The organism is Bradyrhizobium ontarionense, from assembly GCF_021088345.1.
GTDB classification, from domain to species: domain Bacteria; phylum Pseudomonadota; class Alphaproteobacteria; order Rhizobiales; family Xanthobacteraceae; genus Bradyrhizobium; species Bradyrhizobium ontarionense.
The window spans coordinates 8,278,012-8,332,307 of sequence record NZ_CP088156.1 but is presented as its reverse complement, the minus strand read 5'-3'; the positions used below and the strand labels follow the sequence as shown (position 1 = coordinate 8,332,307).

At 65.1% G+C, this 54,296-nt stretch carries 59 protein-coding genes and 1 pseudogene (1 of these 60 running past the window's edge); 21 read left to right on the top strand and 39 right to left on the bottom strand.

Annotated elements, in window-relative coordinates:
* Positions 1–12: 12 nt before the first annotated feature.
* Complete coding sequence (locus tag LQG66_RS36710; protein ID WP_231321643.1) at positions 13–492, bottom strand: SRPBCC family protein; 480 nt, start codon at positions 490–492, stop codon at positions 13–15.
* Positions 489–818: an ArsR/SmtB family transcription factor gene (locus LQG66_RS36705; protein WP_231321641.1), complete on the bottom strand. Its 330-nt coding sequence runs from the start codon at positions 816–818 to the stop codon at positions 489–491. Before LQG66_RS36705 ends, LQG66_RS36710 begins: the two co-directional genes overlap by 4 nt.
* A 230-nt stretch (positions 819–1,048) precedes the next feature.
* On the opposite strand from LQG66_RS36705, the gene LQG66_RS36700 reads away from it, so the two are divergent.
* Positions 1,049–3,277, top strand: a complete 2,229-nt coding sequence (locus LQG66_RS36700; protein ID WP_231321639.1) for an O-linked N-acetylglucosamine transferase, SPINDLY family protein — start codon at positions 1,049–1,051, stop codon at positions 3,275–3,277.
* A 53-nt stretch (positions 3,278–3,330) separates the two neighbouring features.
* Here the strand turns inward: LQG66_RS36700 and LQG66_RS36695 are convergent, their stop codons facing one another.
* The 3 genes from LQG66_RS36695 to LQG66_RS36685 all read right to left on the bottom strand — a co-directional run bounded on the left by LQG66_RS36695 (position 3,331) and on the right by LQG66_RS36685 (position 5,082).
* Entirely contained in the window at positions 3,331–3,945 is a 615-nt protein-coding gene (locus tag LQG66_RS36695; RefSeq protein WP_231321636.1) for a hypothetical protein, read from the bottom strand.
* A gap of 256 nt (positions 3,946–4,201) precedes the next feature.
* The gene (locus LQG66_RS36690) at positions 4,202–4,474 is read right to left on the bottom strand and encodes a hypothetical protein (RefSeq protein ID WP_231321633.1); all 273 of its coding nucleotides are present in this window, start codon (positions 4,472–4,474) and stop codon (positions 4,202–4,204) included.
* Positions 4,475–4,665: 191 nt separating this feature from the next.
* The gene (locus LQG66_RS36685; protein WP_231321623.1) at positions 4,666–5,082 is read right to left on the bottom strand and encodes a thiol-disulfide oxidoreductase DCC family protein; all 417 of its coding nucleotides are present in this window, start codon (positions 5,080–5,082) and stop codon (positions 4,666–4,668) included.
* A 1,219-nt stretch (positions 5,083–6,301) separates the two neighbouring features.
* Here LQG66_RS36685 and murI point away from each other — a divergent pair.
* The 7 genes from murI to LQG66_RS36650 all read left to right on the top strand — a co-directional run bounded on the left by murI (position 6,302) and on the right by LQG66_RS36650 (position 11,998).
* Entirely contained in the window at positions 6,302–7,099 is a 798-nt protein-coding gene (murI, locus tag LQG66_RS36680; RefSeq protein WP_231321621.1) for a glutamate racemase, read from the top strand.
* Positions 7,100–7,110: 11 nt separating this feature from the next.
* Positions 7,111–7,884, top strand: coding sequence for an HpcH/HpaI aldolase family protein (locus tag LQG66_RS36675; RefSeq protein ID WP_231321617.1), 774 nt, complete (start codon positions 7,111–7,113; stop codon positions 7,882–7,884).
* A 63-nt stretch (positions 7,885–7,947) separates the two neighbouring features.
* A complete protein-coding gene (locus tag LQG66_RS36670; protein ID WP_231321603.1) occupies positions 7,948–8,334 on the top strand; it encodes a cupin domain-containing protein in 387 nt (128 codons plus the stop codon).
* A 95-nt stretch (positions 8,335–8,429) separates the two neighbouring features.
* The gene (locus LQG66_RS36665; RefSeq protein WP_231321600.1) at positions 8,430–9,206 is read left to right on the top strand and encodes an acyltransferase; all 777 of its coding nucleotides are present in this window, start codon (positions 8,430–8,432) and stop codon (positions 9,204–9,206) included.
* Positions 9,207–9,490: 284 nt separating this feature from the next.
* The gene (gene rpsD / locus LQG66_RS36660) at positions 9,491–10,108 is read left to right on the top strand and encodes a 30S ribosomal protein S4 (protein WP_231321597.1); all 618 of its coding nucleotides are present in this window, start codon (positions 9,491–9,493) and stop codon (positions 10,106–10,108) included.
* 198 nt (positions 10,109–10,306) lie between these two features.
* Positions 10,307–10,855 (top strand): hypothetical protein, encoded by a 549-nt coding sequence (locus LQG66_RS36655; protein WP_231321588.1) that lies wholly within the window; start codon positions 10,307–10,309, stop codon positions 10,853–10,855.
* A gap of 75 nt (positions 10,856–10,930) precedes the next feature.
* Positions 10,931–11,998 (top strand): threonine aldolase family protein, encoded by a 1,068-nt coding sequence (locus tag LQG66_RS36650; RefSeq protein WP_231321585.1) that lies wholly within the window; start codon positions 10,931–10,933, stop codon positions 11,996–11,998.
* A gap of 3 nt (positions 11,999–12,001) precedes the next feature.
* Here the strand turns inward: LQG66_RS36650 and LQG66_RS36645 are convergent, their stop codons facing one another.
* The 3 genes from LQG66_RS36645 to grxD are packed head-to-tail and all read right to left on the bottom strand — an operon-like array spanning position 12,002 to position 14,157.
* On the bottom strand, positions 12,002–13,222 hold the full coding sequence (locus tag LQG66_RS36645) for a serine hydrolase domain-containing protein (RefSeq protein ID WP_231321583.1): 1,221 nt from the start codon (positions 13,220–13,222) through the stop codon (positions 12,002–12,004).
* A gap of 30 nt (positions 13,223–13,252) precedes the next feature.
* Positions 13,253–13,822: an O-acetyl-ADP-ribose deacetylase gene (locus tag LQG66_RS36640; RefSeq protein ID WP_231328078.1), complete on the bottom strand. Its 570-nt coding sequence runs from the start codon at positions 13,820–13,822 to the stop codon at positions 13,253–13,255.
* Complete coding sequence (gene grxD / locus LQG66_RS36635; RefSeq protein ID WP_231321581.1) at positions 13,819–14,157, bottom strand: Grx4 family monothiol glutaredoxin; 339 nt, start codon at positions 14,155–14,157, stop codon at positions 13,819–13,821. The genes LQG66_RS36640 and grxD overlap by 4 nt, the downstream gene beginning before the upstream one ends.
* Positions 14,158–14,460: 303 nt before the next feature.
* On the opposite strand from grxD, the gene egtB reads away from it, so the two are divergent.
* Complete coding sequence (egtB, locus tag LQG66_RS36630) at positions 14,461–15,711, top strand: ergothioneine biosynthesis protein EgtB (protein ID WP_231321579.1); 1,251 nt, start codon at positions 14,461–14,463, stop codon at positions 15,709–15,711.
* A 59-nt stretch (positions 15,712–15,770) separates the two neighbouring features.
* Entirely contained in the window at positions 15,771–16,742 is a 972-nt protein-coding gene (egtD, locus tag LQG66_RS36625; protein WP_231321577.1) for an L-histidine N(alpha)-methyltransferase, read from the top strand.
* On the opposite strand, the gene LQG66_RS36620 is transcribed toward egtD, so the two are convergent.
* Together LQG66_RS36620 and LQG66_RS36615 are read right to left on the bottom strand one after the other, a co-directional pair.
* Positions 16,718–17,920 carry a low temperature requirement protein A gene (locus LQG66_RS36620; RefSeq protein ID WP_231321575.1) on the bottom strand — a complete coding sequence of 401 codons (1,203 nt, stop codon included), beginning with the start codon at positions 17,918–17,920 and terminating at the stop codon, positions 16,718–16,720. The two genes, egtD and LQG66_RS36620, sit on opposite strands and share 25 nt — an antisense overlap.
* A gap of 43 nt (positions 17,921–17,963) precedes the next feature.
* Entirely contained in the window at positions 17,964–18,203 is a 240-nt protein-coding gene (locus LQG66_RS36615; protein ID WP_231321573.1) for a BolA family protein, read from the bottom strand.
* Positions 18,204–18,437: 234 nt separating this feature from the next.
* On the opposite strand from LQG66_RS36615, the gene LQG66_RS36610 reads away from it, so the two are divergent.
* Complete coding sequence (locus tag LQG66_RS36610; protein ID WP_231321571.1) at positions 18,438–18,803, top strand: DUF427 domain-containing protein; 366 nt, start codon at positions 18,438–18,440, stop codon at positions 18,801–18,803.
* Positions 18,804–18,885: 82 nt separating this feature from the next.
* On the opposite strand, the gene LQG66_RS36605 is transcribed toward LQG66_RS36610, so the two are convergent.
* The gene (locus LQG66_RS36605) at positions 18,886–19,059 is read right to left on the bottom strand and encodes a DUF1328 domain-containing protein (RefSeq protein ID WP_231321569.1); all 174 of its coding nucleotides are present in this window, start codon (positions 19,057–19,059) and stop codon (positions 18,886–18,888) included.
* 263 nt (positions 19,060–19,322) lie between these two features.
* Between LQG66_RS36605 and LQG66_RS36600 the strand changes: the two genes are divergently transcribed.
* Entirely contained in the window at positions 19,323–20,519 is a 1,197-nt protein-coding gene (locus LQG66_RS36600; protein WP_231321547.1) for an acyltransferase family protein, read from the top strand.
* A 123-nt stretch (positions 20,520–20,642) separates the two neighbouring features.
* Here the strand turns inward: LQG66_RS36600 and purL are convergent, their stop codons facing one another.
* The gene (gene purL, locus LQG66_RS36595) at positions 20,643–22,853 is read right to left on the bottom strand and encodes a phosphoribosylformylglycinamidine synthase subunit PurL (RefSeq protein WP_231321545.1); all 2,211 of its coding nucleotides are present in this window, start codon (positions 22,851–22,853) and stop codon (positions 20,643–20,645) included.
* Positions 22,854–23,051: 198 nt separating this feature from the next.
* Here purL and LQG66_RS36590 point away from each other — a divergent pair, with 198 nt between their 5' ends.
* Positions 23,052–23,534, top strand: a complete 483-nt coding sequence (locus LQG66_RS36590; protein ID WP_231321535.1) for a PaaI family thioesterase — start codon at positions 23,052–23,054, stop codon at positions 23,532–23,534.
* 167 nt (positions 23,535–23,701) lie between these two features.
* Here LQG66_RS36590 and LQG66_RS36585 read toward each other — a convergent pair whose 3' ends face one another.
* The 5 genes from LQG66_RS36585 to LQG66_RS36565 all read right to left on the bottom strand — a co-directional run bounded on the left by LQG66_RS36585 (position 23,702) and on the right by LQG66_RS36565 (position 27,739).
* Positions 23,702–24,439 (bottom strand): tetratricopeptide repeat protein, encoded by a 738-nt coding sequence (locus LQG66_RS36585; protein ID WP_231321533.1) that lies wholly within the window; start codon positions 24,437–24,439, stop codon positions 23,702–23,704.
* 230 nt (positions 24,440–24,669) lie between these two features.
* Positions 24,670–25,542, bottom strand: coding sequence for an amidohydrolase family protein (locus tag LQG66_RS36580; protein WP_231321531.1), 873 nt, complete (start codon positions 25,540–25,542; stop codon positions 24,670–24,672).
* A 4-nt stretch (positions 25,543–25,546) separates the two neighbouring features.
* On the bottom strand, positions 25,547–26,347 hold the full coding sequence (locus tag LQG66_RS36575; RefSeq protein ID WP_231321529.1) for an SDR family NAD(P)-dependent oxidoreductase: 801 nt from the start codon (positions 26,345–26,347) through the stop codon (positions 25,547–25,549).
* Between the two features lie 10 nt (positions 26,348–26,357).
* Complete coding sequence (locus LQG66_RS36570; RefSeq protein WP_231321526.1) at positions 26,358–26,906, bottom strand: carboxymuconolactone decarboxylase family protein; 549 nt, start codon at positions 26,904–26,906, stop codon at positions 26,358–26,360.
* 14 nt (positions 26,907–26,920) lie between these two features.
* A complete protein-coding gene (locus LQG66_RS36565) occupies positions 26,921–27,739 on the bottom strand; it encodes an alpha/beta fold hydrolase (protein WP_231321524.1) in 819 nt (272 codons plus the stop codon).
* A gap of 77 nt (positions 27,740–27,816) precedes the next feature.
* Here LQG66_RS36565 and LQG66_RS36560 point away from each other — a divergent pair, with 77 nt between their 5' ends.
* Positions 27,817–28,794: a LysR family transcriptional regulator gene (locus LQG66_RS36560; protein WP_345778970.1), complete on the top strand. Its 978-nt coding sequence runs from the start codon at positions 27,817–27,819 to the stop codon at positions 28,792–28,794.
* A 2-nt stretch (positions 28,795–28,796) separates the two neighbouring features.
* On the opposite strand, the gene LQG66_RS36555 is transcribed toward LQG66_RS36560, so the two are convergent.
* The 6 genes from LQG66_RS36555 to purC all read right to left on the bottom strand — a co-directional run bounded on the left by LQG66_RS36555 (position 28,797) and on the right by purC (position 33,763).
* Positions 28,797–30,104, bottom strand: a complete 1,308-nt coding sequence (locus tag LQG66_RS36555; protein WP_231321520.1) for a cation:dicarboxylate symporter family transporter — start codon at positions 30,102–30,104, stop codon at positions 28,797–28,799.
* Between the two features lie 239 nt (positions 30,105–30,343).
* Positions 30,344–31,669: a DUF1236 domain-containing protein gene (locus tag LQG66_RS36550; RefSeq protein WP_231321518.1), complete on the bottom strand. Its 1,326-nt coding sequence runs from the start codon at positions 31,667–31,669 to the stop codon at positions 30,344–30,346.
* A 115-nt stretch (positions 31,670–31,784) separates the two neighbouring features.
* Entirely contained in the window at positions 31,785–32,486 is a 702-nt protein-coding gene (gene purQ / locus LQG66_RS36545) for a phosphoribosylformylglycinamidine synthase subunit PurQ (protein WP_231321516.1), read from the bottom strand.
* Positions 32,483–32,737 (bottom strand): hypothetical protein, encoded by a 255-nt coding sequence (locus LQG66_RS36540; protein WP_231321514.1) that lies wholly within the window; start codon positions 32,735–32,737, stop codon positions 32,483–32,485. The genes purQ and LQG66_RS36540 overlap by 4 nt, the downstream gene beginning before the upstream one ends.
* Positions 32,738–32,740: 3 nt before the next feature.
* Positions 32,741–32,983, bottom strand: coding sequence for a phosphoribosylformylglycinamidine synthase subunit PurS (gene purS, locus LQG66_RS36535; RefSeq protein WP_231321512.1), 243 nt, complete (start codon positions 32,981–32,983; stop codon positions 32,741–32,743).
* A 12-nt stretch (positions 32,984–32,995) separates the two neighbouring features.
* Positions 32,996–33,763 carry a phosphoribosylaminoimidazolesuccinocarboxamide synthase gene (purC, locus tag LQG66_RS36530; protein ID WP_016843454.1) on the bottom strand — a complete coding sequence of 256 codons (768 nt, stop codon included), beginning with the start codon at positions 33,761–33,763 and terminating at the stop codon, positions 32,996–32,998.
* Between the two features lie 312 nt (positions 33,764–34,075).
* Between purC and LQG66_RS36525 the strand changes: the two genes are divergently transcribed.
* On the top strand, positions 34,076–34,396 hold the full coding sequence (locus tag LQG66_RS36525) for a DUF1476 domain-containing protein (protein ID WP_231321510.1): 321 nt from the start codon (positions 34,076–34,078) through the stop codon (positions 34,394–34,396).
* A gap of 79 nt (positions 34,397–34,475) precedes the next feature.
* Here the strand turns inward: LQG66_RS36525 and cynS are convergent, their stop codons facing one another.
* From cynS to LQG66_RS36490, 7 genes are all read right to left on the bottom strand, one after another.
* A complete protein-coding gene (cynS, locus tag LQG66_RS36520; protein ID WP_231321508.1) occupies positions 34,476–34,964 on the bottom strand; it encodes a cyanase in 489 nt (162 codons plus the stop codon).
* A 72-nt stretch (positions 34,965–35,036) separates the two neighbouring features.
* Entirely contained in the window at positions 35,037–35,972 is a 936-nt protein-coding gene (locus LQG66_RS36515; protein ID WP_231321506.1) for an ABC transporter ATP-binding protein, read from the bottom strand.
* A 453-nt stretch (positions 35,973–36,425) separates the two neighbouring features.
* The gene (ntrB, locus tag LQG66_RS36510) at positions 36,426–37,265 is read right to left on the bottom strand and encodes a nitrate ABC transporter permease (protein WP_231321504.1); all 840 of its coding nucleotides are present in this window, start codon (positions 37,263–37,265) and stop codon (positions 36,426–36,428) included.
* Positions 37,266–37,446: 181 nt separating this feature from the next.
* Positions 37,447–38,832 carry a CmpA/NrtA family ABC transporter substrate-binding protein gene (locus tag LQG66_RS36505; protein ID WP_231321493.1) on the bottom strand — a complete coding sequence of 462 codons (1,386 nt, stop codon included), beginning with the start codon at positions 38,830–38,832 and terminating at the stop codon, positions 37,447–37,449.
* Between the two features lie 96 nt (positions 38,833–38,928).
* Positions 38,929–39,804, bottom strand: a complete 876-nt coding sequence (locus LQG66_RS36500) for a sulfurtransferase (RefSeq protein WP_231321491.1) — start codon at positions 39,802–39,804, stop codon at positions 38,929–38,931.
* A 48-nt stretch (positions 39,805–39,852) separates the two neighbouring features.
* Positions 39,853–40,974 (bottom strand): acyl-CoA dehydrogenase family protein, encoded by a 1,122-nt coding sequence (locus LQG66_RS36495; protein WP_231321489.1) that lies wholly within the window; start codon positions 40,972–40,974, stop codon positions 39,853–39,855.
* A 34-nt stretch (positions 40,975–41,008) separates the two neighbouring features.
* Positions 41,009–41,551 (bottom strand): OsmC family protein, encoded by a 543-nt coding sequence (locus LQG66_RS36490; RefSeq protein WP_231321487.1) that lies wholly within the window; start codon positions 41,549–41,551, stop codon positions 41,009–41,011.
* 248 nt (positions 41,552–41,799) lie between these two features.
* Between LQG66_RS36490 and LQG66_RS36485 the strand changes: the two genes are divergently transcribed.
* Positions 41,800–42,480, top strand: coding sequence for a TetR/AcrR family transcriptional regulator (locus tag LQG66_RS36485; protein WP_231321485.1), 681 nt, complete (start codon positions 41,800–41,802; stop codon positions 42,478–42,480).
* 34 nt (positions 42,481–42,514) lie between these two features.
* On the opposite strand, the gene LQG66_RS36480 is transcribed toward LQG66_RS36485, so the two are convergent.
* The 4 genes and pseudogenes from LQG66_RS36480 to LQG66_RS36465 form a co-directional block, all read right to left on the bottom strand.
* Complete coding sequence (locus LQG66_RS36480) at positions 42,515–42,739, bottom strand: hypothetical protein (RefSeq protein ID WP_231328091.1); 225 nt, start codon at positions 42,737–42,739, stop codon at positions 42,515–42,517.
* 33 nt (positions 42,740–42,772) lie between these two features.
* Positions 42,773–43,882: a DUF2336 domain-containing protein gene (locus LQG66_RS36475; RefSeq protein ID WP_231321483.1), complete on the bottom strand. Its 1,110-nt coding sequence runs from the start codon at positions 43,880–43,882 to the stop codon at positions 42,773–42,775.
* Positions 43,883–44,060: 178 nt separating this feature from the next.
* Positions 44,061–44,906 (bottom strand): hypothetical protein, encoded by an 846-nt coding sequence (locus tag LQG66_RS36470; protein WP_231321481.1) that lies wholly within the window; start codon positions 44,904–44,906, stop codon positions 44,061–44,063.
* Positions 44,907–45,274: 368 nt separating this feature from the next.
* Positions 45,275–45,610, bottom strand: a pseudogene (locus tag LQG66_RS36465) (endonuclease domain-containing protein); the annotation flags it as partial.
* Between the two features lie 51 nt (positions 45,611–45,661).
* Here LQG66_RS36465 and LQG66_RS36460 point away from each other — a divergent pair.
* Both LQG66_RS36460 and LQG66_RS36455 read left to right on the top strand, forming a co-directional pair.
* Positions 45,662–45,934: a DUF4160 domain-containing protein gene (locus LQG66_RS36460; protein ID WP_231321479.1), complete on the top strand. Its 273-nt coding sequence runs from the start codon at positions 45,662–45,664 to the stop codon at positions 45,932–45,934.
* Between the two features lie 20 nt (positions 45,935–45,954).
* Positions 45,955–46,479 (top strand): hypothetical protein, encoded by a 525-nt coding sequence (locus tag LQG66_RS36455; protein WP_231321477.1) that lies wholly within the window; start codon positions 45,955–45,957, stop codon positions 46,477–46,479.
* 178 nt (positions 46,480–46,657) lie between these two features.
* On the opposite strand, the gene LQG66_RS36450 is transcribed toward LQG66_RS36455, so the two are convergent.
* Positions 46,658–47,857: a TrmJ/YjtD family RNA methyltransferase gene (locus LQG66_RS36450; protein WP_231321475.1), complete on the bottom strand. Its 1,200-nt coding sequence runs from the start codon at positions 47,855–47,857 to the stop codon at positions 46,658–46,660.
* 310 nt (positions 47,858–48,167) lie between these two features.
* On the opposite strand from LQG66_RS36450, the gene LQG66_RS36445 reads away from it, so the two are divergent.
* The 3 genes from LQG66_RS36445 (at position 48,168) to LQG66_RS36435 (ending at position 51,088) form a co-directional block, all read left to right on the top strand.
* Complete coding sequence (locus tag LQG66_RS36445; protein ID WP_231321473.1) at positions 48,168–49,382, top strand: NADP-dependent isocitrate dehydrogenase; 1,215 nt, start codon at positions 48,168–48,170, stop codon at positions 49,380–49,382.
* Between the two features lie 347 nt (positions 49,383–49,729).
* Positions 49,730–50,233, top strand: coding sequence for a DUF3455 domain-containing protein (locus tag LQG66_RS36440; RefSeq protein WP_231321471.1), 504 nt, complete (start codon positions 49,730–49,732; stop codon positions 50,231–50,233).
* Between the two features lie 75 nt (positions 50,234–50,308).
* Positions 50,309–51,088, top strand: a complete 780-nt coding sequence (locus tag LQG66_RS36435; protein ID WP_231321468.1) for a hypothetical protein — start codon at positions 50,309–50,311, stop codon at positions 51,086–51,088.
* Between the two features lie 72 nt (positions 51,089–51,160).
* On the opposite strand, the gene LQG66_RS36430 is transcribed toward LQG66_RS36435, so the two are convergent.
* The 4 genes in view from LQG66_RS36430 to LQG66_RS36415 are tightly spaced (at most 16 nt apart) and all read right to left on the bottom strand, a layout consistent with a single transcriptional unit that may run on beyond the window.
* The gene (locus tag LQG66_RS36430) at positions 51,161–52,453 is read right to left on the bottom strand and encodes an NAD(P)/FAD-dependent oxidoreductase (RefSeq protein WP_231321466.1); all 1,293 of its coding nucleotides are present in this window, start codon (positions 52,451–52,453) and stop codon (positions 51,161–51,163) included.
* Between the two features lie 16 nt (positions 52,454–52,469).
* Positions 52,470–53,201 (bottom strand): amino acid ABC transporter ATP-binding protein, encoded by a 732-nt coding sequence (locus LQG66_RS36425; RefSeq protein WP_231321464.1) that lies wholly within the window; start codon positions 53,199–53,201, stop codon positions 52,470–52,472.
* Positions 53,198–53,851 carry an amino acid ABC transporter permease gene (locus tag LQG66_RS36420; protein ID WP_231321462.1) on the bottom strand — a complete coding sequence of 218 codons (654 nt, stop codon included), beginning with the start codon at positions 53,849–53,851 and terminating at the stop codon, positions 53,198–53,200. The genes LQG66_RS36425 and LQG66_RS36420 overlap by 4 nt, the downstream gene beginning before the upstream one ends.
* A gap of 7 nt (positions 53,852–53,858) precedes the next feature.
* Positions 53,859–54,296: the 3' portion of an ABC transporter substrate-binding protein gene (locus LQG66_RS36415; protein WP_231321459.1), read on the bottom strand. Its footprint extends 321 nt past the window's final position; 438 of the gene's 759 nt are visible here — the last part of the coding sequence; its start codon lies beyond the right edge, outside the window; it ends in the stop codon at positions 53,859–53,861.

Sequence of the window (54,296 nt, the reverse complement as noted above, 5' to 3'; positions counted from 1 at the left end):
TCTCCATTTGCTTCAATGCAGCTTTTGCGGCGACGCCTGCTCGGCAGCGACCCGATCGAGATTCGCGACCACCTTCTTCCAGCCTTCGCTCATCTTGCGGTAGGCGGTGTCGTTGTTCGGCAGCACGAAGCCGGAATGGACCAGGCGCAGGCGCGTGCCGGTGTCGGTCCTGGAGAGACTGAAGGTGACCACCGTCTCCAGTGGCGCGCCGTAGCCGACATTGCCCTCGTGACCGCCCCGCCACGCATAGGACAGCCGCTCGTTCGACACGACCTCCAGCACCTCGCAATGAATGGTGCCGTCCCATGCGCCGGCCGGCGTCGTCTGAAAGGTGAAATGAGTGCCGACGACGGGCGCGAAGCCGGTGGGCGCCATCAACCAGCGGCCGATCAGTTCGCCGCTGGTCAGGGCCTTCCAGATCACCTCCGGCGCATGCGGGAAGATGTCGTCGACCACGATGGCCTGCGTGTCCGGCTTGACGGCTTGGTTCATGGATCGATCTCCTTCAGCAGGTGTCTCAGATCGGCAAAGCGGTCGCGCCAGAACACACCGTAGTGGCTCATCCAGTCGGCCAGCGGCGCCAGGCCGCGAGGCTCGGCGCGGTAATAGACATTGCGCCCCTCGGGGCGCTCGCAGACGAGGCCGGCCTGTTTCAGGGACTTGAGATGCTGCGAGATGGCGCCCTGCGTGACACCGCTGCCGCGGGTCAGCTCGACGACGGTGATCTCGTCGGAATCGACGATCCGCTCGAACACCGCCCGCCGGGTGGGGTCGGCCAAAGCGCGCATGACGGCAGTGACGGTCTCGGCTTCGATCATGGGAAATTGAATAGCGAGCGCTAATTGATTAGTCAAGACTAATTTATTAAAGCGCCTCCCTCCCCCGGCCATTCAGGCCGCGGTGCATGGCCGCGCGAATAATTTAGTGCACTGTCACCGTAATAGGCCTTGCGGCGCCGAATCGCCGAGAACGCCCCCCAGCTGATTGCGAATCGACGAGAATAGGACAACCATCGCGAGCAGTGGAGCGCTTCTGTGGAGGATTGCACTTGCAAAGCAGCGTCGGCTCGCGTGCCTTTCAGAATGCCAGGCTGCAAAAGCAGGCCAGGAAGCGGGCGGACGCGCTGTTGCCGGCTGCGGTCAAGGCCTACCGCGAGGGCCGGCATCCGGAGGCTCAGGCGCTGTGCCAGCAGATCCTGCAGGACCTGCCGCATCATTTCGGCGCCCTGCATCTGCTCGGCGTCTCCGAAAGGGACTGCGGCCGTTTCGACCAGGCGGCGCTCCTCTTGACGCGTGCGGTCGAGATCGATCCGCGCTTGGCCGAAGCCCAGTCCGATCTGGGCTTGGCGTTGTTCCGGCTCGGCCGCTATGAGGAGGCCCGCGCCCGTTACGAACGCGCCATCGCCCTGCGGCCGAACTTCCCGACCGCGCATACCCATCTTGGCAATACACTGACGAGCCTCTTCCGGTTCGAGGAGGCGATATCCGCGCATGACCGCGCCATCGCGCTGAAGCCCGACTATGGCGACGCCTATGCCAATCGCGGCATGGCGCTGCTGCTCTCGAGCCGGCACGAAGAGGCCGGCTCGAGCTTCGATCGCGCGCTCTCGCTGCAGCCGCGGTTGCTGACGGCCCTGTTCGGCAAGGGCCTGGTCAGCATGAACTTAAGGAATTTCGATGCTGCACTGGCAGCGCTGAATGCGGCGCTGGCCATCAATCCGCATGCAGCCGCCGTCATCGCCCAGCGCGGGCGGGTCTATCAGGAGCAGGGCAAGTTCGAGGAGGCGGAAGCCGAGTTCGACGCGGCGCTCGCCCTCGAACCGCTGCTGGAAGACGCACTGCGCGGCAAGGCCACGGTGACTCTGGTGCGCGGCAATATCGCGCTGGCGATCTCGTTCATCAACAAGATGCTGGCGCAGAACCCGAATTCGGAGAGCGCCTGGACCCTGCTCGGCGTCTGCTCTGCGATGCAAGGCGACATCGCCACGGCGATCGCGCACTACGACCGCGCGCTTGCGATCAACCCGAGCCATGAGGACGCGATCACCAAGAAGATCTTTGCGCTGGATTTCCTGCCCGACGTCAAGGTGAAACGTCTCCAGGCCGAACGGAAATACTGGTGGCACGCGATCGGCTCGCGATTGCCACGTCTTCCGCTCGGCGAGCGGGATCTCGACCCCGACCGGCGACTTGTCGTGGGCTACGTCTCGTCCGATTTCCGCGACCATTCGGCGGCTCTCGGCTTCCTGCCGATCCTGCGCCATCACGATCACCAGGCATTCGACATCGTCGCATATTCCTGTTCGCCGGTCAGGGACGCCAAGACAGAGCTGTGCCGTTCGCTGGTCGATCGCTGGGTCGACGCCTGGCTCTTGACCGACGACAAGCTGGCCGACCAGATCCGCGCCGACAAGGTCGACATCCTCGTCGACCTCTCAGGACATTCCGCCGGCCACCGGCTCACTTTGTTTGCGCGCAAGCCCGCGCCGATCCAGGTCTCCGCCATCGGCAGCGTCACCGGAACGGGGCTGCCCGTCATGGACTATCTGCTGGCCGATCCGGTGGTGATTCCGGCCGAAGTCCGGCCTCTGTTTGCCGAAAAGATCTACGACCTGCCGTCGCTCATCACGATCGAACCGCCGCCCACACTGCCGCCGTCGCCGCTGCCCATGCTTCGCAACGGCCACGTCACCTTCGGCGCGTTCAACCGCATCGACAAGATGTCCGAGCCCGCTCTGACGCTATGGGCGAAGCTGATGGCTGCAACGCCGGGCTCGATCATCGTCGTCAAGAACCATTCGATGAGCGATCCCCTGCTGCGCGACGGATTGATCGCGCGCTTCGTCGCCCACGGCATTGCCACGGACCGCGTCCGTTGTGCCGGAAAGACAACGCGCGAAGAGCATCTTGCGATGTTCGCCGAGATCGACATCGCGCTCGATCCGTTCCCGCAAAACGGCGGCATCTCGACCTGGGAGTCGCTGCAGATGGGCGTGCCTGTCGTCACCAAGCTCGGCGGCAGCCCCTCCGCACGCGCAGGCGGAGCGATCGTCAAGGCGGTCGGCCTCGACGGCTGGGTCGCCGACGACGATGAAGGCTATCTCGCCATCGCGCTGAAATTCTGTTCCCGGCCAGCGGAGCTTGCCGCGCTCCGCGCCCAGCTGCCGGCCATGGTGGCGAATTCAGCCGCGGGGAACAGCGCGGTCTATACGCAGCATGTGGAACAGGGATACCGGACGTTCTGGCGCGACTATTGTGCGCGAGCGACGACGAGCTGAGTTACGGCACTATCGCCGTAATTCCAATTGACCGAATCTGGGTGAAGATGCGCTCAGCGCAACCTGGAAACGTATTCGCATTCAGCAATTGCGCCAGTTGCAAGAACTCTATAGCAAAAGTCTGATGAATAGCGGTTTCTAAGAACGTCGAGATAGTAGGCCCGCCCTGCCATTACGACTTGATTGTCCTGTTCACGCATAGAACCTAGCAGGTCTTTCGAGGCAACTTCATCGGTGACCAGAGTAGTAAAACCGGTGGCATCAGATTTATTGGTAGGCGGCACGGTTGCCCCTCTCCACTGAGGATCATGGATATCCGGTAGTGACGAGATATACTTCGCCGCGTCCTCCAAAGCGGTTCTTCCGGTCCAAATCTTTCCCAGCGTATAGGCGCGCAGAGCGGGAGTCTTGCCGTAATTTACGTATCTGATGTTCCAAAGCCCCTTCTTGTTTACCGCAAGCGACGGCACGTTGTCGTTCTCTACCATCAAATAAGGACGGACTTCGGCGGCTGAGCGCTCGCTTGCTATTTTCACCTGCCAACCGCTGAAAGCCATGGAGCCAGAGGCGATCAAGACAGCAAGAAAATCAAGCCAGTGCTTGCTAGTTGACGTGGATCGCGTCGAAGTTGACGCCGATGCGTCTTGTCCGGTGCCTTCTCTGGCCATAATCGTCGCAGCGTCCTGGTTCTTTGTAAAAGAGCATCACAACGCCATGGCGCGTCAATTGAAACGCACTATTTTACGTCGATAAACTCCGTGGGCCATCATCATGCAAAAATATGTCGACCAGCTTGACACTCTAGTAGGCTCGCGCATTGCAGATTCATCAGCAGTTTAAAATCAAGTTGGCTCCACTCGCCGGCAAGCGACAAAAAAACTAAACGCATCGCCCGGCCACGCTCGCTCTTCCTACCCATATCCATCACACCACCGTCGCGACCACATAGATCAGCACGGCTGCGCCGAGGCAGCGCCGCCAGGGGTTGACGCCGCGCAGGACTTCGTCGAACGCCCAGACGAACAGGCTGGCTTTGACCAGACAATCCAGACTGGCGCCTGTCTGCCCCGGCGGATGCCAAACCCATCCCAAGAGGCTGCCCACCAGCACGATCCACAGCGCCGGGTTCGGCATCTGCGCGATCGTGATCTCGCCCGTCGCGCGATTTCGGAAGAACCAGTTCAGAAACCGCGACATCGCACCACCAGCGTTCGTTGTGGAATAGGTCACTTCCCCAGAGGATCTGGACGACCAGGATATTCGCGGCACGACCAGGGAGACGGGTCGTGGAGCGCCCGATCGCCGCGACGTGCGCGGGCCATCGGCTCGCGCCGCCGCCACGTCGTGCACCTTCGCTCCTTCTCAGCAAGGCCCAGCACGACGCCTCGTCACGCTCCGCCACTCTCCTGCCCCACAGCGGCGGCCTTGCGCTGCAGGATGCGTCCCAAGCCGCGGGAGATGAAGGGCCGGACCGGGAGAAACATCCGGTAGCCCAGCTCCAGGACCGCCAGCGCGCCCGGCAGCGATGCCACGCGCGCCGCCCAGCGCCACCTAGGCAACCGCCTCCAGACCTCGACGAAGGCCGCCGCGCCCGAGAGCACGCGTCCGTCACCGGCGCACACATGGAACCGCTCCAGGGCCTGCCGCTGGGTCAGTCCCGCCGGAGGTTCGGCACCTGTTTGGGAGACGTCGACGAAACACAGTGCGCCGGCCTGATCCGTGCGGCTGTAGTAACCGATCTCCGCCCGGCACAGCGGGCAGGATCCGTCGAAGTACACGGTCGATCTTGCAGGCTCTGGCTCCACGCGGACCTCCTCGAAAGCCGATCTTAGTCCCCGGTCATAAACGTCTCGGCAAGCGCTTTGGGTCTTCCTCCTTCCAAAATGCCTTGGCTCCTCCGCCCGTCTCTCCCTAGTCGATCGCTCCACTGACATTGCGTGCGCGTGAACCATCGCGCCTCAATTCGAGACATGCCGCGAACTGCGCGTTCTCGACCGCCCCGGCGGAAATTTTCTATTTCTATTTTTCAGAAGTCGTGCTATAGACCAGCATCCCGCCTCACTTGAGGGACGTTTCGCGATCGTCACGAGCGTTGGGTGCGGGATGCGGTGGGCGTGTCGGGTTGCAGCGTGAGCGATCATGCCGACGAACGATCCGATGCGCACGGCGAAGTCGTGTGGTCCTGGCATCCCGATGCTGATGCCAAGTTCGCGTCGCCAATTGACGAGCGCGCGGATGACGGGGGCAAGAAAGCCGGTCCCCGGGGAGATCACGTATAAGCCGTAACGCCATCGCGCGGGGAAGGCCGGATGATCCGGCCCGTACCTGTGGTTCCTGCCGCCTGCATTTTTTTCGCAGGCGGGCCATGGGTGCGACCGGCACCCGGCCTTTCCCGCGCCCTCATCTTCGAGAGGGCGATGAGACGAGCAACACTCGGACGCGAAAGCGGGTGCGAGGATGAGATGCTGCGCCTACTGAGATGCTGTGCCTACAACCTCCGCTGTCGTCCCGGGCAGGCTGCGACAACGCGGCAGCGTTGGCGTGGCGCCGACCCGGGACCTATACGCCGCGGCGGCCATGCGAGGCACGCTGGAGCTTCCAGCTTTGTCGCCAACCTCCGCCGGTGGTTATGGATCCCGGCGTTCGCCGGGATGACACCTGATGTGGTCGCGGACAGCTTTGCTTTTTTCGAGAGACGGGAACGCACGCACCAACCTCCGCTGTCGTCCCGGGCAAGCCTCGACAACGCGACAGCGTTGGCGTGGCGCCGACCCGGGATCCATACGCCGCGGCGGTCCTGTAAGGCACGCTGGAGCATCCAGCTCGGGCGCCAACTTCCGCCGGGGGGTTATGGATCCCGGCGTTCGCCGGGATGACAGGGAATGTTCGGCGACCACGGCGGCTCAGATGCGCATTTTTTGAACCTTCCCTCTCCCCGCCGGAACACACCCAAACGCCTCACTCCCGCCCAATCCCGCAGAAAAACCGACTGAATCACCCCTCCTGATCCGGTACACTCGCCGCGTGACCCACCGCCCCACGATTCTCGTCTTCGACTCCGGCCTCGGCGGCCTCAGCGTCTTGCGCGAGGTCGTGCGCGCGCGGCCGGATGCCCATTACATCTATGTCGCCGACGACGCCTTCTTTCCCTATGGCCATCACAGCGAGCAGGCGCTGATCGCCCGTGTGGTGCCGCTGATGGGCGAGCTGATATCAGCGCACCGGCCTGACCTGATCGTGATCGCCTGCAACACCGCCTCGGTGCAGGTGCTGGCGCCGCTGCGCGCCGCCTATGCCGTACCGTTCGTCGGCACCGTGCCGGCGATCAAGCCGGCCTGCGCGCAGTCGAACACCAAGCGCGTGTCGGTGCTCGGCACCAAGGCCACCGTGGCCCGGGAATACACCCACGCGCTGATCCGCGATTTCGCCGGAGGCTGCGACGTCACGCTGGTGGGCTCGCCGGAACTGGCCTCGCTGGCCGAGGCCGCGCTCAGCGGAACCGCCGTCAGCGACGCTGCGATATCAGCCGAGATCGTGCCCTGCTTCACCGGCGACGCCGCCGATCCCGCAGGGCGTACCGATACGATCGTGCTGGCCTGCACGCATTATCCGCTGCTGCTCGACCGGCTCGAGCGCCTCGCGCCGTGGAAGGTCGCCTGGATCGATCCGGCACCGGCGATCGCGCGCCGCGTCATCGACCTGCTGGGAGCGCCAACCGGTAGCGCCGACGATGGCGGCGCGGTGATGATCTTCACCTCGAACAAGCCGCATCAGCTCAGCCGGGCGCTGACGCCCTTTTTCGGCGGCCGCGTGCCGGCCTGAGGGAGATTGCGATGTCTGCGACGCGACAGCCGCTCAACCGCCTCAAGCAGGCCTGGCGCGACAAGCAGCCCACCTTCGGCGCCATCGCCACCATCCCGAGCATCCAGACCGTGCGCATCATGGCGCAACAGCTCGACTGGATCATCGTCGACCTCGAGCACGGGCCGATCGATCTCTCCACCGCGCATGCGATGATCACGGCCACGGCCGGCACGCCCTGCGTGCCGCTGGTGCGGATCGCCGCCAACGAGCCGCATCTGGCCAAAGCGCCGATGGACCTCGGCGCGCTCGGCATCAACTTCCCGATGATCTCGAGCCGCGCGGACGCTGAGAAGGCGGCGCGCAGCGTCCGCTATCCGCCCCGCGGCGACCGCCTATGGGGTCCGTTCCACGCGCCGTTCCACTGGAACGTATCGATGGCCGATTACATGGCCACGGCCGACGACGATATGGTCTGCATGGTGACGATCGAGCATGTCGAGGCGGTCGAATGCATCGACGAGATCATGGCCACGCCCGGCATCGACATCGCCGTGATCGGCCCCGGCGACCTCGCCACCTCGATCAACAAGCGCGGGCAACTCGAAGACCCGCAAGTGAAATCCCTGATCGCCCGCGCCGAGGCCGGCATTCTCAAGTCGGGCGTGCCGATCGGCGGCGCGGCGCGCTCGGCCGAGCAGGCCAACGCGATGATCGCGCGCGGCTACGTGGCGCTGGCGCTCGGCTTCGACTGGTCCTTGTTCCAGCGCGGCATTGCCGCAAGCTTCGAGGGGATCAAGCGCTGATTCGGCGCCGATATGGCGCAGGCTTCAGGTTCCAAACGAAAAACAACATTGGGGGAGAAGACCATGATGAAGAAGACGATTTTCGGCCTGTCGCTTTCCGTGCTCGGGCTCGGCGCCGCCCTGGCGCAGCAGCCGGCCATCAAGCGCACGATGCTGCAGAAGACCGATTTCCCGGACGGCTATACCATCGTCCAGGCGATCGCCGAGGTCGCGGCCGGGGGAGCCGCGGGCCGCCATACCCATCCCGGGGTCGAGACCGGCTATATCCTCGACGGCGAGGCCGAACTCGTCGTCGAGGGCCAGCCCGACCGGCACCTCAAGGCCGGCGATTCGTTCCAGATCCCGGCCGGCGTTGTCCACGACGCCAAGGTTCACGGCGACAAGAGCCTGAAGGTGCTCGGGGTTTACGTCGTCGACAAGACCAAGCCGCTCGCCTCGCCCGCGCCATAGAGCAGCGCTTCCGTAAGCCGGCGCCCGGTGGTATCAGCAGCCGCCGCCGGGACCGGACAAGGCCAAGCAGACCAAACGGGAGGTCGGGTTTCAGGATGCGCGGAACGACCAGGACCATCTCGCTGCCGCGCCGCCTGATCATCGATCTGATGCGCGCCTCCGCGGGCGTGCCGTTCGTCTCGCTGGCGCGGACCCTGAACGTCCGGCCGCTGCTTGAAGCACGAAGCCTCGCCGCCCGCCCGCCCGGCTTCGCCGCGATCTTCGTCAAGGCGTTCGCGCTGGTCGCCCTGGAAGAGCCGACCCTGCGCACGCTCTATGCCAAATGGCCGCGACCCTGCTTCTACGAGCTGCCGCGCAACGTCGCGATGGTCGCGATCTCCCGGATCGAGGACGGCCAGCCTTGCGTGCTGCCGCAGCGGGTCGGCGACCCCGACCAGCTGTCGCTGGCCGAGGTCGATGCCATCATACGTCATGGTAAGGAAGCACCGATCGACCAGGTGCCGATGTTCCGCAAGATCATGCTGACCACCCGCCTGCCCTGGCCGCTGCGCCCGATCGCCTGGCTGGTCGGGCTCAATTTCGGCCGCCAGCGCGCCAATTGGTTCGGCAATTTCGCCGTGACCGGGGTCTCGGCCTATGGCGGCGGCGAATTGCACGCGCTCAGCCCCGGGCCGTACATCCTCAGCTTCGACGTGGCCAAGCCCGACGGCACCATCGGCGCCATGATCCGCTGGGACCACCGGGTGACGGACGCGGCCCTGATCGCCCGGACCTTTGCGCGGCTGGAACAGGTGCTGAACGGCGAGATTGCGGCCGAGCTCAGGGCTTCGCGCGCCGCCGAGGCCAAACCGGTCCGGGCGATCGGCGGCTGAGGGCACGGGGCTCGCGGGCCGATTGCGACATAAGACGGCCGTTGAGGGTGAAATTGAGCTTCAAGAGCGATTTGACCGCAAAATGTGGCGCTAGCGGTTTGACAGCACGGCGGTTTCTCCCTTAGAACCCCCCTTGCTCGCGGGCCGCTTTCGGCCCGCGTTGCGTTTCGCGACCCGTGGCCTTGTCCCTTCATGCTTTGGGGATGGGCCTGTCGGTGAACCGGGTTTCCCGGACACACAGGAGGGCGCGTTTCCTCAAACCCGAACGACTTGAAGAGGACGCGATGACTAAGCGCAGTGAGGCGAAGTACAAGATCGATCGCCGCATGGGCCAGAATATCTGGGGCCGCCCGAAGAGCCCCGTCAACCGCCGTGAATACGGCCCCGGCCAGCACGGCCAGCGCCGCAAGGGCAAGCTGTCCGACTTCGGCGTGCAGCTGCGCGCCAAGCAGAAGCTGAAGGGCTATTACGCCAATATCTCCGAGCGCCAGTTCCACGGCATCTATGTCGAGGCCGGCCGTATCAAGGGCGACACCGGCGAGAACCTGATCGGCATCCTCGAGCGCCGTCTCGACACCGTGGTGTTCCGCGCCAAGTTCGTCGCCACCATGTTCGCCGCGCGCCAGTTCATCAATCACGGCCACATCAAGGTGAACGGCCGCAAGGTCAACATCTCGAGCTATCAGCTCAAGCCGGGCGACGTGATCGAGGTCAAGGAATCCTCCAAGCAGCTCGCCGTGGTGCTGGAAGCTTCCCAGCTCGCTGAGCGTGACGTGCCCGACTATATCGAAGCCGATCACGGCAAGATGACCGCGAAGTTCATCCGCATCCCCGCGCTGTCGGACGTGCCGTTCGCGGTGCAGATGGAGCCGCATCTGATCGTCGAGTTCTACTCGCGCTGATCTTGACCGGACGAACGTCCGCTCCCATCTGATATTCCGAAAGGCCCCGCTTCGCCGGGGCCTTTCTTTTTGCGGTTTGAGGAACGAGCGACCGATTCCCGAATGCAACAGGTGCCATGAAATCGCCTCAAGCCCCGCTGACAGCGAATCCATCCCGTGATTCACTGTCCGCAGTTGTAAAGTAGCGGGGCGTTCGCCATGGAGTTCAACAGGCGCAATATCATCTTCGGCGCGTTGCCGGCCGATGCGGTCGGCACTCCGCCTCTGCCGCCATTGCGGGCGCCACCGTTACGCGCCCGGCCCTCGGGGATCCGTTACCGGTTCAACGACGGCCTCTATCCCTCGACGGTCTTCGATCATCTCGAGCGCTCCTGCTGGCACGTCCAGTCCGATGCGACAGCCCATGTGATCCGCCACCTCGGAACCGGGCTCACCTTTGCCGACGCGCAGCTCCCTTACGATCCGTTCGCGCTCGAACTTCTCCATTGTTTCGACGACACCCGTGAGCTCACCGACGAATGGCAGACGATGCTGGTCGGCTGGGCGGCGGTGAACATGGGCTGGAACATAAGGCGGCAGCGCCCGGTCGGCGCCAGCGGCGCGCTTCAGCTCTCTCCGTCACGGCAAAGCCCGCTCGAGTCCTGGGTTTTCGATTGCACTGATGCGCCGCCGCTGGTCGCCGAGCCGATCGAGACAAGACGGTCGCGGCGGCCGGATATCTGGCTCAACCCACCGCTTGCGGCGTGATCAAAGGAGGAGCGTTTTGCGGGAGCGGTGCGAGTTGGGTAAGGTCCGGCTGTGAAAGCCGAACGAGGACTGCCGATGTCTTACACCCCGCCCCCGCGTGATCCCAAGGCGCCGCCCGTGCGCGTCAATCTGTTGTCGGACACCCAGACCCGTCCGACGCCAGCGATGCGCGAGGCGATGGCGCGGGCAGAGGTCGGCGACGAGCAGAGCGGCGACGATCCGACCGTGCATGAGCTGTGCGGCCGCGTCGCCGCGCTGCTCGGCAAGGAAGCCGCGGTGTTCATGCCGTCGGGCACGATGTGCAACGTCGCGGCGACCTTGGTGCATTGCCGGCCGGGCGATGAGATCCTGGCGCACGAGACCGCGCACATCATCTCGCGCGAGGGCGGCGCGCATGCCGCGCTCGGCGGCTTCCAGGTCACCCAGCTGAAGGGTCCCGACGGCCAGTTCACGCCGCAGACATTCCGCGCGGCGCTGCATCCGCGCTCGCGCTACCAGCCGCCGCAGACCGTGGTGAGCGTCGAGCAGACCGCCAATATCGGAGGTGGCACGATCTGGAAGAAGACCGCGCTCGACGAGATCGTGCAGATTGCGAAAGCCCAGGGCATGGCGACGCACATGGATGGCGCGCGGCTGCTCAATGCGACGGTGGCTACCGGCATTCCGGCCGCAGAGATGACCGCGGGCTGGGATTCGGCCTGGATCGATTTCTCCAAGGGACTGGGCGCACCGATCGGCGGCGCGCTCGCCGGCAGCGCCGCCTTCATCGACGAGGTCTGGCGCTGGAAGCAGCGGCTGGGCGGATCGATGCGCCAGGCCGGAATCGTCGCGGCCGCCTGCATCTACGCGCTCGATCATCACGTCGATCGGCTGGCCGAGGACCACGCCAATGCACGGGCGCTGGCGCGCGGGCTGTCGCAGATCCAGGGCGTCGAGGTGCAGGAGCCAGAGACCAATCTCGTGTTCTTCAAGCCCGACGGCGCCGGCGTCAGCGGCGACAAGATGGTCGGCGAATTACGCAAGCGCGGCGTGCTGCTCGCAATGATGGACGGCCGCATCCGCGCCTGCACCCATCTCGACGTCAGCGCAGGAATGATCGAGGAGACGGTCGGCCATGTCAGGGAGATCGTGCGCACGGCATGAGGGTTACGGCGCGAGTGCCCCATAGACCAGCTGCCGCAGCTCGCGCGCGATGCGGCCGCGCTGCGAGGGGGCCTGCATCATGACGATGACGAACAGGTCATCGGCGGGATCGATGAAGAAGAACGTCCCGCCGACGCCATCCCAGCCATACTCGCCTGATGGCACCAGCGACTTCTCCGCGAGGCGGACGGAAAAGCCCAAGCCGAAGCCGCTGTCGGCGCCTGGAAAATAGAGGTCGTCACGGAGAATCCCCACCCCCACGACATGGTCCCGCGTCATCAGCGCGATCGTCTCAGGCTTCAGATAATGGCGGCCCTCGAGCTCGCCGCCGTTCAACAGCATCTGCGCGAACCGCGCGTAGTCGGAGATGGTGCTGATCATGCCGGCCCCGCCCGACTCCCAGCGTTTGGGCCGAAGAGGATCGTCGAGGCCCGCGATCGGCCGATCGAACCAGTCGCGCGGCGACGGCTCGGCGACGCGGCCGCGCTGGCTCTGGTCGGCGAGAAAGAAAGCGGTCTCGCGCATGCCGAGCGGACCCAGCAGCCGTTCTCTCTCGAACTCATAGAGCGAGCGGCCCGAGACGACCTCGATCACGCGGCCGAGCACGTCGGTCGAGTGGCCGTAGTCCCACAACGTGCCCGGCTGCTCGGCCAGCGGCAGCCCGGCGAGGCGTTCGACAAAGGTCGCGTTGTCGATGTCGCCGTCGAACAGATGCGCATTGGCATAGAGCCTGCGGACGGCCGTCTCGCCGTAGAAGCCGTAGGTGATGCCCGAGGTGTGGCGCAGCAGGTCGAGAATGGTGATCGGACGCACAAGCCGAGTATCGCCGACCTTCACATCAGCAAAGCTGGGAATGTATTTCGACAGGGGATCATCGAGCCCCAGCCTGCCGTCGTCGACCAGCATCATCGCGGCCACCGAGGTGACCGGCTTCGACATCGAGTAGACGCGGAAGATCGCGTCCTCCGTCATCGCCGCGCGGGTCGCGGGGTCGCGATAGCCGAAGCTCTGCAGCAGGGCCGGACGGCCGTGCTGCTGGACAAGCACGACCGCGCCGGGAATGTTGCCGGCGGAGACCTCGTTGCGGAAATAGTCGGAGACGGTGTCGAGGCGCGGCCGGTCGAGATCGCGCGGCGACGGTCCGCCTGCGCGGGCCAGGGCCGGCAGCATGGGCGCCGCGAGGAGCACACCGAGCACGGTGCGTCGAGAAACCAGTTGCTGCATGCTAACTGCCCCGCCGCAGGCCGGTCGCCGTCACCTCGCCGAACCCGAGCGAGCGCGGCTCACCATGGCCTCGCTCAGCGCCTGATCATGCAGCTCGGCGCTCTGCTCCGAGAAACAGCAGAACACGATCTGGGCGAGCGACGTTTCCTCGCTGATCGCCTCGATCGACGTCGTGACCGCAATCGACGCGGCACGATCGGCGGGAAAGCGAAAGATGCCGGTCGATATCGCGGGAAACGCGACGGAGTCCAGGAGATGCGTGTGACACAGCTCGATCGAGCGGCGGTAGCACGAGGCCAGCAGGTCCGGCTCGCCGCGGTCGCCGCTCTGCCAGACCGGGCCGACCGTGTGGATCACGTGCCGGGCCGGCAGCCGGTAGCCCTTCGTGATCTTGGCCTCGCCGGTCTTGCAGCCATGGAGCATGCGGCACTCCATCACGAGATCAGGCCCCGCGGCGCGGTGGATCGCACCGTCGACGCCACCACCGCCGAGCAACGAGGAATTGGCGGCGTTGACGATGGCGTCAACGCTGAGCCTGGTGATGTCGGCGACGATGATCTCGAAACGGGTCGCGCCGATGGTGCGGACCGGATAGCTCAGGCAGACGCTGCCGTGCCGACCGGGACGCCCTTGTCGGTGAACAGCTGCTGCAGTTCGCCGCTCTGGAACATCTCGCGCACGATGTCGCAACCGCCGACGAATTCGCCCTTCACGTAGAGCTGCGGGATCGTCGGCCAATTCGAGTAGGTCTTGATGCCGTCGCGGAGCTCGGCGGACTCGAGCACGTTGAGGCCCTTGTAGCCGATGCCGACGTGATCGAGGATCTGCACGACCTGTCCCGAGAATCCGCATTGCGGAAACTGCGGCGTTCCCTTCATGAACAGGACGACGTCGTTCGACTTCACTTCGTTGTCAATGAATTGCTCAATGCTCATCTTCGCTTCCTCTGGGGCGCCTCAAGGAACGCCTGGGGCTCGGTGCCGATGGATCGCGCGCGGACCACATTGGCCACGGCCGACCGTCACCACCCAGCATGTGTAGCGCAAACCGTTGTTCAGCCAAAGTAAAATGCCAAGGAGCGGCGATCGTGGCGCCGACCCGCCGGAGCATAGGCTGACGGCAGCAATATAATGCCTCCGGGAGGGTTTTATCCCGAAACCGAGCCCCCATTTAGGACGAACTGCCCGAAGGAACTTGTTCCGCCGAACGTCGTTTTCTCCCCTCTCACGGAGACCCTCGTGACCAGTTCAGCCTCCGCCACAGCTCAGCTCCCCACCACAGATGCGCTACGGACCTGGTCTGGTCCCCTCCCCGGGAGCCTGATCGAGCGGTTTTTGGCAGTCCGGGACGAGACGGAACGCCGTGCGGCGCCGTTGAGCCCGGAGGATCAGGTCATCCAGTCCATGCCGGATGCAAGCCCGGCCAAGTGGCACCGCGCTCACACGACCTGGTTCTTCGAGCAGTTCGTGTTGGGCGAGCACTGCCAGGAATACCCGCCCTTCCATCCCGACTATGCGTTCCTGTTCAATTCCTATTACGTGAGCGCGGGCCCGCGTCACACCCGTGGCGAGCGCGGCCTGATCACCCGTCCGGGGGCCGCGGACATCGCGGCCTACCGGCAGCATGTCGACGCAGCCATGGTCAAATTCCTGGGCGGCGCCGACGCGGCGACATTCGAGGCCGTGGCGCCGCTGCTGGAGGTGGGCCTGAACCATGAGCAGCAGCATCAGGAGCTGATGCTGACCGATATCCTGCATGCGTTCGCGCAGAACCCGATCGCCCCGGCCTACGATCCATCCTGGAGCTTTCCAGTCCGGTCCGGCACGGGCGACGATTGGATCAGCCTCCCCGAAGGCATCCACACCGTCGGCCACGCCGGGGACGGCTATCATTTCGACAATGAGAGGCCGGCCCACCGGGCCCTCGTCGGGCCGGTCCAGATCGCGCGCAACCTCGTGACCAATGCCGATTGGCTCGCCTTCATGGACGACGGCGGCTACCGGACGGCTACGCTCTGGCTCATGGACGGCTTCGCCACAGCCACGCGCGACGGCTGGCAGGCCCCCGGCCACTGGTACAAGGTCGAGGGCGAGTGGCGCATGATGACGCTCGGCGGATTGCGCTCCATCGACCCGAACGCCCCCGTTTGCCACATCAGCTACTACGAAGCCGATGCGTTCGCGCGCTGGCGCGGCAAGCACCTGCCCACCGAGATGGAATGGGAGATCGCGGCGCGCGGCAATCAGCTCAACGACGCCTTCGGCATCGTCTGGCAATGGACCCGCAGCGCCTATAGCCCGTATCCCGGCTACCGCGCCGTGGAAGGGGCGCTCGGCGAGTACAACGGCAAGTTCATGGTCAACCAGCTGGTGCTGCGCGGGTCATCGCTCGCGACCCCTGCCGGCCACAGCCGTTTCAGCTACCGCAACTTCTTCTATCCGCATCATCGCTGGCAATTCACGGGGCTCCGGCTCGCTGACTACGCCTGAGCCAGTATCAATCCCTAAGCCCGACAAACGCGCCTGTCTGCGCGCGTCAGGAGAGTATCATGAACGTGTACGCGCCCGCCCTGGCCAACGCCCATCTTCCGGACGAGACGACGTCGGCCTTCGCGAGTGATGCGGTTGCAGGTCTCACGCAGCACCCCAAGCTGCTGCCGCCGAAATATTTCTATGACGCGAAGGGGTCGGACCTGTTCGAGCAGATCACGCGCTTGCCGGAGTACTATCCGACGCGCACCGAGCTCGGCATCCTCAGGGATCGCGGGGCCGAGATCGCCAAGATCATTCCCGACGACGCCGCGTTGATCGAGTTTGGCGCCGGTGCGACCACCAAGGTGCGGCTGCTGCTGGAAAGCTGCCGCTTTGCGGCCTATGTTCCGGTCGATATCTCCGGAGACTTTCTGACGGAGCAGGCCGACAGCCTGCGCCGGGATTTCCCCGACCTCGCCGTGCACCCGGTCATCGCCGACTTCACCACGACGTTCAAATTGCCCGATGCCATTCATGGCAAGCCGAAGGTCGGCTTCTTTCCGGGATCGACCATCGGCAATTTCGAGCCGCATGAGGCCTGCCGCTTCCTCCGCTCCGCGCGCGAGATTCTGGGGGCCGGAGCACTGATGGTCGTCGGCGTCGACCTCGAAAAGGAAGAGCGCATCCTGCATGACGCCTACAACGACGGAGCCGGCGTGACCGCGCGCTTCAACCTCAATCTGCTGGTGCGGATCAACCGGGAGCTGGGCGGCAATTTCGACCTGTCGGGCTTCGTCCATCGAGCGATCTACAATCGCGAGCAGCACCGCATCGAGATGCATCTGATCGCGCGGAAGCCGCAGACGGTTCGTCTGCTGGGCACCACCGTCTCGTTCCGCGCCGGCGAGAGCATTCACACCGAGAACAGCTACAAATACAGCATCGAGCGGTTCGGAGCGCTGGCCCGGGGTTCGGGCTGGAGGGTCCGGACGGTCTGGACGGATGCTGCGAAAATGTTCTCCGTTCAGGCGCTGGTCGCGGAGGCATGAGGCTCCGGCTTCGACCGGAGCGAGAGCGCCTCCCACAGCGCGACGATCGCCAGCAGCGCGCTGGTCAACGCGGAGAGAACCAAGGGCGACAGCTCGGTTGCGAACCATCCGAGCCCGATCAGCGCCAGCATGGCGACGCCGTGGGACAACTGCAGGAAGCCCCGGATCTCACGCTTGAACAGGATGGCCCCGAGCAGGAAGACGAACGGACCGCCGATCGTCGTTGCCACCGTGTTCGGGTCTGAGTGACCCAGCGGGTGCTTGAGGACAATCTCGTCGGAAACCGCCGTCAGGATGATGCCGGCCACGATCGGCATGTGGAGATAAGTGTATGCGGAACGGGCGACGCGCCCGGATTCGTTTGAATGCGAGATCAACGCGGAGCCGGCCTCGGCTCCGCGGTTGAAATAGATTCCCCACATGGCCACGCAGCCGACGAACGCGCAGACGAAGGCGGCGACGCTGGCCGCGGTCCAATCGATGTCAGCAAACGTCGCCCCGGTCATGACGATCGACTCGCCCAGCGCGATGAGGATGAAGCCGGCGCAGCGTTCCGCCATGTGGCCGCCCTCGATGGTCCAGTCCTCCAACGTCGAGGCGCCAAGGCCAGGGATCCAGAACCGAACCGACGGCGAGGCATATTCGATGGCGATGGCAGCCCCCCAGAGCATCAGCCGCTGCTCGCCCTCGGCAAAGGCGCCCAGCAGCCAGAACACTGCGGACGCGCTCAGCCAGCACAGGATACGGGTAGCATTTGCCCGCGCCTCGCGGCGCGGCGCGGGTGTCACCAGAACCCAGAACAGCGTCCGGCCGACCTGCATCGCGGCGTAAGCGCTGGCGAACCACAATCCCCGATCCTCGAACGCCCGGGGCATGGCCATCGACAGCACGAGACCGGCCAACATCAGGCCGAACAACAGCAGGCGAACGGGGGTTTTCTCGGGATCGAGCCAGTTGGTGACCCAGGCGGTGTACACCCAGACCCACCACACCGCGAGAAACAGGAGTCCGGTTTCCAGCGCTCCGGGGAGCGTGAAACGACTGAGCAGAAAATGGGAAATCTGCGTTACGGCGTAGACGAAGACGAGATCGAAGAACAGCTCGACGGACGTGACCCGGCCATGCTGGTTCGGCTCCAGCACCCGGAAGAGCGCACCGCTCGAAGTCCCGGCCGCCATCCTTGCTCCTTGCGGTGAGTGCTGTCCTGTCTGCCTGATGCCGTCAGTGCTGGTCAGGCACTCCGGTCTGAAGGGCGAGCGCGTGCAGCACGTCGCCCATCTGGCCACGCAGCGACTGATAGACGAGCTGATGCTGCTGCACGCGGGACTTGCCGCGGAAGGATTCGGAGATCACGGTCGCGGCATAGTGGTCACCGTCGCCGGCGAGATCGCGAATCGTCACCTGGGCGTCGGGAATGGCGGCCTTGATCATCTGCTCGATATCGCGGGCATCCATGGGCATCCCAATGTATCTCCTTCTGTGCTCGGTCCGGAAGCACCCGTCCGTGAGCACGCAGTTCGCCGCCCTTCAGTGCGCCGTCGAACGCGGCGAATCAAGGCGCTCTCGCGCGACCGTGATAAGCAAATTTACCCCGAACCGCTTTCGAGGTCACGCCAGGAACCACTATATACTGCCTAAGGACAAAAAACGCTGGACCGGGTGCCGCACCCTGGTGTCAGCCATGAGGGCGATGACATGAAGCTTCCAGGGCCGGATCACCCGATCACGATTACCCCCCACCCGAAGCGCGTCCGCGTCCTCGCCGACGGCGTTGTGATCGCCGAGACCACGCGGGCGCTCTCGCTGAAAGAAGCCAGCTATCCCGCAGTCCTGTATGTGCCGCGGGACGATGCCAAAACTCAGCTGTTCCAGCGCACCGAACGGGTCACCCATTGCCCCTACAAGGGCGATGCCAGCTATTTCAGCATTCTCGCCAATGGCGGGACCCTGGAGAACGCGATCTGGAGCTATGAGACGCCGTTCCCCGCCATGGCGGAGATTTCGGGCTATCTGGCGTTCTATCCCGACAAGGTGCGGATCGAAGAAGCAAGCGCCGACTGACGTGCAGCCGAGGCGGACGCCGTGCCGTGGGCTTTTTCAGCCAAGCAAAACGGCGGACGCCCCGAGTGACCGCGCGGTCCAACTACACCCTGAAGATCGTCAGTCCCAGGATCAGGAGCACGAGGAAGATCACCAGGAAGACGTAGAACAGAATGCGAGCGATATCGGCGGAAGCTGCCGAGACCCCTGTGAAGCCGAGAATACCGGCGACCACCGAGATCACGAAGAACAGCAGCGCCCATTTCAGAAGAGTCACGATACATTCCTCCACTCATGCGCCGCCCCGGCGCGTTCCGCTCCACTAACGACGGGAATGGGAACCGGTTCCTGGGGTTAGCCTTGCCGACGAAGTTTGCGGCTTCGCGCCGGCTGTTCGGTAACATCAGGCTCGGCGGTCCGTAGCTACGGTCAGGATCGAAAAATCAGCGGGCATGTGTGAGATACCGGCTTGCGGGGCGTCGCGCTTGCTGGTTTGCAGCATCGTCAGCACATTGGACAGGACAGCGGCGCGGGGGGCACATGGTCATATCGGTTACGCAGTCGGCGGCAGCGGCAAAGGTCGAGCTTCAGGCCCGCCCCCGCGCCAGGGCGCGCAACGCAGCGCTCGACCACGCCCGGACATTCCTGACGCTGGTGGTGCTGCTCCACCACGCCGTGATCCCCTACACCTATTTCGGGCACACCGATCCGACGTCCTTCCTCGGCTTCGACTGCATCGTGCTGGCCACCGACAGCTTCTTCATGGCCATGTTCTTCTTCCTGTCGGGCCTGTTCGTGTGGTCGGGCCTTGCGCACAAGTCGACGCTGCAATTCCTGCGCGACCGGTTGCTGCGCCTCGGCCTGCCGTTTGCCATCGCGGCGCTGACCATCATACCGATCGCCTATTATGCGATCGAGCTGCGCGCCAACCCGGACACGACGTTCTCCGCCTTCTGGTGGAAGACCGTCACCGTCGGTCCGTGGCCGAGCGGACCGATCTGGTTCATCTGGGTGCTGCTGACGTTCGACACCTCGGCGGCCCTGCTGTACCGCGTCTCGCCGCGCCTGCTCGAGCCGATCAATCGCCTGTCGCAGCGCGCCTTCGACAATCCGCGCGACTTCTTCTTCGTCTTTCTGCTGATCACGGGCGTGCTCTACATTCCGTCCCGGCTCTATTTCGGGCCGACCTACTGGTTCGAACTCGGCCCGTTCTCGGTCCAGGTCAGCCGTGTGCTGCTCTACGCCGCGTATTTCTACGTCGGCGCGGGAATAGGCTCGGCCAATTTCGAGCGTGGCCTGCTGGCCGCGGAAGGCCAGATGTCGCAGCGCGGGCTCGGCGCCTGGATCGTGGTGACGCTCGTGCCCTACGCGTTGTTGTGGGTCCTCATCACGATCAAGCGTCAGGTGCTCGGCAATCCGCCCGATCTGCCGAACTGGTACGAAGGGGCCTATGGCTTCTTGTTCGTGATCTTCAGCGCCGCGATCATGTTCGCGATCCTGTCCTACTTTCTCAACAACCGCCGCTCGGAATTCTCGGTGCTCGACCGCATGCAGGCCGATGCCTACGGCATGTTCCTGGTGCATTATCCGATCGTGCTGTGGATCCAGTACTGGCTGTTCGACCTCAATCTGCCGGCGATCGCCAAGGCCACGATCGCCTTCGTGGGCACCGTGCTCTTGAGCTGGGGCGCGACCTGGATGCTGCGGCGGATTCCGGGCGCGACGAACATGTTGTAAATGGAGCGCCGTAGCCCGGGCGAGCGAAGCGCGCCCCAGGACAGTGATCCAGATTCCGGACGTCGCTTCGCTCATCTGTGCGACGGCGTCGATATAGACCGTCGCCGTGAAGCGGATGGCGGGTTAGGCCGCCGTCCCGCCCATGTAGCCCGGCAGCCAGCTCTCGGACCGGACCTTGAGCTCAGCAATCTCGACCGACGCCTCGCCGGCGATCGCAAGCGCGGTGCCGCCGGTGGTGCCGATCCGCGTGCAGGGCACGCCGGCACCGCGCATCTTGGCAAGCACGCGACCCGCCTCGGTCTCCGGCACCGTCACGAGATAGCGCGCCTGATCCTCGCCGAACCAATAGGCGTGCGGCACCAGCGCGGCGGGCGCCGCGAGCAGCCGCGCGCCGATGCCTGACGCCATCGCCATCTCGGCGAGCGCCACCAGCAGGCCGCCGTCGGAAAGGTCGTGCGCCGCAGTCGCGGTGCCCGCATGGATCATGCCGCGCACGACATTGCCGTTACGCTTCTCGGTTTCGAGATCGACCGGAGGCGGAGCGCCCTCCTCGCGGCCGCAGACGTCGCGCAGATAGACCGACTGGCCGAGCCAGCCATGGGTCTCGCCGACGAGCAGGATCGCCTCGCCCTCGGCCGTGAAGGCGATGCTCGCCGATTTGGTGAAATCGTCGAGCAGGCCAACGCCGCCGATCGAGGGCGTCGGCAGGATCGCGCGGCCGTTGGTCTCGTTGTAGAGCGAGACGTTGCCGGACACGACCGGGAAGTCGAGCGCGCGGCAGGCCTCCGAGATGCCCTTCAGGCAGCCGACGAACTGACCCATGATCTCAGGGCGCTCCGGATTGCCGAAATTGAGATTGTCGGTGATGGCGAGCGGCCGGCCGCCGACCGCGGTGATGTTGCGCCAGGCTTCCGCGACCGCCTGCTTGCCACCTTCAAACGGGTCGGCTTCACAATAGCGCGGCGTGACGTCGGCGGTCAGGGCCAGTCCCTTCGGGCCATCCTGCACGCGGACCACGGCGGCATCGCCGCCGGGACGCTGCACGGTGTTGCCGAGAATGACGTGGTCGTACTGCTCCCAGATCCAGCGCTTGGAGCACAGGTCCGGCGTTGCGATCAGCTTCTCCAGCGCCGGGATGATGTCCATCGGCGCCTCGACCTCGCGGGCATGGATCACCGGTAGCGCAGGCGACGCCACATGCGGCCGGTCATAGAGCGGCGCCTCGTCGCCGAGCTCCTTGATCGGAAGGTCGGCCATGACGTCGCCGCCATGCTTGACGACGAAACGCTTGCTCGGCGTGGTGTAGCCGACGACGGCGAAGTCGAGCCCCCATTTGCGGAAGATCGCCTCGGCTTCCTTCTCCTTCTCCGGCTTCAGCACCATGAGCATGCGCTCCTGGCTCTCGGAGAGCATCATCTCATAGGCGCTCATGCCGGTCTCGCGGGTCGGCACCGCATCGAGATTGAGATCGACGCCGAGATCGCCCTTGGCGCCCATCTCGACCGCCGAGCAGGTCAGGCCCGCCGCGCCCATGTCCTGGATCGCGATCACGCAATCGGCCGCCATGATCTCGAGGCAGGCTTCCAGCAGCAGCTTCTCGGCAAAGGGATCGCCGACCTGCACGGTCGGGCGCTTCTCCTCGGAGGCATCGTCGAACTCGGCCGAGGCCATCGAGGCGCCATGGATGCCGTCGCGGCCGGTCTTGGAGCCGAGATAGACGATCGGCATGTTCACGCCGGAGGCCGCCGCGAGGAAGATCTTGTCGGAATCGGCGAGGCCGACCGCCATTGCGTTGACCAGGATATTGCCGTCATAGCGGGTGTGGAACCGGGTCTGCCCGCCGACCGTCGGCACCCCGAACGAGTTGCCGTAGCCGCCGACGCCGGCGACCACGCCGGACACGAGATGGCGGGTCTTGGGATGCTCGGGTGCGCCGAACGATAGCGCATTCAGGCAGGCGATCGGGCGCGCGCCCATCGTGAAGACGTCGCGCAGGATGCCGCCGACGCCGGTGGTCGCGCCCTGGTAGGGCTCGATATAGCTCGGGTGGTTGTGGCTCTCCATCTTGAACACGACCGCCTGGCCGTCGCCGATATCGATCACGCCGGCATTCTCGCCCGGGCCCTGGATCACCCAGGGCGCCTTGGTCGGCAGCCCGCGCAGATGAATGCGCGACGATTTGTACGAGCAATGCTCGTTCCACATCGCCGAGAAGATGCCGAGCTCGGTGAAGGTCGGCACCCGCCCGATCAGCTTGAGGATGCGCTCATACTCGTCGGGCTTCAGCCCGTGGGCGGCGACGAGCTCGGGGGTGATCTGCGGTTCATTACGCATGGAGAAATGCCTCTGCCCCGTGGGCCGCTGGTCCCGTGAAGCCTGCTTCATAGAAAGATAGGCGGGAGGGTAAAAGGCCTTTTACGGCCCTATTCCGCCCTGTCCAGAGCTTTGGCCTGGACCCGCCAGCCGGGATATTTGCAGATTGGCGACCAATCGGATTTAAGATGGTAAATCAACAGTTAAAGGCCCTGACACGTGCACGACCTATCCCGTTCCGCCTTCGAGAACCGCCCGGGCATCCACGTCGCCACCGACGGCGAATTCGCCGGCTGGCGGACCTGGATGCGCGACAGCTATGAATCCCACACCGGCCCGTTCTGGCACCGGATGGAGGACGACGGCTCGATTCGCTGCGCCTTCCGAGTCGAGAAGAAGCATTTGAACGGCGGCGGCAACGTCCATGGCGGCTGCCTGATGACCTTCGCCGACTACTGCCTGTTCGCCTTCGCCGCGCGGATCATGCACGGCCCGGGTGTCACCGTCTCGTTCTCGTCCGAATTCCTCGATGCGGCCCGCGAGGGCGAGCTGGTGGAGGCCACCGGCGAGGTTACCCGCGCCGGTGCCTCGCTGATCTTCCTGCGCGGCATGCTGCATTCCGGCAAGCGGCCGCTGTTCTCGTTTTCTGGCACGATCAAGCGGGTGAAGCGGCGGACGCCGGAAACGGCCAGCTCGCCGTAGCACCGAACGAGAAGCAGGAGGGTGGGCAAAGGCGAATTCGTGGCCCATCCTCGCGCGGGCTCGCAGTGGCGCCGTGCCCACCGTCTTGCACCAAGCGCGTCGCGCGACGGTGGGCACGCTGCCGCCTGACGGCGGCCGCTTTGCCCACCCTGCCACACCTTGCTCTATCACCCCGCGAGCTGCTTCTCGGCGATCGCGATCCACTCGGCCTGCGCCTTGCGCACGTGGCGCGGGGCACGCTTCATCTGGATCAGGAGCTCGGTGAACACGATCTTGGCCTCGGCAATCCGGCCGACCAGCTTGAGCAGCATGCCATAGCGGACCTTCGCTTCGCTGCCCGGCGCATAGTCCAGCAGCGCCTGATACTCCTCGAGGGCCTCGTCAGTGCGGCCGGCCTCCTGCAGCGCCCGCGCATACAACAGATGCGCCTCGGCGGAGTTGTAGTCCGGCCAGCTCTTCTGCAGCTCGTCGAGCGTTGCCAGTGCGTCCGCGGGACGTCGGCGGGCGAACTGCGCCTTGGCCTTGCCGAGCGCGAACAACGGCTCGTGGCCCATCGGCAGGCTTAGAATATGATCGTAGTGGTGCTCGGCCTCGTCATAACGCCCGACCACGACGCATTCCTCGGCCAGCGCAGCGCGGTTGGCGATCGTGTCCGTGACCGCCAGGCGGTCGGACAATTCGCGATAGTATTTGTCAGGATCGAGCTTGCTCGCGACGCGCTTGCGCGCCTTCTGGACATCGTGGCTGCCGAGCCATTCGGGGACCAGCTCGACGACGATATAGGCGAGCGCGCCGATCATCGGCACCATCAGGATGATGAAGGCCCAGGGCTGGAGCCGTTCGGTGCGCGAGGCATGGTAGATCAGCGAAATGTCGAGAAGCAAAACGACAAGTGCGACAGGCACGGTAGATCCCCACTCACGGCCAGAACTTTACACGCCGACGTTGATAGCGTGGCCGGCCAGGATCGACAATCCCCGCATCTTCGCAGGCCGCATTGCCGGCATCCGTGTGACGCAGCGGCGCCACGGTGGGTTCAAAGGGCGCACGTTCGGTGATGTCGAAGAGATCAGCGCACCAGACATGGCTGTCCACGAACCTGGACGAGCGGCAATGTCCTCGCGCGACGGGCCCGTCAGCGCGGCGGAGTGTCGAAGCCGAACAGCTCGGCAGGGTTCTCGACGAGCAGCCGCTGCCGCAACGAATCCGACGGCGCGATCTCTGCCACCAGATCGACCAAGGCGGCATCACCGGGCATCGGACCGCTGATGTTGACGTGCGGCCAGTCGCTGCCCCACAGCACGCGCTCCGGTGCGTGCTCGGCCAGACTGCGGGCGAACGGCACCACGTCATGATAGGGCGCGCCCGCGAGCGAGATGCGGTCGGCGCCGCTGAGCTTGACCCAGACTCGCCCGCTGTCGAGCAGGCGAAACAGGATCTCCCGGCATGCCCCAAGGTTCTGGCTCAGATCCGGCCTGGCCATGTGGTCGATGACCACGCGGGCTTCGATCGCCGCAATCAGATCGGCGTAGCGCATGAGATCGGCGCCGGTGACATGGATCGCGACATGCCAGTCGAACGGCCTGACCAGCGCAAGCACGGCCTGCATGCGCTGCGGCGCAGGCGCGCCGCCGAGATGGGCCAGGAAGTTGAAACGCACGCCGCAGACCCCCGCTACATCGAGGCGCCCGACCTCCTCGGCGGATACGTCCGACCCGAGCACGGCGACGCCGCGATAGCGGCCGCGCCCCGCGGCAAGGGCATCGAGCAGCGGGCGATGGTCCCGGCCATGGCCCTGGCTGTGCACGATGACGGCACGGTCGAAGCCGAGACGATCATGCAGCCGGCGCAGCGCGGCTTCGGGCGCCTCCGGCGGCGTGAAGCTGCGATCGTCCGGCAGCGGAAACCGATCGAACGGCCCGAAGATGTGGCAATGCGCGTCGCAGGCGCCGGCAGGCAGCACGCGGCGCCCGGTCTGGATCGAAACGTCGGATATGGCAGCGCTCATGGTCTCAGTCACAGCGGGCGCTCATGCCGCCGTCGACAACGATCTCCGTACCGGTGATGAAGCGCGCCTCGTCGGAGGCGAGAAACAGCGCGGCATTGGCGGTGTCGCGGCCATCGCCCATGAAGCCAAGCGGGATGCGGGCCTGCCGCGTCTGCAGCAGGGCCGCGACGTCGCCGCCGGCACGCTGCCCGGCGAGACGGGCCTCGACCATCGGGGTGTGCATCTGGCCGGGCACGACGGTGTTCACCCGCACGCGCTGCGGCGCGTACTGCACGGCGACGACGCGCGAGAACTGGATCACCGCGGCCTTGGCCGAGGCGTAGCCGACCTGCGCCGCTCCGGTCCAGCGGATGCCCGAGGTGGAGGCCGTGTTGACGATCGCGCCGCCGCCCTGCGCGGCCATGTGCGGCAGCACCGACTTGCAGGTCAGGAAAACGCTTCTGAGGTTGAGATCGAGCTGCCGATCCCACCCCTCCTCCGTCAGTTCGACCGGGCCGCCCGGCGCCGATCCGCCGACATTGTTGACGAGAATGTCGACCCGTCCGAACGCGGCGATACAGGCATCGACCATGGCGGCCACCGCCGCCGCGTTCGTGACATCGCAACTGTGAGCCTGGATGATGCCGCCTTCGGCATGGGCGCGGGCCTGCGTCTCTTCCATGCGTTCGGCGTTGCTGTCGACGGCGAACACCCTGGCGCCCTCGCGCGCGAAGATGACCGCGGCGGCCCGGCCGTTGCCCCAGCCGGGACCGACGCATCCGGCGCCGGTGATGATCGCGACCTTGCCGTCGAGGCGCTTGGTCATGCTTGTCTCCTCATGACATGAGCTCCGGCGTTTCGCCGTCCGGCAGCCCGATGTCGAAGGCGTTGAGGGTGAGCGCCACCAGCGAGTAGTAGCCTGCGATGCCGACCAGATCGACCACGCCGCGCTCGCCGAGGATGCCGGCCGCAGCCGCATGCAGATCATCCGGCACCCGGCCGGTTGCGAGCAGCACTTTCGTGTAGTCGTGAACCAGCTTCGCCGTGCCGTCGGTGAAATCCGGCGCGCACCGCTCCGCGATGGCGCTGATGACGGCCGGGTCGATGCCCGCGGCGAGCGCGTCGCGCTTGTGGGCATACCACTCGACATGCGAGGTCCAGTGCCGCGCCGTCACCAGGATCGCGAGCTCGGACAGAGCGGGTGGCAGTGATGTGTCGTAGCGCACGAACTCGCCGAGCTTCTGGGCGCGGCGTCCGAGCTCCGGACTGTGCAGCCAGGCCCGCAGCGGCGCCGGGACGCGACCACGTTTGCCGGCGATGGCCTCCTCCGCCACCGCGCGCTGCGCGTCATCCATGTCGGCGAAAGCAAGGTCTCTGATGCGCATGCGATCGCTCCCGGTCAAGACGCGCATGGCAGCGCGGGCTGTCCAGCCGGCTGCGCGAGAAACGCGAGAAGGCGTCGCGCCATCTCGGCCGGCGCCTGCACCTGCATCAGATGACCGGCCTCATCGATCCTCGCAAATTGGGCGTGCGGGATCACGCCTGCCAGCGCCGCGACCTGCGTTTCCGGCCGCAACAGATCATGCGCGCCGGCGAGCAGCAGGCAGCGATGCGGGATGTCCCGCAAGCGCCCGAGCAGGTCGACCTTGGCGAAGGCGAGATTGTTGTGCGCGTAGCCGACCGGATCGTTGCCGAGAAAGCGGCCGAGATAGGTGAGGTAGGCGTTGCGATCGCGCCGCAGCTCGGGCGGATAGGAGCGATCCAACGTCTCGGCGGCCACTGCGCGCATGCCAGAACGCATGCAGAGTTCGGACCGCCGGGCCAGATAGTGCACGCGATCCGCATCGACGCTGAGCGCGGGCGCGCATAGCGCCAGGGAGGACACGCGATCCGGATAAGTCAGCGCGAAGTTGACGGCCACCGCAGCGCCCGCGGCGACGCCTGCGATGTCGACCGGTCCCGCGATTCCGAGCGCTGCGAGCAGCCGGTGGAGATCACCGACGTGATCACCGAAACTGAAGGACGATCGCGGCTTCTCCGACAGTCCGGCCCCGCGCAGATCATATCGCAGAACATGCCGATCGTCCCGCAGCGCTGACATGAAGGCATCGAAGCTGTCGAGGCTGCCGCCGAGCTCGTGCAGCAGCACGAGGGTCCGCGCTCCCTTACCCGTCGCTTCGTAGCGCAGGGTCAGTCCGTCGAGATGGATCCAGTTCATGGGCAAAAGGCTCGTCTCATCCTGGTGAGTGCCGGCTGAACGGCACTGTTTGACTCGTCATGGTCAGCTTGCAATAAATTGCGGCAGGCGGCGGCGCGGAGGACACGGCCATCGACATCCGCGAGCTTCGTTACTTCGTGCAGGTGGCGCGCGCGGGCAGCCTGAGCCGGGCGTCGGCGATGCTCAACGTTGCACAGTCTGCCCTGAGCCGGCAGCTGATGAAGCTGGAACACGAGCTCGGCGTCGCGCTGCTGGTGCGACACGGCCGTGGTGTCCGTCTGACCCGCGCAGGCACCACGTTTCTCGAGCACGCGCACGCCGTGTTGCTGCAGATCGATCAGATGCCGGGCGCGGTCCGCTCGCCCGACTCGAGCTTTGCCGGCCACATCGTGCTGGGGGTGCCGCCCGTCGCCGGCCTGCGCATCGCGCCATCGGTGGTGGTCGAGCTGCGCAAGCGCTGGCCGCAGGCTTCGGTGCAGGTCCGCGAAGGCATCAGCTCCTCGCTGGAAGAATGGCTGCTCGACCGCCGGCTCGACATTGCCGTGCTCTACAATCCACCGCCGCTCGACGGCATCGAGCTCGCACCGATCCTGCACGACCGCATGGTCGTTGCAGCTCCACCGGATCAATCGGGCGAGACGGCTTCCGACACGATCCGTTGGCGCGAGCTGGCAGGATTGTCGCTCATCCTGCCGAGCCTTCCGCACAGCAACCGGCGCCTGATCGAGCAGGCGGCGATCCAGAACGGCGCACGGCTCAACGTCGCCTTCGAGGTCGACAGCGTGAGCATGACCAAGGCCATGGTCAAGCGCGGCCTGGGCGCGACGATCCTCGCCTATGCGGCGGTGGCCGCCGAGGCCGAGCGCGGCGAGCTCAGCATCCGGTCGATCGAGCGGCCTCCGTTGATCTCGACCGTCTCGATCGGCATGCCGCGCGAGCGCCAGCCGACCTGGCTGGCGGAGCAGTTGCGCGCCTTGGTGCGCGACGCCATCGCGCAGAGCGTCGGCGACGGCAGTTGGCCCGGCGCGACGATGATCGACGACTACGTGCGCTGAGCTCATTCGCCGGCACCGACGATGGCCGCGCGTGCAGCTTCTGCGTCATCCTCAACAGGCGCAGCAGCGCCGCGCGCCAGATAGGCGTCGAGCTTCGCCGTATCCAACGCATTCTCCCAGCGCGCGATGGCAAAGACCGCGACCGTGTTGCCGACCACGTTGGTGAGCGCGGTGCAGGTCGCCATCAGCCGGTCGATCCCGAACAGGAGGCCGAGGCCGTTCAGCGGCAGCACCCGCACGGACTGCAGCGTCGCTGCCAGCTTGATGAAGGCGCCGCCCGCGACCGTCGTGCCGCCCTTCGACGTCAGCAGCATCACGGCGAGCACCGCGACCTGCTGCCCGTAGGAGAACGGCGTATCGGTCGCCTGGGCGATGAAGCCGACAGCGATGGCCATGTAGATGCCGGTGCCGTCGAGATTGAAGCTGTAGCCCGCCGGCAGGACAAAGCCGACGATGGAGCCGTCGCAGCCGGCCTGCTCGAGCTTCTGCATCAGGCGCGGCAGCGCGACTTCGCCGGAGGCCGTGCCGAGCACCAGCAGCAGCTCCTCTCTGATGAGCCGCAGCAGCTTGAAGAGAGACAGTCTCATGATGGCGCAGACGGCACCGAGCACGACGACCACGAAGACGACCGCGGTGACCCAGTAGAGCAGCACGACCTTGCCCAGATAGAGCAGCGTGGCGCCGCCATGGGTGCCGACCGCCGCGGCCATCGCGCCGAAGGCGCCGATGGGCGCCAGCTTCATGATGAACCCGAGCATACGAAACAAGACATCCTGCCCCTCCTCGATGCCGTGCAGGATGGCCGAGTCCTTCTTCAGGCCGACGCTCAGCGCCGCACCGACCATCACCGAGATCAACAGAACCTGGAGAATCTCGCCCTTGGCGAATGCATCGACGATCGTGGTCGGAATGATGCTGAGAAAGAAGCCGACAGCGGTGAAGCTGCTCGCCGAGTTGGAGATGCGCGTCACGCTTTCGTTGAGCGCGAGGTTGCCCGCATGCAGCCCGTCGCCGGGCTGGACCACATTGACCGCGATGAAACCCACCACCATGCCGAGCGTGGTCAGGATCTCGAAATACAGCAGGGATTTGAAGGCGAGGCGGCCGAGCTGCCGCATGTCGCGCACGTGGGTCAGTCCGAGCACGACCGAACAGAAGATGATGGGTCCAAGCATCATGCGCAGGAGCGCGATGAAGCCGTCGCCCAGGGGTTTCATCTGCGTGGCCGCCTCGGGCGCCATCAGACCGAAGACGATCGCGAGCACGATCGCGACCAGCACTTGCACGTAAAGCTGGCGGATGATCGCCATGGCTCGTTTCACTCCCTTATGGACGAGATGAATCCTCGTTCCCGTTTGTGAGCGAACTAGAGCAGACGCGAGCGTGCTATGTCCAAATCAATCTTTAGATGGCCTTCTATGCTGGAACGGCATGGCTCGTGGCCGCGCCGAGGCATGCAGCAAATGGAGTGAGACGACATGCCGTCGGCGCAGCAAAAGGGCGGAAGCGCGTGGCGCTCCCGCCCTTGGCCGTTCACATGCAACAACTGCTATTGCTGCTGGTCGATGACCTGCACGACCTTCTGGTCGCGCGGATCGATCAGCACCACCTGGTCGCCGATCGCCAGATACTGGTAGTTCGCGAGCTCCGGATTGGCGCGGGCGAGCTCGTCGGGCACGCGGCGCAGGCTCAGGCAGCTCGATCCGGAGGACGATGACGATGACGACGTCGTCGATCCGACAGTGCCCGTTTCCGTGGCCGCGCGTCGCAGGATCTGGCGCTGATCGTCGGACAGCACGATGCGGGTCGAGCTCACACCATAGCCACCGCGATCATAGCCGTGATCGGCGCGCACGCCGTTCTGCGGAATGACGTCGACGATCTCGCGGCTCTGTGGATCGATGATCGCGATCTCGTCATGCACGACCGTGTACTCGTAGCCGCGATATTCCGGCACGATGGTCACGATGTCCGAGGGCAGCGGGCGAGGCCGCACGCGCTCGGGCAGGCGCTCGCCGACATTGATGCGGATATCGATGTCGGTGCGGGCGCGGTCGAAGTCGCGATCGTGGCGCAGCTGATCGATGACGCGCGTGCGCTGCTGATCGTTGACCGACACCGCGGTGCCGGGGCGTTTGCCGTCGGGCTGGGTCTGGTTGCCAGCCTGGTTGGTCGCATCCGGCTTCCGCGCGTCGCCGGTGGCCGGACCGGACTTCGGATCCTGCTGCGCGGCCGACTTGTCGTCGCCACGGTTCGGCTGGGTGACCTGCTTGCTGCGGTCGGTGTCCGGCTTGTCCGCGGTTTTGTCGGACGCACGATTGCCACGCTCGTCCCGGCTCTGACCGGCCTTGTCGGCGCTGTTGCGATCCGCCTCGCGGTCGGACTTGCGATCGGTCGCGCCCGACTTGCTGGTCTCGGCGGCGCGATCATCGGTCTTGCGCTCGTCGGCGTGCCCCTGCTGCTTCTCCTGGGGCTTGTCCTGAGCCTTGTTCTTGCCGTCGGCCTGCTTGTTCTCGGCGCCATCCTTGGCGTCGCGATCGCGCTGCGCAGAGGTCGGCCCGCGCTCGCCCTTGGACTGCTCCACGCCCTGCTTGCCCTCTGGTACCGAGCGCTCCTGGGCCTGTTCTCGCACGGGCTCGCGCGCGGTCGGCGGCTCGGCGCGACGCGGCTCCTGCGCGCCCTGCTTCGTCTCGGACGCAGCGCGTTCGGCTGCTGCGGGCCCGCCTTTGGCCTCGGCAGCCGGACGGGCCGCCTCGCGCGGAGCCGCCGCAGGCCCGCCCTCATGCTTCATCTCGGATTGCGCGGATGCGGCACCCGATGCGGTACCGATCGCCAGAATGATTGCGGCCGTTCCCAGCCAATGTTTCGTCATCATGTCAGAACCTCCTTGGTCCCTGCCCCAGTGGGAATCGGGCGGACAACGCAAACAACCGCCCGGCGTTGCCGGGCGGGGCGAGAAAAAACCTACGGAACGATTTGGAAGAACAGCCTTAGGCTGCGCGATCGAGATGCGCCACCAGGCCTGCGAACAGGCCGCGGCCGTCGGTGCAGCCCATGATGTCTTCGACGTGATTCTCGGGATGGGGCATCATGCCGAGCACGTTGCCGCTCTCGTTGACGATACCGGCGATCGAATGTGCGGCACCGTTGATGTTGCTGAGGTCGCCGACCTCGCCTTCGGCCGAGCAGTAGCGATAGAGCACGCGCCCGTCGCCGTTGAGCCGCTTCAGCGTCTCCTCATCCGCCGCATAATTGCCCTCGCCATGGGCGACCGGCACGCGGATGACCTGGCCGGCATTGTAGCCGCGGGTGAACGGCGAGTCCGACCGCTCGACCCGCAGATGCACGTCCTTGCAGATGAATTTGAGCTTGTCGTTGCGCATCAGGACGCCCGGCAGCAGGCCGGATTCGCACAGGATCTGAAAGCCGTTGCAGACGCCGAGCACGAGGCCTCCCTTGGCCGCGTGATCGCGTACCGCGTCCATCACCGGCGCCCGCGCCGCGATCGCGCCACAGCGCAGGTAGTCGCCGTAGGAGAAGCCGCCTGGGACGACGACGAGGTCCGTGCCCTTGGGCAGCGCCGTCTCGGCGTGCCAGACCATCGCCGGCTCATGGCCTGAGATCATGCGCAGCGCGCGCGCCATGTCGCGTTCGCGATTGATGCCTGGGAAGACGAGGACGGCGGATTTCATAGCGTGGGAACATCGCTGAGTTCGAGGCGCCGCTCGATCCTGTCGAGACGGCCCTCGTGGCGAACCAAGGTGGCGTGAATGCCGGAGAGCTCCTGGTGAACTCCGGTGATCTCCTGACGAAGAGCGATCTGAGCCGTGCGCGAGGCCTGGGCTTCCAACTTGAGCTCGTCGATCTTACCGTCGACCTGCGCGAGTCGCGCCTGAATCGACTTCAGGATCTCATACATGAGCTCGTTGGTGACGGCAGCCATGCCCTACCCCAGCAGCTCCACCCGATAGTTTTCGATCACCGTATTCGCCAGCAGCTTGTCGGCGGCCGCCTTCAGCGCGGCTTCCGCCTTGGCCTGGTCTGCGCCGGCGAGCTCGATGTCGAACACCTTGCCCTGGCGCACGCTCGCGACACCGTCGACCCCGAGCGATTTGAGGGCGCCCTCGATCGCCTTTCCCTGGGGATCGAGGATGCCGGATTTCAGCGTCACCGTGACACGCGCTTTCACGTCTTCAATCCCTTAGCTCTTGACCAGAACCGGGCCCGAGCCCGCCGGGCGCTCGTTCTCGATGAGGATGCCGAGCCGCTTGGCGACCTCGGTATAGGCCTCCAGCAGGCCGCCAAGATCACGGCGGAAGCGGTCCTTGTCGAGCTTCTCGTTCGACTTGATGTCCCACAGCCGGCAGGAATCAGGGGAAATCTCGTCGGCGACGATGATCCGCATCATCTCGTTCTCGAACAGCCGGCCGCATTCCATCTTGAAATCGACCAGGCGGATGCCGATTCCCAGGAAGAGCCCGGTCAGGAAGTCATTGACGCGGATGGCCAGCGCCATGATGTCGTCGATCTCCTGGGGCGTGGCCCAGCCGAACGCGGTGATGTGCTCTTCCGACACCATGGGGTCATTGAGCTGGTCGTTCTTGTAATAGAATTCGATGATCGAACGCGGCAGCTGGGTGCCCTCCTCGATGCCGAGGCGCTGCGACAGCGAGCCCGCTGCCACGTTGCGCACGACGACCTCGAGCGGCACGATCTCGACCTCGCGAATCAGCTGTTCGCGCATGTTCAGACGGCGGATGAAGTGGGTCGGCACCCCGATATCGTTGAGGTGCTGAAACAGGTACTCCGAGATGCGGTTGTTGAGGACGCCCTTGCCTTCGATTACCTGGTGCTTCTTGGCATTGAAGGCGGTAGCGTCGTCCTTGAAGTGCTGGATCAGGGTGCCCGGCTCCGGACCTTCGTAAAGGACCTTGGCCTTGCCTTCATAAATGCGACGCCGACGGCTCATTGGGATGTACCGTGTTTTGTTAAAATCCATGAATTGCTGGGCTCCGGATGACTTTAGGACAGGACCACGACGGAGCTGCCGCGAGGGCCTGGACCTCTAAGGAAACAGAACAAGAACCGGGCCTGGTGGAAACCTATCTGATTGGTGCCCTGAGCACAATCGATCCGCATCCTCGCGACCGACTTTTACCATTCTTCGCTGCGGCCTCGTGCCGGTTGTCTTAGCGAGTTGTTCCAATTATTTAGGCACGCGGACACCCGCCCGCAACCGCCGTACGGTTAACCCTCTTCGGCAACACTGGAAGTTCCGGCCATGACCACATTCGACAAGCGCGAGGAAGCCTTCGAAAGGCAGTTTGCCCATGACGAGGAGCTGAAATTCAAGGCAGAGGCCCGCCGCAACAAGCTGCTCGGGCTGTGGGCGGCCGAAAAGCTCGGTAAATCCGGCGCCGACGCCGACACCTATGCCAAGGAGGTCGTCGCGGCCGATTTCGAGGAGGCCGGCGACGGCGACGTGCTGCGCAAGGTGCTGGGTGACCTCACCGCCAACGGCGCAGCCATCACCGAAGCCGAGGTCCGCGCCAAGATGAGCGAGCTGCTGGCGACGGCAGTGGCCCAGGTGAAGGCGGGATAGCGTGAGAGGCGAATAGCGAATTGGGAGTAGCGAATGGGGATGTCCTTCCCCTATTCGCTACTCGCCATTCGCAACTCGCCTATTCCTCTTTAAATCCGTATTCCGGCACGTTGCCGCTGGCGCCGTAGTATTTGTACGGCAGGAACTTGCCCGACATCGTGATCTTGACGCGGTCGCCCTTGGCATTGGGCAGGCGCTCCATCACCATGTCGAAATCGATCGCCGACATGATGCCGTCGCCGAACTCCTCCTGGATCAATTCCTTCCAGGCCGGACCGTTGATCATCACGAGCTCATAGAAGCGGTAGATCAGCGGATCTGTCGGCGGCATCTGGACGCCCTCGCCGCGCATCGGCGTCTCGTTGAGCATCGTGATCTCGGACTTCGAGAGGCCGAACAGCTCGCCGGCATTGGCGGCCTGCGGCTTGGTCAGCTTCATCTGGCCGAGCACGGCGCCGACGATCAGCACCTCGGAATAGCCGCCGATCTGTTCGCAGATGTACTTCCAGCTCCAGCCCTTCTCGCGCTTGATGTCGAGCAGCTTCTCGGTGAGGTCGGATCGTTTCATGCTTGGTCTCCCTTCTCATCGTCATGGCCGGGCTTGTCCTGGCCATCCACGTCTTGATTGCTGTGGTTTGCCTCACGAAAGCGTGGATGGCCGGGCCAAGCCCGGCCATGACGCCTGTCGTGCCTCTGACGTCGGCGCCTCAAAGCCGGACGTCACCGTCAATTCGGGCTTGCCGATCCGCACCGCCGGCACCTTGCGCGGGTCGTGACCGGGCGTCTCGGCGGTGAACGTCTTGCTGCGGCTGACCAGGAAGTCGATGATGTGGTTGCGCAGCGCGTAGTACAGCGGATGGCGATGCAGGTCGCCGCGCAGACGATCCTTCGGCAGCGGGTTCTCGACGATCTCCGCCAGCACCGCGCCGGGTCCATTGGTCATCAGCACGATCTTGTCGGCGAGATAGATCGCCTCATCGACGTCGTGGGTGATCATGAACACGGTCTGCCCGGTCTCGACGCAGATGCGGCGCACCTCGTCCTGCAGGGTGCCGCGCGTCAGCGCATCGAGCGCCGAGAACGGCTCGTCCATCAGCATGATCTTCGGCGTGATCGACAGCGCGCGGGCAATGCCGACGCGCTGCTTCATGCCGCCGGACAGCTCGGAGGGACGCTTGTGCTCGGCGCCGGAGAGGCCGACGAGGTCGATGTATTTCAGCGCATGCGCCTTGACCCTGGCGCGATCCCATTTGCGCCATTTCGAGCTGACGGCGTAAGCGACGTTGCCGAGCACAGTCCGCCACGGCAGCAGTGCGTGGCTCTGGAAGATGACGGCGCGATCGAGGCTCGGGCCCTCGATGGCCTGGCCGTCGACGATCACAGCGCCCTCGCTCGGCACATCGAGACCCGCCAGAATGTTGAGCACCGTGGTCTTGCCGCAGCCGGAATGACCGATCACACAAACGAATTCGCCGCGACCCATCGCGAGCCACAGGTTCTCAAAGATCGTCGTGCTGCGCGATCCGTCGTAGCGCTTGGCGATGCCTTCGATGGAGATGAATTTGTCAGAGGTCATCGGCCACCCTCCACAACGACGGTGCGCCCCCTCTCCCCGTTCTTCACGGGGAGAGGGTTGGGGTGAGGGGCAGCCCCACGATCGGTGCAAGCGGAGAATGTGCGTAAGAGGCAGACGCGCCGGAAGCGCGAGTCGAGAGACCAGTCCCCCCTCACCCGGATTGCATCTTCGATGCAATCCGACCTCTCCCCGCAAGCGGCAGGGCGATCGCATATAGCGATCTCTATCTTGCGCCCGTCTGTTTCCACGTCGTCATGGCCGGGCCTGACCCGGCCATCCACGTCTGTTTGGCCCGGAAAGAAAGCCGTGGATGCCCGGGTCAAGCCCGGGCATGACGAGTAACTAATTGGCGCGCTCGCTCGTCGCAACCGCCTATCCCGGTCAAATGCGATCGCCCTGCCGCTTGCGGGGAGAGGTAAGGGCGCAGCGCCGTTTTGGGTGAGCATCATCCTCCTACTCCGGAAACGTCACGAGCCGCGAGACCCGCGCCAGGATCTGGTCCAGCGCCATGCCGACAAGACCGATCAGCAGGATCGCGATGATCACGTTGGTGATCGAGAGGTTGTTCCACTCGTTCCAGACGAAATAGCCGATGCCGGTGCCGCCGACCAGCATCTCGGCGGCGACGATCACGAGCCAGGCGATGCCGATCGAGATCCGCATGCCCGTCAGGATCGTCGGCGCCGCTGCGGGCAGGATCACCGTGAAGGCGCGGCGGAGATTGCCGACCTCCAGCGTCCGCGCGACGTTGATCCATTCCTTGCGCACGCTGGCGACGCCGAAGGCGGTGTTGATCAGCATCGGCCACACCGAGCAGATGAAGATGACAAAGATCGCCGACAGGCTGGAATCCTTGATCGTGTAGAGCGCGAGCGGCATCCAGGCCAGCGGCGAGATCGGCTTCAGGATCTGGATGAACGGATCGAGCGCCTTGCTCATCAAGGGCGACATGCCGATCAGAAAGCCGAGCGGGATCGCGATCGCGACTGCGATCAGATAGCCGAGCATGACCCTGCCGAGCGAGAATGCCAGCTGGATGCCGAGCCCCTTGTCATTCGGGCCGTTGTCATAGAACGGCCGCCGCAGGTGCTCCCACAGCTTGGCGCCGACATCGAGCGGGCCGGGCATCGCCGACTTGCCCTGCGTCGCAGTCAGGCCCATCAGCTTGGCGTATTCCGGGCTCATGTTGGCAGCCGTCCCCGTGCCGCGCGTGGCGAGGTGCCAGGCGCCGAGGAACACGGCGAGCAGCACGATCGAGACGACGGCGGCGCGCAGCCGGAGTGAGGCGGTCATCAGTCGCCACGCCTACAGCTGTCGTCCCTGCGAACGCAGGGACCCATAACCACCGAACTCAGTTGACGGATAAGACAGTCGCTACCGCCCTTGCCCCAAGAGAAGTCACGGCGTATGGGTCCCCGCTTTCGCGGGGACGACACCGGTGGTGTGGTCAGCAGAGTCGCGCGCATCCGCATCATCACGACGCCTTCTTGATCTTGAAGCTCGCGACATAGTCGTCCGGCTTGGTCGGGTCGAACGGCTTGCCCATCACCGAGAACGACTTGTAGGAGTCCTTCGGCGGCGAGAGCCCCATCTCGGTCATGACCTTGCGGGTATCGGTAGCGAGATAGATCTGCTCGGCGACCGCCTTGTAGTCGACGTCGCCCTTGATCTGGCCCCAACGCTTCATCTGGGTCAGCATCCACACCGCGAACGACTGCCACGGGAACGGATCGAAATCGACGCGCTTCGGATCGGTCTTCACGCCGCCCAGACCGTCGGCATAGGTGCCGGTCAGGACCTGCTCCAGCACGGTCACCGGCGCGTTGATGTAGTTGGCAGGCGCGATGGCTTCCGCGATCTGCTTGCGGTTCTCGGCCTTCGACGCATAGGCGGTGGCATCGACGATGGCGCGGGTCAGCGCCGCAAAGCTGTTCGGCGCCGCCGTGATGAACTCGCGGCTCGCGGCGAAGCTGCAGCAGGGATGACCGTCCCAGATCTCCTTCGAGAGAATGTGCAGGAAGCCTGCGCCATCATAGATCGCGCGCTGGCAGATGTTGTCGGGCGCGAGGAAGCCGTCGATGTTGTCGGCGCGGAGGTTCGCGACCATCTCCGGCGGCGGCACCGAGCGCAGCTGCACGTCGGTGTCGGGATCGATGCCGTGCTCGGCGAGATAATAGCGCAACAGATAATTGTGCATCGAGTAGTCGAACGGAATGGCGAACTTCATGCCCTTCCAGTCCTTCGGGTCGCGCTTGTCCTTGTGCTTCATCGCCAGCACGATGCCCTGCCCGTTGATGTTCTCGATCGCGGGCACGGTGAACGGAATCGGCTGTGCACCAAGGCCGAGCGAGATCGCGATCGGCATCGGCGCCAGCATGTGCGAGGCGTCGTATTCCTTGTTGATCGTCTTGTCGCGAATGACCGCCCAGCCGGCGGTCTTGACGACCTCGACGTTCAAGCCGGCTTTGGCGTAGAAGCCGAGCGGCGCGGCCATGATGATCGGCGTGGCGCAGGTGATCGGGATGAAGCCGACCTTGAGATCCTTCTTCTCGGGCGCGCCTGACTCCGCAAATGCCTCCGTCGCCGTCTTCAGCGGGAAGAACTGCGAGACCGCGGCCAGGGCCGTCGCGGCACCGACCGACTTCAGGAACGCGCGACGGGTGGCGGCTTCCGGAAACACCGCGCGCAGCACCGCCGAGGCCACGACGTTCTCGTAGCGCTTCTCATGGGACTCCACGACCGGCTCACAACGCAGCGCCGGCACGGCGCGCTCATGTTCGGCCGGACTGCGATGCTGGCCGCAGATACAACCGGCATTCACGCTGGACCCGGCATCGAACGGATCATCGAAAATCGACATGTGCTGCGCCCCTTTGTCACACCTGCGCTATCAGCGCCTTCGAACTGCTCATCCGGCCGCATTTTTCGGCGGCCGGACGTGCACATCATGCAGCTTCTATGCCGCCTTGCTGGTCAGCGCCGGCATCGGCAGACCTTCCTCGATCGGCAACGACGGGTCGCGCGACCACTCGTTCCACGAGCCGAAGTACATCCGCACATCCTTCACGCCGGCGTTCTTCAGCGCCAGGAAGGTGTTCGACGCGCGCGCCCCCTTGAAACAGTAAAGATACACCGGCGTGTCGGTGGTGATGCCGACGGTGGCGCATTCGGCGAGGATCTCGTCCTTCGACTTGAAGCGCGGGCCTTCTCCGGTGGGCTTCATCATGCGGTACCATTCCAGCCAGACGGCGCCGGGGATGCGGCCCTTGCGCGGGCAGAAATCCTTGCCGTAGGGCGAGGACGAGTCGCCGATCCACTCGTCGACGTCGCGCACGTCGAGGATCGCGATGGCGGGATTGCCGACGGCAGCGAGCATCGCTTTTGCGTCGATCAGGATGCTGCCCGCCTCCGGCACGATGCTGAACGATGCCTTCGCCGGTGACGGCACGTCGGTCGTCACGGGCATGCCCGCCGCGACCCAGGCCTCGTAGCCGCCGTGCAGCACCTTGACCTTGGGATAGCCGAGCATCGTGAGCAGAAAGTAGCCGCGGCATGACTGGCCGAAGCCGGAGTTCATCGACTGCTCGTAGACCACGGCGGTTTCAGCACCGGACAGACCGGCGGCGCCGAACGCGTCGGCGAACTTGGCTTTAAGCTCCTCCATGCCTTCCGGCGTCGACGTTGCGAGATAGGTAAAGATTTCGTGGACGTTGACGGCGCCGGGAAGATGTCCCGCACCGTAGGCATCCGGATTACGCGTGTCGATCACGACACACGGCTCTGTCTTGATGAAATCAGCGAGTTCACCGGCAGTAATCAGAACGTCCGTCATGGCAGGCCTCTCCTGGTTGGATTTGTTGGTTTGCCGTTCTCGCCGGCGTCAGCCGTCGGCGAGCATCTTGCGCAGCTGCTTGGTCGCGGGTGTCACGATCGCGACGAAATAGGCCTCGCGCAGGCGACGTTCAGCGCGATTGCCCTTGATGTAGCCGCGGGCTCCGCAATGGAGCATCGCGGCGTGAGCCGCAGCAACGCTGGCCTCGCCGGCCCGCAGGCGCAGCGCGACGACCTTGCGCCAGTAGGTCTCGTCGGTGTTGAACGGATCGCTGGCGAGGATTGCGGTCTCTCTTGCGAGCTCGTCGGCGAGCGCGCTGAAGTCGACCGGCTGTTGCGGCAGATAGCGGTTGACGTGGCCGAGCGGCGCCTCGACCTCCTGCATGATCTTGATGCAGTCCTTGATCAGGCCGAGCGCCATGCCGGCCTGCAGCAGGATGAAGCCAGCGCGGATCTTCTTCACGAACGGGCCGGCCGGATCGGCGAGGATCAATTCATCCGGCACGAACAGGTCGCGGAACTGGATGCCATAGGTGCCGGTGCCGTCCATCGCCAGGAACGGCTGGCACGGCTGCAGGGTCACCGCGGGATCGGCGCAGTCGGCGACGAACATGACGATCTCGCCGGGCGCGTCCTCGCGCTCGAAGATCGTGCCGAACATGTGGTCGGGCCCGAGATTGGAGACCCAAGGCAGCACGCCGCGTACGACGTAGCCGCCCTCGACCTTCCTGCCCCTCAGCTTGAGCTTCTCGATGCCGAAGAAACTTTTCATCGGGTTGGAGAGCCCGGTGCCGCCGAGCAACTTGCCGCTCGCCGCGTCGTCAAGCAGGCGGTCGACGAGGGCCTTGTTGGTCGAATTGGCGATGTACCAGACCAGCGTGTTCTGGCACCACGCCATGAAGGCCGAGGCGCCGCAGACCTCGCCGATCGCGCCGATCGCGTCGATGGCGCAGTTGAGATCCGCCGCGTCATTTTCCGGCACATGACTGCTCCACGCGCCGACCTCGCCGAAGCGGCGGAGAACGTCGGCCGGATACACCGTCCCGGCGTCGATTCCGCAGGCCAGCGGCGCGAGCTCCTTGCGCGCGATCGCCGCGACCTGCTCCACGGTCGACGGCACGGGCATCACGCCCGCACCATCGATCGCCAGATGCTGTCCGAGTGAACCCATGACGTCCTCCGCTACGCGTGACCTCGAGCCAGGCTCAGACGCCGACCTCGAGATTGACAGGCCGCGTGAAGGTGTTGGCGACGGGCGACCACTTCTTCACGTGGTCGACCAGCGCCTGGACCTCTTCTTTGGAAATACCTTCGCACTCCATGTCGACCTTGACGCGGACATCGGTGAAGCCGACCGGCTTGTCGCTGACGTCGCCGGTGCCCCAAACGGCGGTGATGTTGAGATCGCCTTCGAGCTCGAGTTCGAGCTTGTTGACGGTCCAGCCGCGATGCACGGCGTTGGCGTGCAGGCCGACGGCGAGGCACGAGCCGAGCGCGGCGAGCGAGGCTTCCGACGGATTGGGCGCGCTGTCGTCGCCGAGCAGGCCCGGCGGCTCGTCGACGATGTAGGGCGCGAGGTTGCGGATGTAGTTGGCGTGACGGAACTTGCCCTCAGCCACGGTCTTGCACTTCAGGGTCTTGATGACCTTGGGGTTGGCCTTGCCGTTGGCGATGAGCTGTTCGAGCCCACCTTTGTCGATGGGGGCGAGGCAGCCTGTCAAAGCCGTCTTCTGAACCACAGCGGTCATCTCATTTCTCTCCCTGGGATCGAGGATACCGAACGGTCTGTTTCCTGCACGAAGTGTGCCAGCGACGCCGAAATTCAAAAGGCAGAGTGATCTTCGCGGCTTATCCGATTGCGGCGGAAGGCGGCCCACCCTCTCCTGCCCAAGAGCGATGCAGAATGCTGCCGGCCGCGATCAAAATGAGCGCAGCGCTGCCTCATCGGCATCAGCAGCCTTGCTGACTCGGGCGCACAGCGACTAAGCTTGCGCGCATGGGCAAGTCAGCTGCGGGCAAACAAACGGGCAAGAAGCAGGCGATCGCACGGACGATCGCGGCGGTCGACGACGAGTCCGCGCGCGGCCGCCTGCTGAATGCGGCAACGCATCTCTTCTGCAAGAACGGCATCAACGCGACCGGTATCGACGCCATCATCAGCGAGGCCGGCACGGCAAAGACCACGCTCTACAAGCTGTTCGGATCGAAGACCGCGCTCGTCACCGCGGTGCTCGAGAGCGAAGGCAGGCAATGGCGCGAATGGTTCATCGCGGAGATCGAGTCCGGCGGCGGCGACGCCGAGACCAAGCTCGCGCGGATCTTTCCGGCGCTGAAGAGCTGGTTCAGCGAGGAGCGCTTCTACGGCTGCCCCTTCATCAATGCCGTCGGCGAGCACGACAAGGATCAGAAACAGTTCCGCACCATCGCAATGCGCCACAAGAAGGTGGTGCTGGCCCATATCGAGAAGCTCGCCGGCGAGATGGGGGCTGTGGAGCCTGAGAGCTTCGCGCATCAGCTCGCGCTGTTGATCGACGGCGCGATCGTGGCGGCGATGGTATCGCGCAATCCCGAGGTCGCGGACACGGCCGGGCTGGCAGCCAGCGCGCTGTTCGAGCCGGCAAAGCTGAAGGCCGGCAAGCGCAGCAGCAAGGCAGGCACGCAGCTCGCCGCTGTATGAGCCGGCCTGCTCTGCCAGGCTCCGCAGTCGCTGCCTAGCGGAAATAGTCCATCACCAGCCTCACGTCGGCCGCATCCGCGGCTGCGCCGTTGAGGCTGGCGTCGATGACGCGGCGGCAGGCCGACACCGCGGCCTCGTCACCGAGCTCGTTGGCCGCTTCGAGGACGTGCCAGGCCGCATCGACGGCGCCGCGGTCGGCCGGCATCTCGTGACCACCGAGCCGTCGTCCGTCGCGCAATTGGAAGACCTGATCCTTCATCCGCGATCACCTGTCGTTTCACTGCGGGCTCACTCAATGCGCAAGGGCGCGCGGCGTGCTGCTCTTGGCGGGATTCTTGCGCGACTGGTAGAATTCGAGCACGCTGCGCGAGGTCTGCACCTGGATCTTGGCATAGTCGCGCTCCAGATCCTGCAGCTCGCCGGCGGTGATGCGATTGTCGCGGGCGCCGAGGAAGGCGAGCGCCATGGTCGTATCCCAACAGAAGTCGAGCGCTCGCGCCAGCATCAGCAGCATCTCGCGATCGCGATCGAACAACGCCCGCTCGACCACATCGACGGACAGGCCCGACAGCAACGCGAGGCCGATCGTCACTTCCTCGACCTTGTGGGCCGTCGCGTAGCCGGCGATGCTGCTCTCGTGCAGATTGCCCAGGCGATGCTGAATCGACACGGTGCGCTTGGCGACGAAATAGTTGCGCGAGCCCGGGCCGAATTTCGATTGCAGATCGCCGGCGATGTTGGCCACCGAGCTCTGGATCTCGCCGACGAGCTCGGGCCGCTCGCCGGACAGCCGCTTGCCGACATCGTCGGAGGCTTTCGCGATCAGCTGCTGAAACAGGTGGCGCGGAATGTCGAGGCGGCGCCCGAGATGCTCGGCCAGGATCGAGTCGTTCTCGGCCCGCTGCACCATGTGCAGGAAGCCGGCGCCGGAGAATTGCGCGCCATGATTGCGCGCCACCGCCGTGGCGACGTCACGATTGCCGCGCGTGGCCAGCACGTCGGTGACCGCCGGGCTCAGCGTCTTGCGCTCGGCAATGGCCAGCAGGTGCTCCTGGCCCTTGGTGCTGGCATTCTCGACCAGTGTGGCGTCGTCGAGCCGCTCGGACTCGCGCAGCACCGGACCGGCGACCCAGATCTCGTCATCGAAGGCGAGCTTGCGGATGACGCTGGCCGGCGCATATTCGATCCTGGCGAGGCGATCCGCGAGCTTGGCGCGCGCTTCGGTCTCGATCTCGTCGGCAAGCCGCCCGATCACCTCGCCGAAGGTGGCGATCTCCTCCTCGCAATAGCGTCCCGCGATGAGAAGATCCGTCGCATGCCACAGCGCGCGCTCGCGGCTGTCCGCGGTCCCCCGCGCAATCGCCTCTTCGAGGTCTCGCAACACCGATCTGGTTTCGTTCATGATGAAAGCCGCACGCCGCAACTGAGGAAAGGCAATGCAACACGATAGCGATTGAACGCGAGATTTCCGTAACTTCACGGAACACGATTTGACCGTGCATTTTCGTTAAATTGCGCAGCGATCTCTTAAGGTCCAGCCAACACCTCACGCCGCGAACGACGCGCGCGCCGGAAGGTGATCACGGCATGACGCTGAGAACGCGCGCCTCCGCCTTGGCGACCGATCGCTCGCCCGATGTCGACGGGCACTCGGCGAGGGCGCGGTCGATCAGCCGCATGGCGGCGACCTCGCGGCCCTGGTCGAGCATCAGCTCGCCGGCAAACAAGCTCGCCTCGCAACGCCGTGTCCTGCGCATGGCAGGAGCACCGCGGTCGGCCGCCGCAAGCACAGCCTCCGTCGTTTCCTGCCCGAGGAAGAGGCGGACGAGCGGCGCCGGCCATTTGCTCATGTCGAGCCGCATCGCCCCGTCGGCGAGTTCGCTCGCCAGACCGGCACGGCGACGCGCCAGATCCAACCACAAGGCCGCATCGGCATTTTTGGGATCCATCCCGCTGAGCCGCCTGAAATCGTCCTGCGACTGCTCCAGCAGACCGGCCTGGAAACTTGCAATCCCCAGTGCGCGATACGCTCGCGCGCGGTAGCTGTCGCGCCCGAACGCCCGTCCGGAGCCGGACGTCGGCGCCGGCTCGCTCTCGCGCAGATCGGGGGAAGCGCGATTGAATGCGGCAAGAGGATCGGCCGAGGACTGCTGAATGACGATCTTGTAGTCGTCGATCGCATGGTCGACGTCCCCCTTGCGGAGATAGGCCGCGGCGCGCGCGAAACGGGCCTTGATCACATGCGCCGTGGCCGGCTTGCCGTGCTCGATCACCACGGTGCAACCGGCAATGCGCTCGTCGACGCCGAGATCGGCCGCGGTGGTGCACCGCTTCGCGGCCGACGCTTGGGCACTCGCCGACAAGCCCGAGATCAAGCCGATGATCAGCACACAACCGAAAAACAAACGCCATCGTCGCGTAGCCATGAATGCCCCCTTGGTATTGCCTGTTGTGCAGCGATTTAACCAAAGCCGATCGGTCGAACCACAATCTGAAATTGCATTCACAAATCATCCTTCAGCCGGTGTAAACGGGATCGCAGACTCGGCCGCCCATGTGTGCGGGATCATCTCCTCAGCGTTGTGAGCTGCGCTCTGAGGTTCAATCGGCGATTGTGCTGCCGAGTCATGCTTGGTCGAATCGACCAACGCCCGTTCATGGAGGAAGCGCCGAACTTTCGGTCAGCGCCGTGGTGCCGACGATGCGATCGCCGACGCTGATGACCGGGGATGAGTGAAGCGGCGGCCCGTCACGGCGGCAGATGGAAACGGACGATCGGCGACTTCGCCTCTGCCTACTTCGCCTCGGCGATCATCGCGACCAGCCGCTTCAGCTCCGCCTCCAGGTCCGCCTCGACGTCCACCGTGCGCACCTCGACTACGCGATAGTCGCGACTTTCGAGCCAGGCCCGCCGTGCGGCACGATCGGATACGACGCCGTCGCTCTCGTCACTCCCGACCAGCTCGATCGCGAGGCGGTGGATGAAGGAGACGAAATCGGGAATGTGGCGGCCGACCGGGGTCTGGCGCTTGAACTGGCCGGCGAAGCGGCGGTCGCGCGACAGCGCCTGCCACAGCGACCGCTCGGCGTCGGTCGGGTTGCGGCGGAGCAGCCGCGCCAAAGCGCCCAAAACATATCCTAAAATCGGACTATATTATATACATAGTCCGATAATCGGACTATGATATTCCGCCAGCGGGCGAGGCGGACATGGGGAAGCTCCACACCATCGGTAAGACGATCATCACCCGTCTACGCCAATGACCATTTGCCTCCCCATTTTCACATCTTGCACCCCGATTTCGAGGCGCTGATCGTGATCGAAACGTTCGCCACCTACGCCGGCAGCCTGAAGGGGACGGCAGGAAGAGACGCGATGAGTTGGGCCGTCGAGAACATTCAGGCGATCAAGACGGAGTGGAACAGGGTGAACCCGCGATGGCCGATCCAATGAGGCCGGGAAAGTGAGGAAAGATGGATACGGAACTTCCGCGCATCGAGGCGGTGAAGGCCGATGCGCCTTTGATGACACTGAGGGTCCGGTGGCGAGGAAAACGGGTGCCGGACGAGGTGAACCTGAGCGGCTGGATTGCCACGGGCGGGGATATCCTCGCGCCGCTCCGCGATCCCCGGGCTTTTTCGCGCGCCGCGATTTCCGACTATGGCGCTGCCGTCACCTGGGACGATGGCGAGGGTGACCTCGCGATAGACGCGCTGCACCTGAGCAAGCTGGCTCAAGAACAGAAACCGCTCAGCAATACTGAGCTTCGGACTTGGCAGAGCCAAATGCAACTCTCGAACAATGAATGTGCCGATCTCGTCGGGGTCAGTTTGAGCACCTGGAATTTGTATCGGGCCGACGCGAAGATCCCGCATCTTGTTGGTATCACGCTGCGCGCGGCGCTTCGCGACCCGCTGGTCATGCAGGCGCATCTTCGGCCGCGGGTCGCAGGTCGACCCCGGAAGACGGAAAGCGAGGGCGGACGACGCTCTCGATAGTCCGGAATCATCGACATCGACGACACCAGCCTTGGCGCCCCACCCTTGCTCAGCCACCTTGCCAGCACGACGGCTGCAGGTGCAACGAACAGATGAGGCGCTCTGACGCACAGTCTCGGCCGATACCCGCAATGAGATTGCGACTATCCGGAATGAGAGGCCTTCGTTGTGATGCCGGCTACTTCGCCTCGGCGATCATCGCGACCAGCCGCTTCAGCTCCGCCTCCAGGTCCGCCTCGACGTCCACCGTGCGCACCTCGACTACGCGATAGTCGCGGCTTTCGAGCCAGGCGCGGCGGCTCGCCCGGTCCGTCACCACGCCGTCGCTCTCGTCACTCCCGACCAGCTCGATCGCGAGGCGGTGGATGAAGGAGACGAAATCGGGAATGTGGCGGCCGACCGGGGTCTGGCGCTTGAACTGGCCGGCGAAGCGGCGATCGCGCGACAGCGCCTGCCACAGCGACCGCTCGGCGTCGGTCGGGTTGCGGCGGAGCAGCCGCGCCAGCCCACGTAGCGAGCCGCGCGAATCCGGCAGGTTGGCGACCGTGCCCTGCTCGGCGATCAGCGCGCGCAGCCGCGTCGCCTGCTCGCTGTCGAGCACGCCGCCCTTGGCCGGTCCCTTGCGCCCTTCGGCGATCGCCATCACCACGCCGTGCAGGGTGTGGATGTCCTGCCGCGTCGGCTCCATCCGGAAGAAGATGTTGCGCAGATTGACCAGCATGGTCTCGCGCTTCTCGGCGGGCCTCAGGAATTCGACCCGATCGAGCTCGCGCACGAGGTTCTCGAAGAACGCCTCCATCTGCTCCTGGGAGGCGCGCTCGGAGCGCTCGGGCATCGCGAATGGCAGCGCGCCCGAGGTCACCAGCTTGAACCATTCATAGCCCATCAGCAGCACGGCCTGGGCAAGGTTGAGCGAGGCGAAGCCCGGATTGACCGGATAGGTGATGATGCGGTTGGCGCGGGCGACCTCCTCGTTGGTCAGGCCCGCCCGCTCCCGCCCGAACAGGATGCCGGCGCGGCCGCCGGCCGCGACATGGCCCTGGATCTCGCGCGCGGCAGTCTCCGGCGCCGCCACCGGCTTGGCCTGGTCGTGGGACCGGGCCGTGGTCGCAAACAGCAGGTCGAGATCGGCGACCGCCTCTTCCAGCGTATCGAACAGCCGGACGTGGTCGATGATGTGGTCGGCGCCCGCCGCCGCCCGCTGCGCGGCGATGTTGGGCCAGCCGTCGCGCGGATTGACCAGGCGCAGCTCAACGAGCGCGAAATTGCCCATGGCGCGGGCCGCCATGCCGATGTTCTCGCCGAGCTGCGGCTCGACCAGGATCACCACCGGGCCTGCGATCTCCACGCCAACCTTGGTCTTGTCGGTGCCCGACACGATGATCCCCTGACCTTCCACGTCACCTTAAGGCGCCGGCCGCCGCGCGCGCCGGCCCGCCCGTTCCGTTGGCCCGGCTGGCGAGAATTCTCAAGCAAAATAATCGGCTTAGCCAAGAATTTTACGGTTTGCCCGAAACTGCAGGCTGCCCGGCCCGCGACCATGGCCGAGCGCATGGCCGGGGCGCGAAAATCAGCACCGGGCGCATACTGGCTCGGCTTTCGCCCGCGGTGCAGCAGTGCTATGACGCGTTGATTTCACAAGCGCTTTCAATCGCAGGCGCGCTGTTCCCCAAGAGGCCCAACCCATCATGGCAAAAATCAAGGTGTCCAACCCGGTCGTCGAACTCGACGGCGACGAGATGACCCGGATCATCTGGCAGTACATCAAGGACAAGCTGATCACCCCGTTCCTTGATATCGACCTGATGTATTTCGACCTCGGGATGGAATACCGCGACAAGACCAACGACCAGGTCACGGTGGATGCCGCCAACGCGATCAAGCAGGTCGGCGTCGGCGTCAAATGCGCCACCATCACCCCGGACGAAGCCCGGGTGAAGGAGTTCGGCCTGAAGGAGATGTGGAAGTCGCCGAACGGCACCATCCGCAACATCCTCGGCGGCGTCGTGTTCCGTGAGCCGATCATCTGCAAGAACGTGCCACGCCTGGTGCCGGGCTGGACCAAGCCGATCATCATCGGCCGCCATGCCTTCGGCGACCAATACCGCGCCACCGACTTCAAGTTCCCGGGCAAGGGCGTGCTGACGATGAAGTTCGTCGGCGAGGACGGCGCCGTGATCGAGCGCGAGGTCTACAAGGCGCCCAGCGCCGGTGTCGCGCTGTCGATGTACAATCTCGACGATTCGATCGCCGATTTCGCCCGCGCCTCGCTCAACATGGGCCTGTCCAAGAACTACTCGGTCTACCTGTCGACCAAGAACACGATCCTGAAGGTCTATGACGGCCGCTTCAAGGACATCTTCCAGGACATCTTCGACAAGGAGTTCAAGTCCCAGTTCGAAGCCAAGAAGATCACCTATGAGCACCGCCTGATCGACGACATGGTCGCGGCCGCGATGAAATGGTCGGGCGGCTATGTCTGGGCCTGCAAGAACTATGACGGCGACGTGCAGTCCGACACCGTGGCCCAGGGCTATGGCTCGCTCGGCCTGATGACCTCGGTCTTGATGACGCCGGACGGCCAGACGGTGGAAGCCGAAGCAGCGCACGGCACGGTGACCCGCCACTACCGGGAGCACCAGAAGGGCAAGGAAACCTCGACCAATTCGATCGCGTCGATCTTCGCCTGGACCCGTGGTCTCGCCCACCGCGCCAAGCTCGACAACAATGCCGAGCTCGCCAAGTTCGCCTCCACGCTGGAAAAGGTCTGCGTCGACACCGTCGAGGCCGGCTACATGACCAAGGACCTGGCGCTCCTGGTCGGCGCCGACCAGCGCTGGCTGTCGACCACGGGCTTCCTCGACAAGGTCGCCGAGAACCTCACCAAGGCAATGGCGGCCTGAGGTCTTAGAGAGTCGGCGAGCTCGCGCGCCAGTGACAGTGCACCTCTCCCCGCCTGCGGGGAGAGGTCGGATTGCATCGCAAGATGCAATCCGGGTGAGGGGGTACAGGTTTCTCCACACACACTTCCCGTGCGTCTGCCCCTCACCCCAACCCTCTCGGCGCGAGCGAAGCTCGTCGCGGCGCCGTAAGAACGGGGCGAGGGAGGCCCACCTCACGCGCGGATGGCGCTTCGTTCCCATCCACACGTGCGCGATCTCACTTCCGCCTTCCGATTTCGTCAACTATGAACGGGTCGCGCCGCAAGCGCGGCCCGTTTCCGTTTCGCCGCCGTATCGAGGACCCCACCATGCGCTTCATCCCCACGCTTTCGCTGCTGCTGCTCGGTGCCCTGATCGGCTCCGCCGCCGCCGAGACCACCATTCCCGATGCGCTGGTCGCCGCGGGCGAAAAGGCCGTGCTGACGCTGCATGCCGAGGGCGCGCAGGTCTATGAATGCAAGACGACCGCGGACGGCAAGCTCGCCTGGGCGTTCCGCGAGCCGATCGCCAGCTTGTTCCAGGACGGCAAGACCGTCGGCCGGCACTATGCCGGACCGAGCTGGGAGCATCAGGACGGCTCGATCGTCGGCGGCCGGGTGCTGGGCACAGCGATCGGCGCTACCGACAACGACATCCCCTGGCTCAAGCTCGCGGTCGTCTCGCATCGCGGCGGCAACGGTGTGCTCTCCGACATCACCACCGTGCAGCGCATCAACACGTCGGGCGGCAAGCTCGAGGGCGCCTGCGATTCCGCCGGCCAGTATCGCAGCGTGGCTTATTCCGCCGATTACGTCTTCCTGCGCAAGGAGTGAGCGCGTGGGACAACCCCAGGCCTAAGCCATGCCGGCCATGCGCAGGACATTTCCGGCGGCGTCGGAGCACACCGGATGAGACCTCCGCTCGCCGACTGGCCACGCCCGTACTACGTGGCGGGCGGCAGGAACCCCGTCCTGCTCTACGTGGTCTATGGCTGGGTGGATATCGATCGACCGCTGTCCCGGAGCACTTATCGATCGAGCGGCGTCCCTGACGGCGTCGATATCCTGGCTTGCGGGCCGACTGCGCATCCCGAGGTGGTGACACGCTTTCGTGCCGGCCGCCCGTGGACTCAGCTCACGGTCGCAGACCCTGATCTGGCGGCGATCGTTGCCGCCCAGGACTTCTGCCTCGTGATCAAAGGCGACATCGCCGATCCGGCGACGCTGAGCTATTTTCGCGACGTGGTCGGTCTGCTGACCTTCTGCCTCGATAACGGCGGCGTCGCCATCTACGACCCGCAGATTCGGAAATGGTGGAGTCCAACGGAATGGCGCACCCGTGCCTTCGCTGTCGGGCATTGCGCGCCACGGCACCACGTCGTCATATTGATCTCGCGGGACGCTGATGGCACCGAGTGGATTCACACCCGGGGAATGCGCAAGTTCGGCCGCCCCGACATCAGCGTCCACCAGGTGCGCGCGCAGCATCGGTTAGCCGTTCTCGAGCTCGTCAACCGCTTCATCGAGCTGCTCGCTTTTGGCGGCATCGTGCCGGACGGGCAGGACATACGGATGAGTGCGCTGCCGGCAGGCATGACCTGCTGGCGGAGGGGCAGTAACGACGACATCGACTTCGACAACGAGCATATCGAGATCGTGTGGCCCGATGCTAAGGCCCGGACCGGCTAAGTCGCCGCCCCGTGTCCACTTGGCAATCAAGCCAGATCAGTCCGAACAATCCGGCTTGGACGAAGGACCCGCTCAGAGACCGAGCCGGTCCCGCACCCGCCCGGCGATCACGGCGCCCGTCACAGCGACCGGCCAGAAGGCATGCAGCGGGATCGGCTTGATGCCGGTGACGGGCATGTCGATGGCGGCCTTCACGCCGCCGATCAGCCGCCGGGCGAGTTGGGCACCCATCGCCGTCGACAGCGCCACGCCGCGACCGTTGCAGCCGAGCGAGATGAGCAGGCTCTCGGCCGGCTCGTGCACATGCGGATAGTGGTCCTTGGTGATGGCAAGCCGGCTGTTCCAGCCGTGGGTCCAGGCCACGCCCTTGAGCTGCGGCCAGAGCCGCTCGGCATAGCGCATGAGATAGGCGACATCGGTCGGCGATTTGATCCAGCGCATCGGGCCGCGGCCGCCCATCAGCAGCCGGTTGTGCTGATCGATGCGATAATAGACCGTGATGTGGCCACTCTCATACAGCACCGATCGCGTCGGCATGATCGCGCGCACGACCTCGTCGGGCAGCGGCGCGGTGGCTGCGATCGACGAGAACACCGGAATCACGGTGCGGCGAAGCGACGGCCAGAGATCGTCGGTGAAGCCGTTGGTCGCGATCAGCACCTTCTCCGCGCGAACGACCGCGCGCGGCGTCTCGATGCGCCAGCGCAGCCCCTCGCGGCGCAGCGACAGCGCCAGCGTCTCACCATGAACGGCTGCGCCCGCCGAGATCGCCGCGCGCGCCAGCCCGCGCGCATAGTTCAGCGGATGCAGGTCGCCGCCGCGCGCGTCGAACATGGCGCAGACATAGCGATCGCTGCCGGTCACCTCACGCAGCTTCTCACGGTCGAACACCGCGACCGGCATGCCGCGGCGGATGCATTGCTCTGCCGTCCGTTCGATCGCCGCGGCGCTCGCATCGTGATAGGCGGCGCGCAGCGTGCCCTGTTGCCGCGCCTCGCACGGAATCTGGTAGCGGCGGATCAGGTCGTGGGTGAAGGTGGTCGTGCCATAGGAGAACGCGACCATGCGGCCGCCGAGATCGGCGCCGAAATCCGCTTCGATCTGATCCGGATCGTGCTTCAGGCCGGGATTGGTGTGGCCGCCATTGTTGCCGGAGGCGCCCCAGCCCGGCTCCTGCGCCTCCAGGACCACGCAGTCGGTGCCCTGCTCTGCCAGGTGAAGCGCGGTCGACAGGCCAGTGAAGCCGCCGCCGATGATCGCAACCGAGACATTCCTGTTGACGTCGAGCGGCGGAGTTGCGGCCGGCGCAACGGCGGTGTCGGCATAGACCGACGGCGGCAGCGGAAGACGAACGGGCCTGATCATGGCGGATCTCGCGAAATCACAGCGGATGCAGCACGCGGCGCAAAAAATCCTGCGTGCGCGGGTGCTGCGGTTGATTGAGCACGGCCTTCGCGGACCCCTCCTCGACGATGACGCCGCCATCGATGAACAGCACGCGATCGGCGACCTCGCGGGCAAAACCGATCTCATGGGTCACGACGACCATGGTCATACCGTCGTCGGCGAGCTTGCGCATCACGCCCAGGACATCACCGACGAGTTCGGGGTCCAGCGCCGAGGTCGGCTCGTCGAACAGGATCGCCTTGGGCTTCATGGCGAGCGCCCGCGCAATCGCAACGCGCTGCTGCTGACCACCGGAGAGCTGCGGCGGATGCACGTCGGCCTTGTCGGAGAGTCCCACCTGGGCGAGCAGCGCCCGGCCCCGCTCCAGTGCCGCAGCGCGCGGCTCCTTCTTCACGTAGAGCGGTCCTTCGATGACGTTGTCCAGCGCGGTGCGGTGCGGAAACAGGTTGAAGCGCTGGAACACCATCGAGACCTGGGTGCGGACCGACACGATCGACGGCGCGTCGCGGTCGACGCGCAGGCCTTCGACGCTGATCGCGCCGCGATCATAGCTTTCGAGCCCGTTGATGCAGCGCAGGATCGTCGACTTGCCCGAGCCCGAGGGGCCGATGATGCAGACCACCTCGCCCTTTGCGACCGACGCCGTGATGCCCTTGAGCACCTCGACCTTGCCGAAGCTCTTGTGGACGTCGGACAGCTCGATCATCGCTTGCCCGCCCGCTTCTCGAAGTGACGGACCAGGAGGATCAGCGGGACGCTCATGGTGAGGTACATCAGCGCCACGAGCGTGAAGACGTTGGTATTCTTGAAGGTCGAGGACGCGATCAGCTTGCCCTGCAGCGCGAGCTCGGCGACCGTGATGGTCGAGGCCTGCGAGGAATCCTTCAGCATCATGATCATGACGTTGCCGTAGGGCGGCAGCACGATGCGCACCGCCTGCGGCAGCACCACGCGGCGCATGGTCATCCACCAGCCCATGCCGATCGATTGCGCCGCCTCGATCTGGCCCTTGTCGATCGCCTCGATGCCGGCACGGAAGTTCTCGGCCTGATAGGCCGAATAGGCGATGCCGAGCCCGAGAATGGCCGCCTGCAGCGCCGACAAGGTCACGCCGAGATCGGGCATGACGAAGTAGAGATAGAACAGCAGCACGATGATCGGGATGCCGCGGATCACGTTGATCAGGCTCGCGCTCAGGCCCGACAGGATGCGGATGCCGGAGACCCGCATCATCGCCCACATCAGCCCGAGGATCGTCGAAAGCAGCAGCGATCCGATGGTGACGATGATCGTGAGCGCGACACCGTTGAGCAGGATCGGGAAGAACTCGACGGCGTCGTGCCAGAAGCCTTTCATCGGCCGGTCAGTCCTTCAGGCCCCATTTGTCGAGGATCTTGTCGACCGTCCCGTTCGCCTTCAGCTTGGAAAGCGAGGCGTTGATCTTGCCGAGCAGCTCGGCCTCGCCTTTGCGCACGCCAATGCCGACCGAGCCGACCGTGACCGGCTTGTAGCTGGTCACGAGGCGCGCTTCAGGGAAGCCGCCCTGCTTGAGGTTGTAGGCGAGGATCGGATAGTCGGCGAAGCCGGCCTTGAGGCGGCCGGTGTTCACGTCGCGCAGGATGTCGGGAATGGTGTCGTAGGCCTTGACCTCCGAGAACAGCCCGGACTTCTTCAGCGCATCGACGAAGGCGGTGCCGATTTGCGCGCCGACCACCTCGCCTTTCAGATCGTCCTGCGAGGCGTAGGCCTTGGTGTCAGCCTTCGGCACGATCAGGCCTTCGCCATAGGTGTAGATCGGATC

Coding starts and splice junctions, on each gene's coding strand:
- LQG66_RS36670 (WP_231321603.1), top strand. CDS start 7,948: ATGATGAAGAAGACGATTTTCGGCCTGTCGCTTTCCGTGCTCGGGCTC.
- LQG66_RS36495 (WP_231321489.1), bottom strand. CDS start 40,974: ATGGGTTCACTCGGACAGCATCTGGCGATCGATGGTGCGGGCGTGATG.
- LQG66_RS36690 (WP_231321633.1), bottom strand. CDS start 4,474: ATGTCGCGGTTTCTGAACTGGTTCTTCCGAAATCGCGCGACGGGCGAG.
- LQG66_RS36650 (WP_231321585.1), top strand. CDS start 10,931: ATGTCTTACACCCCGCCCCCGCGTGATCCCAAGGCGCCGCCCGTGCGC.
- purQ (WP_231321516.1), bottom strand. CDS start 32,486: ATGAAATCCGCCGTCCTCGTCTTCCCAGGCATCAATCGCGAACGCGAC.
- LQG66_RS36475 (WP_231321483.1), bottom strand. CDS start 43,882: ATGAACGAAACCAGATCGGTGTTGCGAGACCTCGAAGAGGCGATTGCG.
- LQG66_RS36460 (WP_231321479.1), top strand. CDS start 45,662: ATGATATTCCGCCAGCGGGCGAGGCGGACATGGGGAAGCTCCACACCA.
- LQG66_RS36445 (WP_231321473.1), top strand. CDS start 48,168: ATGGCAAAAATCAAGGTGTCCAACCCGGTCGTCGAACTCGACGGCGAC.
- LQG66_RS36430 (WP_231321466.1), bottom strand. CDS start 52,453: ATGATCAGGCCCGTTCGTCTTCCGCTGCCGCCGTCGGTCTATGCCGAC.
- LQG66_RS36470 (WP_231321481.1), bottom strand. CDS start 44,906: ATGGCTACGCGACGATGGCGTTTGTTTTTCGGTTGTGTGCTGATCATC.
- LQG66_RS36610 (WP_231321571.1), top strand. CDS start 18,438: ATGAAGCTTCCAGGGCCGGATCACCCGATCACGATTACCCCCCACCCG.
- LQG66_RS36570 (WP_231321526.1), bottom strand. CDS start 26,906: ATGCGCATCAGAGACCTTGCTTTCGCCGACATGGATGACGCGCAGCGC.
- LQG66_RS36550 (WP_231321518.1), bottom strand. CDS start 31,669: ATGATGACGAAACATTGGCTGGGAACGGCCGCAATCATTCTGGCGATC.
- LQG66_RS36435 (WP_231321468.1), top strand. CDS start 50,309: ATGAGACCTCCGCTCGCCGACTGGCCACGCCCGTACTACGTGGCGGGC.
- ntrB (WP_231321504.1), bottom strand. CDS start 37,265: ATGACCGCCTCACTCCGGCTGCGCGCCGCCGTCGTCTCGATCGTGCTG.
- LQG66_RS36455 (WP_231321477.1), top strand. CDS start 45,955: ATGGATACGGAACTTCCGCGCATCGAGGCGGTGAAGGCCGATGCGCCT.
- LQG66_RS36515 (WP_231321506.1), bottom strand. CDS start 35,972: ATGACCTCTGACAAATTCATCTCCATCGAAGGCATCGCCAAGCGCTAC.
- LQG66_RS36620 (WP_231321575.1), bottom strand. CDS start 17,920: ATGGCGGCCGGGACTTCGAGCGGTGCGCTCTTCCGGGTGCTGGAGCCG.
- LQG66_RS36525 (WP_231321510.1), top strand. CDS start 34,076: ATGACCACATTCGACAAGCGCGAGGAAGCCTTCGAAAGGCAGTTTGCC.
- LQG66_RS36615 (WP_231321573.1), bottom strand. CDS start 18,203: ATGCCCATGGATGCCCGCGATATCGAGCAGATGATCAAGGCCGCCATT.
- LQG66_RS36705 (WP_231321641.1), bottom strand. CDS start 818: ATGATCGAAGCCGAGACCGTCACTGCCGTCATGCGCGCTTTGGCCGAC.
- LQG66_RS36425 (WP_231321464.1), bottom strand. CDS start 53,201: ATGATCGAGCTGTCCGACGTCCACAAGAGCTTCGGCAAGGTCGAGGTG.
- LQG66_RS36500 (WP_231321491.1), bottom strand. CDS start 39,804: ATGACGGACGTTCTGATTACTGCCGGTGAACTCGCTGATTTCATCAAG.
- purC (WP_016843454.1), bottom strand. CDS start 33,763: ATGAGCCGTCGGCGTCGCATTTATGAAGGCAAGGCCAAGGTCCTTTAC.
- LQG66_RS36480 (WP_231328091.1), bottom strand. CDS start 42,739: ATGAAGGATCAGGTCTTCCAATTGCGCGACGGACGACGGCTCGGTGGT.
- LQG66_RS36600 (WP_231321547.1), top strand. CDS start 19,323: ATGGTCATATCGGTTACGCAGTCGGCGGCAGCGGCAAAGGTCGAGCTT.
- rpsD (WP_231321597.1), top strand. CDS start 9,491: ATGACTAAGCGCAGTGAGGCGAAGTACAAGATCGATCGCCGCATGGGC.
- LQG66_RS36540 (WP_231321514.1), bottom strand. CDS start 32,737: ATGGCTGCCGTCACCAACGAGCTCATGTATGAGATCCTGAAGTCGATT.
- LQG66_RS36485 (WP_231321485.1), top strand. CDS start 41,800: ATGGGCAAGTCAGCTGCGGGCAAACAAACGGGCAAGAAGCAGGCGATC.
- grxD (WP_231321581.1), bottom strand. CDS start 14,157: ATGAGCATTGAGCAATTCATTGACAACGAAGTGAAGTCGAACGACGTC.
- cynS (WP_231321508.1), bottom strand. CDS start 34,964: ATGAAACGATCCGACCTCACCGAGAAGCTGCTCGACATCAAGCGCGAG.
- LQG66_RS36695 (WP_231321636.1), bottom strand. CDS start 3,945: ATGGCCAGAGAAGGCACCGGACAAGACGCATCGGCGTCAACTTCGACG.
- LQG66_RS36675 (WP_231321617.1), top strand. CDS start 7,111: ATGTCTGCGACGCGACAGCCGCTCAACCGCCTCAAGCAGGCCTGGCGC.
- LQG66_RS36505 (WP_231321493.1), bottom strand. CDS start 38,832: ATGTCGATTTTCGATGATCCGTTCGATGCCGGGTCCAGCGTGAATGCC.
- LQG66_RS36655 (WP_231321588.1), top strand. CDS start 10,307: ATGGAGTTCAACAGGCGCAATATCATCTTCGGCGCGTTGCCGGCCGAT.
- LQG66_RS36555 (WP_231321520.1), bottom strand. CDS start 30,104: ATGGCGATCATCCGCCAGCTTTACGTGCAAGTGCTGGTCGCGATCGTG.
- LQG66_RS36665 (WP_231321600.1), top strand. CDS start 8,430: ATGCGCGGAACGACCAGGACCATCTCGCTGCCGCGCCGCCTGATCATC.
- LQG66_RS36420 (WP_231321462.1), bottom strand. CDS start 53,851: ATGAAAGGCTTCTGGCACGACGCCGTCGAGTTCTTCCCGATCCTGCTC.
- egtD (WP_231321577.1), top strand. CDS start 15,771: ATGAACGTGTACGCGCCCGCCCTGGCCAACGCCCATCTTCCGGACGAG.
- LQG66_RS36710 (WP_231321643.1), bottom strand. CDS start 492: ATGAACCAAGCCGTCAAGCCGGACACGCAGGCCATCGTGGTCGACGAC.
- LQG66_RS36490 (WP_231321487.1), bottom strand. CDS start 41,551: ATGACCGCTGTGGTTCAGAAGACGGCTTTGACAGGCTGCCTCGCCCCC.
- LQG66_RS36580 (WP_231321531.1), bottom strand. CDS start 25,542: ATGAGCGCTGCCATATCCGACGTTTCGATCCAGACCGGGCGCCGCGTG.
- LQG66_RS36575 (WP_231321529.1), bottom strand. CDS start 26,347: ATGACCAAGCGCCTCGACGGCAAGGTCGCGATCATCACCGGCGCCGGA.
- LQG66_RS36645 (WP_231321583.1), bottom strand. CDS start 13,222: ATGCAGCAACTGGTTTCTCGACGCACCGTGCTCGGTGTGCTCCTCGCG.
- purL (WP_231321545.1), bottom strand. CDS start 22,853: ATGCGTAATGAACCGCAGATCACCCCCGAGCTCGTCGCCGCCCACGGG.
- LQG66_RS36440 (WP_231321471.1), top strand. CDS start 49,730: ATGCGCTTCATCCCCACGCTTTCGCTGCTGCTGCTCGGTGCCCTGATC.
- LQG66_RS36565 (WP_231321524.1), bottom strand. CDS start 27,739: ATGAACTGGATCCATCTCGACGGACTGACCCTGCGCTACGAAGCGACG.